Annotated in this window: 35 protein-coding genes and 1 pseudogene; 25 read left to right on the forward strand and 11 right to left on the reverse strand. The window is 71.6% G+C overall.

The features are described from left to right. Positions 1–143 precede the first annotated feature (143 nt). From ACFYMP_RS31410 to ACFYMP_RS31420, 3 genes are all read right to left on the reverse strand, one after another. On the reverse strand, positions 144–1217 hold the full coding sequence (locus ACFYMP_RS31410) for a Yip1 family protein (RefSeq protein ID WP_388863971.1): 1074 nt from the start codon (positions 1215–1217) through the stop codon (positions 144–146). Between the two features lie 236 nt (positions 1218–1453). After that, a complete protein-coding gene (locus ACFYMP_RS31415) occupies positions 1454–2920 on the reverse strand; it encodes a VCBS repeat-containing protein (RefSeq protein WP_388863973.1) in 1467 nt (488 codons plus the stop codon). Positions 2921–3124: 204 nt separating this feature from the next. Then, positions 3125–5443: a heterodisulfide reductase-related iron-sulfur binding cluster gene (locus ACFYMP_RS31420; protein WP_388863975.1), complete on the reverse strand. Its 2319-nt coding sequence runs from the start codon at positions 5441–5443 to the stop codon at positions 3125–3127. Positions 5444–6107: 664 nt separating this feature from the next. Between ACFYMP_RS31420 and dnaK the strand changes: the two genes are divergently transcribed. The 4 genes from dnaK to ACFYMP_RS31440 all read left to right on the forward strand — a co-directional run bounded on the left by dnaK (position 6108) and on the right by ACFYMP_RS31440 (position 10416). Further along, complete coding sequence (gene dnaK / locus ACFYMP_RS31425) at positions 6108–7964, forward strand: molecular chaperone DnaK (protein WP_388863977.1); 1857 nt, start codon at positions 6108–6110, stop codon at positions 7962–7964. Beyond that, entirely contained in the window at positions 7961–8641 is a 681-nt protein-coding gene (gene grpE, locus ACFYMP_RS31430) for a nucleotide exchange factor GrpE (RefSeq protein ID WP_388863979.1), read from the forward strand. The genes dnaK and grpE overlap by 4 nt, the downstream gene beginning before the upstream one ends. Before the next feature lie 114 nt (positions 8642–8755). Continuing rightward, the gene (gene dnaJ, locus ACFYMP_RS31435; RefSeq protein ID WP_388863981.1) at positions 8756–9955 is read left to right on the forward strand and encodes a molecular chaperone DnaJ; all 1200 of its coding nucleotides are present in this window, start codon (positions 8756–8758) and stop codon (positions 9953–9955) included. A 2-nt stretch (positions 9956–9957) separates the two neighbouring features. Continuing rightward, a complete protein-coding gene (locus tag ACFYMP_RS31440) occupies positions 9958–10416 on the forward strand; it encodes a heat shock protein transcriptional repressor HspR (protein WP_388863983.1) in 459 nt (152 codons plus the stop codon). 75 nt (positions 10417–10491) lie between these two features. Here ACFYMP_RS31440 and ACFYMP_RS31445 read toward each other — a convergent pair whose 3' ends face one another. Continuing rightward, positions 10492–11514 carry a helix-turn-helix transcriptional regulator gene (locus ACFYMP_RS31445; protein WP_388863985.1) on the reverse strand — a complete coding sequence of 341 codons (1023 nt, stop codon included), beginning with the start codon at positions 11512–11514 and terminating at the stop codon, positions 10492–10494. 144 nt (positions 11515–11658) lie between these two features. Between ACFYMP_RS31445 and ACFYMP_RS31450 the strand changes: the two genes are divergently transcribed. Next, entirely contained in the window at positions 11659–12072 is a 414-nt protein-coding gene (locus ACFYMP_RS31450; RefSeq protein WP_388863987.1) for a hypothetical protein, read from the forward strand. After that, positions 12069–12392, forward strand: a complete 324-nt coding sequence (locus tag ACFYMP_RS31455; RefSeq protein ID WP_388863989.1) for a (2Fe-2S)-binding protein — start codon at positions 12069–12071, stop codon at positions 12390–12392. The genes ACFYMP_RS31450 and ACFYMP_RS31455 overlap by 4 nt, the downstream gene beginning before the upstream one ends. Before the next feature lie 155 nt (positions 12393–12547). On the opposite strand, the gene ACFYMP_RS31460 is transcribed toward ACFYMP_RS31455, so the two are convergent. Then, positions 12548–12952, reverse strand: coding sequence for a pyridoxamine 5'-phosphate oxidase family protein (locus ACFYMP_RS31460; protein WP_388863991.1), 405 nt, complete (start codon positions 12950–12952; stop codon positions 12548–12550). 276 nt (positions 12953–13228) lie between these two features. On the opposite strand from ACFYMP_RS31460, the gene clpB reads away from it, so the two are divergent. Further along, entirely contained in the window at positions 13229–15910 is a 2682-nt protein-coding gene (clpB, locus tag ACFYMP_RS31465; RefSeq protein ID WP_388863993.1) for an ATP-dependent chaperone ClpB, read from the forward strand. A 169-nt stretch (positions 15911–16079) separates the two neighbouring features. Continuing rightward, positions 16080–16643, forward strand: coding sequence for a YbjN domain-containing protein (locus ACFYMP_RS31470; protein WP_388863996.1), 564 nt, complete (start codon positions 16080–16082; stop codon positions 16641–16643). A 52-nt stretch (positions 16644–16695) separates the two neighbouring features. On the opposite strand, the gene ACFYMP_RS31475 is transcribed toward ACFYMP_RS31470, so the two are convergent. Continuing rightward, on the reverse strand, positions 16696–18048 hold the full coding sequence (locus ACFYMP_RS31475) for a mannosyltransferase family protein (protein ID WP_388863998.1): 1353 nt from the start codon (positions 18046–18048) through the stop codon (positions 16696–16698). A 1803-nt stretch (positions 18049–19851) separates the two neighbouring features. Between ACFYMP_RS31475 and ACFYMP_RS31480 the strand changes: the two genes are divergently transcribed. Beyond that, positions 19852–20289 (forward strand): hypothetical protein, encoded by a 438-nt coding sequence (locus ACFYMP_RS31480; RefSeq protein WP_388864000.1) that lies wholly within the window; start codon positions 19852–19854, stop codon positions 20287–20289. A gap of 201 nt (positions 20290–20490) precedes the next feature. Here ACFYMP_RS31480 and ACFYMP_RS31485 read toward each other — a convergent pair whose 3' ends face one another. Continuing rightward, positions 20491–21693: a pyridoxal phosphate-dependent aminotransferase gene (locus ACFYMP_RS31485; protein WP_388864002.1), complete on the reverse strand. Its 1203-nt coding sequence runs from the start codon at positions 21691–21693 to the stop codon at positions 20491–20493. A gap of 1080 nt (positions 21694–22773) precedes the next feature. Between ACFYMP_RS31485 and ACFYMP_RS31490 the strand changes: the two genes are divergently transcribed. The 12 genes from ACFYMP_RS31490 (at position 22774) to ACFYMP_RS31545 (ending at position 35783) form a co-directional block, all read left to right on the forward strand. Then, positions 22774–23358, forward strand: a complete 585-nt coding sequence (locus ACFYMP_RS31490) for a DUF2617 family protein (RefSeq protein ID WP_388864004.1) — start codon at positions 22774–22776, stop codon at positions 23356–23358. 217 nt (positions 23359–23575) lie between these two features. Then, positions 23576–23716: a hypothetical protein gene (locus tag ACFYMP_RS31495; RefSeq protein WP_388864006.1), complete on the forward strand. Its 141-nt coding sequence runs from the start codon at positions 23576–23578 to the stop codon at positions 23714–23716. A gap of 55 nt (positions 23717–23771) precedes the next feature. Then, entirely contained in the window at positions 23772–25106 is a 1335-nt protein-coding gene (locus ACFYMP_RS31500; protein ID WP_388864008.1) for a hypothetical protein, read from the forward strand. A 164-nt stretch (positions 25107–25270) separates the two neighbouring features. Beyond that, positions 25271–26083: an aldose 1-epimerase gene (locus ACFYMP_RS31505; protein ID WP_388864010.1), complete on the forward strand. Its 813-nt coding sequence runs from the start codon at positions 25271–25273 to the stop codon at positions 26081–26083. A 449-nt stretch (positions 26084–26532) separates the two neighbouring features. Further along, a complete protein-coding gene (gene pyrE, locus ACFYMP_RS31510) occupies positions 26533–27078 on the forward strand; it encodes an orotate phosphoribosyltransferase (RefSeq protein WP_388864012.1) in 546 nt (181 codons plus the stop codon). A 647-nt stretch (positions 27079–27725) separates the two neighbouring features. Next, positions 27726–28748 carry a class II fructose-bisphosphate aldolase gene (fbaA, locus tag ACFYMP_RS31515; RefSeq protein WP_388864014.1) on the forward strand — a complete coding sequence of 341 codons (1023 nt, stop codon included), beginning with the start codon at positions 27726–27728 and terminating at the stop codon, positions 28746–28748. 281 nt (positions 28749–29029) lie between these two features. After that, the gene (locus ACFYMP_RS31520; protein ID WP_388864016.1) at positions 29030–29443 is read left to right on the forward strand and encodes a DUF3151 domain-containing protein; all 414 of its coding nucleotides are present in this window, start codon (positions 29030–29032) and stop codon (positions 29441–29443) included. Between the two features lie 192 nt (positions 29444–29635). Beyond that, complete coding sequence (locus tag ACFYMP_RS31525; RefSeq protein WP_388864018.1) at positions 29636–30628, forward strand: tryptophan 2,3-dioxygenase family protein; 993 nt, start codon at positions 29636–29638, stop codon at positions 30626–30628. Next, on the forward strand, positions 30621–32084 hold the full coding sequence (gene kynU, locus ACFYMP_RS31530; RefSeq protein WP_388864020.1) for a kynureninase: 1464 nt from the start codon (positions 30621–30623) through the stop codon (positions 32082–32084). The genes ACFYMP_RS31525 and kynU overlap by 8 nt, the downstream gene beginning before the upstream one ends. A 328-nt stretch (positions 32085–32412) precedes the next feature. Next, entirely contained in the window at positions 32413–33300 is an 888-nt protein-coding gene (locus ACFYMP_RS31535) for an alpha/beta hydrolase (RefSeq protein ID WP_388864022.1), read from the forward strand. A 330-nt stretch (positions 33301–33630) separates the two neighbouring features. Further along, on the forward strand, positions 33631–35118 hold the full coding sequence (locus ACFYMP_RS31540) for a sensor histidine kinase (protein WP_388864024.1): 1488 nt from the start codon (positions 33631–33633) through the stop codon (positions 35116–35118). Continuing rightward, positions 35115–35783 carry a response regulator gene (locus ACFYMP_RS31545; protein ID WP_388864026.1) on the forward strand — a complete coding sequence of 223 codons (669 nt, stop codon included), beginning with the start codon at positions 35115–35117 and terminating at the stop codon, positions 35781–35783. Before ACFYMP_RS31540 ends, ACFYMP_RS31545 begins: the two co-directional genes overlap by 4 nt. A gap of 84 nt (positions 35784–35867) precedes the next feature. Here the strand turns inward: ACFYMP_RS31545 and ACFYMP_RS31550 are convergent, their stop codons facing one another. Continuing rightward, complete coding sequence (locus ACFYMP_RS31550; protein ID WP_388864028.1) at positions 35868–36776, reverse strand: diacylglycerol kinase; 909 nt, start codon at positions 36774–36776, stop codon at positions 35868–35870. 219 nt (positions 36777–36995) lie between these two features. Between ACFYMP_RS31550 and ACFYMP_RS31555 the strand changes: the two genes are divergently transcribed. The 4 genes from ACFYMP_RS31555 to ACFYMP_RS31570 all read left to right on the forward strand — a co-directional run bounded on the left by ACFYMP_RS31555 (position 36996) and on the right by ACFYMP_RS31570 (position 40005). Further along, entirely contained in the window at positions 36996–38279 is a 1284-nt protein-coding gene (locus ACFYMP_RS31555; protein ID WP_388864030.1) for an adenylosuccinate synthase, read from the forward strand. A gap of 122 nt (positions 38280–38401) precedes the next feature. Continuing rightward, the gene (locus tag ACFYMP_RS31560) at positions 38402–38839 is read left to right on the forward strand and encodes an ATP/GTP-binding protein (protein ID WP_388864032.1); all 438 of its coding nucleotides are present in this window, start codon (positions 38402–38404) and stop codon (positions 38837–38839) included. A 168-nt stretch (positions 38840–39007) separates the two neighbouring features. Beyond that, entirely contained in the window at positions 39008–39673 is a 666-nt protein-coding gene (locus ACFYMP_RS31565; RefSeq protein ID WP_388864040.1) for an ATP/GTP-binding protein, read from the forward strand. Continuing rightward, positions 39673–40005, forward strand: coding sequence for a hypothetical protein (locus tag ACFYMP_RS31570; protein WP_388864034.1), 333 nt, complete (start codon positions 39673–39675; stop codon positions 40003–40005). Before ACFYMP_RS31565 ends, ACFYMP_RS31570 begins: the two co-directional genes overlap by 1 nt. 334 nt (positions 40006–40339) lie before the next feature. Here ACFYMP_RS31570 and ACFYMP_RS31575 read toward each other — a convergent pair whose 3' ends face one another. The 3 genes and pseudogenes from ACFYMP_RS31575 to ACFYMP_RS31585 all read right to left on the reverse strand — a co-directional run. Beyond that, positions 40340–40633 carry a hypothetical protein gene (locus tag ACFYMP_RS31575; RefSeq protein ID WP_388864036.1) on the reverse strand — a complete coding sequence of 98 codons (294 nt, stop codon included), beginning with the start codon at positions 40631–40633 and terminating at the stop codon, positions 40340–40342. 262 nt (positions 40634–40895) lie between these two features. Next, positions 40896–41270 (reverse strand): hypothetical protein, encoded by a 375-nt coding sequence (locus tag ACFYMP_RS31580; RefSeq protein WP_388864038.1) that lies wholly within the window; start codon positions 41268–41270, stop codon positions 40896–40898. 3 nt (positions 41271–41273) lie between these two features. Continuing rightward, a pseudogene (locus ACFYMP_RS31585) lies at positions 41274–42031 on the reverse strand (hypothetical protein); the annotation flags it as partial.

Genomic DNA, 42031 nt, shown 5'->3' on the forward strand with positions numbered 1-42031 from the left:
GCCGCCCCCCCGCGCCCCCCCCCGGGGCGCCCCGGGGGGGGGGCGGCGGCCGCCCGGGGGGGGGGGGGGCCCCGCCCCCGGCCCGGGGCCCCCCCCCCCGCCGTCCGTCCGCCCGCAGGTCTGCGGTACGCCGTCCACGTCCGCTAGAACGTGCCCAGCTTGATGATCGACAGCAGGGCGATCAGCTGGATGGCGCTCGCGCCCAGGGCCTTGGGCCACGGCAGGTCGTGCGAGCGGCTGACCATCGAGGTGAACAGGAAGCCCGCCAGCAGCCAGGTGATCCAGCCCAGGATCTGGACGAAGGAGGCGTCTCCGCCCGCGAAGATCGCCACGAGCAGGCGCGGGGCGTCCGTGATCGTCATGATCAGCATGGAGAGGCCGACGGTGGGCTGCCAGGAGCCGTCGCCGCCCAGTTGCCTGGCCAGGGTGTGCGTCACGACGCCCAGGACGAAGGCGCTCACCGTGATGGCGACGCCCGTGGTCAGGACGTACGGGATCGCGGTGCCGATCGTCGCGTCGATGACGTCCTCGCGGGCGCCGTCGAAGCCGAAGATGGCGAGCAGGCCGTAGACGAAGGTCACGACCAGCGCGGGACCCCACATCGGGTAGTCGCGCATCTGCATGAAGGTCGCTGAGGGGCGCAGGACGACGCCGCTGAGCAGTTCCTTCCAGCGCAGCCGCGGGCCCGCGGGCGGGGCCGCTGCCTGGCCCGCCTGGTAGGTGCTGCCCTGGCCGTACGGGTCCTCGCCGATCGAGAACGCCTGCGTGTGGCCGGGGTTGTTGTGCGGCGCGTAGGGGTCGTGGGGGGCGCCCTGGCCGGGGGCGGGGCGCCGGTCGCCGCCGTGGCCGCCGTGTCCCTGTCCCGGGGCCGGTCCGGGGCTCTGGGGGTAGCCGTATCCGCCCTGGCCGCCGCCCTGCGGATAGCCGTAGGAGCCCTGGCCGCCGCCCGCGCCGCCGTGTCCCCGCGGCTCGCCGAAGTACTCGGGCTCCCCGTGGCCCGCGTTGGTCTGCGGCCACTGCTGGCCGCCGCGGGCCGGGGCCTGCGGGGGCGTGCCGTACTGCTGTCGCGAAGCCTGCGGGGGGTGCGGGCGCGGAGCGCCGTACGGGGCCTGTGCGGGCCCTCCGTACTGCTGTCCGCCCTGCCCCTGCGCAGGTCCGGGGCGTTGCTGCCCACTCGTGCGGTTGTCCCGGCCGCGTCCGATCCTGAATCCAGCCACGTCAACGAACGTACCCGTTCGTGGGCGGGTCGGCGGACGGGAGTGTACGCACGGGGGCCTTTGCGGCCGACCTGTGACATCCCCTACGGGTCGCCCCGCGGGTTCCCCTACTGGTCCGTTACTGCTCTGTCCCAGCAGGGGAGCCCGCGGTCGCCCAGGTCAGCGCGGGTTCCCCGGCCGTCCGCGTGACGTCGGGGCGCTCAGGACGCGGGGCCCGGCGGAGCCCGCTCCGCCCGTCAGTCCGCGAAGTTGAAGCCGAACGCCGGCTTCCCCGAGCCCGAGATGCCGACTCCGGCCGTCGAGGTGTAGACGCCGGCGGGCGAGGTCAGCGTGCCGTTGGTGTTGGAGTGCAGGGCGTAGACCGCGCCGTTGCCGTCGTTCTCACCGGCGGCGCCGACGACCACGTCGCCGCGGCCGTCGTGGTCGAGGTCGTCGACGTGGACCTCGCCGCCGAAGCCGTCGTACGCCTCGTCCGAGTTGGGCACGCCGGCCGTGTCCTGGCTCAGGAAGCGCGCGCCCTGGCCGGTGATGCCGGAGCCGTTGGCGGCGCCGTACAGGACGGTGACCGAGCCGGTGCCCGTCTTGTCGTTGACGGTCTCGTTGGCGGCGCCGACGACGAGGTCGAGGTGGCCGTCGCCGTTCACGTCGCCGAGGTCGAGTTCGTAGCCGAACATGTCGTTCTTCTCGCCGGCGCCGGGCACTCCGGCGGTGTCCTGCGTGAAGGTCTGTATCCCGCCGCCGGCGGGGCCCGCCTTGTTGCCCTTGACGATCAGTGCCGTACCGCCCGTGTGGGCGTGCGCGATGCCGCTGTCCCAGACGAGGCCGATGACGATGTCGCCGAGGCCGTCTCCGTTGGTGTCGCCCACGTCGGTGATGAGCCCGCCGGGGAGCTTCTGCGCGCCCTTGGTGGTGACGCCGGAGGCGGTGCCCGGCAGCCAGAAGTTGGCGTTGTAGTCGTCGTCCTTGGCGAAGCCGTCGACGATCAGGTCCTCGCGGCCGTCGCCGTTGACGTCACCGGAGTGCAGACCGGTGATCCCGTTGCCCTTGCCGCTCCAGAGGGCCGGGGTCACGGTGTACGAGCCCTTGCCGGTGCCGCTGGTGCGGGTGAAGCCGCCGCGGACGACGTCGATCGTGGTGTTCCCGGAGGCCGTGCCGACGGCGAGGTCGTCCTTGTGGTCGCCGTTGAAGTCGGCGGCCTCCAGGGTGCCGCCGAACATGTCGTGGCTGCCGGGGCGCGGGTCCTTCACCTCGGTGCCGCCCTTGAGACCGGAGGCGGAGCCCCACAGGATGACGGTCGAGCCGCCGTCCTGGTCGCTGCCGACGTCCTCTCCGGGGGTGCCGACGGCGAGGTCGTCGTAGCCGTCGCCGTCGAAGTCGCCGAAGGCGGTGTCGCTGCCGAAGCGGTCGACCGCCTCGGCGTTGCCGGGGACGCCGGCGGAGTTCTGGGAGTAGGTGGCGTAGCGGTTGGCGGTCTTGCCGCCGTAGATCACCGTGACGGCCCCGGCTTCTTTCTTGCCGGAGACGTAGGCCAGCGGCGCCGAGACGGCGACGTCGGCGTAGCCGTCGTTGTTGAAGTCGGCGTCGGCGCGGCCCGGGGCCTTGGCGGGGGCGGCGCTCGCCGTGGTGGCCGAGAGGGCCAGCAGTCCGCCGGTGAGGGCGGCTGCGGCGGTCGCGGCGAGGGCGGTGCGGAGGTACTGAGGCATGGAGTTCTCCTGCGCGTGCGCGAACGGCAACAGAAGCGGTTCGCGGCCTGTCGGCAGAGAGATGACCTCTGGAGGGGCCGGAGGGTTGTGGGGGAGGGGCGGGGAATGTGAGGTGACAGTGGGGAGGGGGTGAAGGGGCACGGGCCTCGGCCCCCGTCCCTCACCCCCTCCCCACTGTCCCGCGGGCGCCGCAACCGCGTCCGGTCAGCTCGCCGGGGCCGGTGCCGGTTCGGGGTCCGGGGCGTCGGCCTCGGCGGCGGGCGGCTCGGGGTCCGCCGGGGTCTTCACCGAGTCCAGCAGGAGCTGGGCGACGTCCACGACCTGCACGGACTCCTTGGCCTGGCCGTCGTTCTTCTTGCCGTTGACCGAGTCGGTCAGCATGACGAGGCAGAAGGGGCAGGCCGTCGAGATGATGTCCGGGTTGAGGGACAGGGCCTCGTCGACGCGCTCGTTGTTGACGCGCTTGCCGATCCGCTCCTCCATCCACATCCGGGCCCCGCCGGCGCCGCAGCAGAAGCCGCGCTCCTTGTGGCGGTGCATCTCCTCGTTCCTGAGGCCCGGGACCTTGGCGATGATCTCGCGCGGCGGCGTGTAGACCTTGTTGTGCCGGCCCAGGTAGCAGGGGTCGTGGTAGGTGATCAGGCCCTCGACGGGGGTGACGGGCGTGAGCCTGCCCTCGTCCACGAGGTGCTGGAGCAGCTGCGTGTGGTGGATGACCTCGTACTCGCCGCCGAGCTGCGGGTACTCGTTGGCGATCGTGTTGAAGCAGTGCGGGCAGGTCGCGACGATCTTCTTGGCGGACCGGGGCTTCTTCGTGGCGGGGTCCACCTTGCCCTCCTCGTCGAGGGACTCGCCGTACGCCATGTTCAGCGTCGCGACGTTCTCGGCGGCGAGCTGCTGGAACAGGGGCTCGTTGCCGAGGCGGCGCGGGGAGTCGCCCGTGCACTTCTCGTCGCCGCCCATGATCGCGAACTTGACGCCCGCGATGTGCAGCAGTTCCGCGAAGGCCTTCGTGGTCTTCTTCGCGCGGTCCTCCAGCGCGCCGGCGCAGCCGACCCAGTAGAGGTAGTCGACCTCGGTGAGGTCCTCGACGTCCTTGCCGACGACGGGGACGTCGAAGTCGACCTCCTTGGTCCACTCCAGCCGCTGCTTCTTGGCCAGGCCCCAGGGGTTGCCCTTCTTCTCCAGGTTCTTGAGCATCGTGCCCGCCTCGCTGGGGAAGCTGGACTCGATCATGACCTGATACCGGCGCATGTCGACGATGTGGTCGATGTGCTCGATGTCGACCGGGCACTGCTCGACGCAGGCGCCGCACGTGGTGCAGGACCACAGGACGTCGGGGTCGATGACGCCGCCCGCGGCGAAGCCGCCTTCGGACGCCGGCTCGGCGGTGCCGACGAGGGGGCGCTCGGCCTCGGCGAGGGCGGCGGCCGGCACGTCCTTGAGCTGCTCGGCCGTGGCCTTCTCGTTGCCCTCCATGTCCTTGCCGCCACCGGCCAGCAGGTAGGGGGCCTTGGCGTGCGCGTGGTCGCGCAGCGACATGATCAGCAGCTTGGGGGAGAGCGGCTTGCCGGTGTTCCAGGCGGGGCACTGCGACTGGCAGCGGCCGCACTCGGTGCAGGTGGAGAAGTCGAGCAGGCCCTTCCAGGAGAAGTGCTCGACCTGCGAGACGCCGAACACGTCGTCCTCGCCGGGGTCCTCCCAGTCGATCTCCTTGCCGCCGCTGGTCATCGGCTGGAGCGCGCCGAGCGAGGTCTCGCCGGTGGCGTTGCGCTTGAACCAGATGTTCGGGAAGGCGAGGAAGCGGTGCCAGGCGACGCCCATGTTGGTGTTGAGGCCGACCGTGATCGCCCAGATCATCGTCGCGCCGAGCTTGATCAGGGCGGTCAGGTAGACCAGATTCTGGAGCGTCGGGAGGTCGAGGCCGCGCAGGGCGGCCACCAGCGGGTAGCTGACCCAGTAGCTCGCCTCGTAGCCCTCCACGTGGTGCAGGGCGCCCTCCAGGCCGCGCAGCATGAGGACCGCGAGCCCGATGATCAGGATGACGTACTCGACGAAGTACGCCTGGCCCAGCTTGGAACCGGTGAAGCGGGACTTGCGGCCGGCCCGCGAGGGCAGGTTCAGCAGGCGGATCGCCATCAGCGTGAGGATGCCGAGGGTGGTGAACAGCGCGATGAACTCGATGTACACCTCGTACGGCGGCCAGGTGCCGATCCACGGGAGGATCCAGTCGGCCTGGAACAGCTGCCCGTAGGCGTTGACGATCGTCAGGCCCAGCGTCAGGAAGCCCACCGCGACGAACCAGTGGGCGATACCGACGATGCCCCAGCGGTTCATCCGGGTGTGCCCGACGAATTCCTTCGTCAGGGTGATGCTGCGCTGCTTCCACCGGTCGGTGCGGGTGCCCGCCGGGACCGGCTGGCCCAGTCTCACGTGGCGGAAGATCTGCGCGACTGCTCGGGAGATGAGCGCCACGCCGACCACGGTCAGAAGCAGCGACACGATGATCGCGGCGAGCTGCATGGAGGGCTCCTCGAACCTGCGCGTACGAATGGGGGGCGGGGGCGGGCCGCCGTCCTGACGGGGGCGGGGCCCCGGGAGGGCGGGTTGGACGGTGCGGTCGGCCGGGCGGGCGCCGGCACGGTTCACTGATCTTACTAAGCGGTAACTTATCCGGTCTGTATGGAGGGTACCCACTCTCCGGGGTCGTGGGCAGGCGGGTGCGCGGTGATCTGCCGCACGGGGGTGGCCGATGGCGGGCCGGTCGTGTTCCGGGGTGTCCGCGGAGGTGTGCGGGGCCCGGCGCCGGGGAGGCGGGGGGCCGGGGCGGGTGGTCTGGCGGGTGGTCTGCGGGGTGGTCCTGTCCTGAGGGCGGGGGCCGGACTTACGTCGGAGCGGGCTTGGGTCGAGGCGGCGGATTCACGGCGAGGTGGACTTACGTCGAGGCGGACCGGTGCCGGAACGGGCTGTGCCGGCTTATATCGGCGCGGGCGTGCGTTGAAGTGGACATACGTTAGTGAAGCGGACGCGGGGGCGGGTGGGGCCGCGCCGTTCCGGGTGCGGCTTCCGGGGGTTGCGCGTAAGGGCTAAATAAGAGTTGAGCCCCCATGGCTCAGGTCTGTTGACAGCGGGAGATCTCTGTTGCATCCTTGAGCCTGTTCCACTCAAGTCATCTGGAGGACCCGAAATGGCACGTGCGGTCGGCATCGACCTGGGCACGACTAACTCCGTCGTCAGCGTTCTCGAAGGCGGCGAGCCCACCGTCATCACCAACGCCGAGGGCGCCAGGACCACGCCGTCCGTCGTCGCCTTCGCCAAGAACGGCGAGGTGCTCGTCGGCGAGGTCGCGAAGCGCCAGGCGGTCACCAACGTCGACAGGACCATCCGGTCGGTCAAGCGCCACATGGGCACCGACTGGAAGATCAACCTGGACGGCAAGGACTTCAACCCCCAGCAGATCTCCGCGTTCATCCTGCAGAAGCTGAAGCGGGACGCCGAGGCGTACCTGGGCGAGAAGGTGGCCGACGCGGTCATCACGGTCCCCGCGTACTTCAACGACTCGGAGCGCCAGGCCACCAAGGAGGCCGGTGAGATCGCGGGCCTCAACGTCCTGCGCATCGTCAACGAGCCGACCGCCGCCGCCCTGGCCTACGGGCTCGACAAGGACGACCAGACGATCCTGGTCTTCGACCTCGGTGGCGGTACCTTCGACGTCTCCCTGCTGGAGATCGGTGACGGTGTCGTCGAGGTCAAGGCGACCAACGGCGACAACCACCTCGGTGGTGACGACTGGGACCAGCGCATCGTCGACTATCTGGTCAAGCAGTTCAACAACGGTCACGGCGTGGACCTGGCCAAGGACAAGATGGCGCTCCAGCGTCTGCGCGAGGCCGCCGAGAAGGCGAAGATCGAGCTGTCCTCGTCCACCGAGACCACGATCAACCTGCCGTACATCACGGCCTCCGCCGAGGGCCCGCTGCACCTGGACGAGAAGCTCACGCGCGCCCAGTTCCAGCAGCTGACCGCCGACCTCCTGGACCGGACGAAGACCCCGTTCCACAACGTCATCAAGGACGCCGGCATCTCGCTCAGCGAGATCGACCACGTCGTCCTCGTCGGTGGTTCCACCCGTATGCCGGCCGTCGCCGAGCTCGTGAAGGAGCTGACCGGCGGCAAGGAGGCCAACAAGGGCGTCAACCCGGACGAGGTCGTCGCCATCGGCGCCTCGCTCCAGGCCGGTGTCCTCAAGGGCGAGGTCAAGGACGTCCTGCTGCTCGACGTCACCCCGCTGTCCCTCGGTATCGAGACCAAGGGCGGCATCATGACCAAGCTGATCGAGCGCAACACCACGATCCCGACCAAGCGTTCCGAGATCTTCACGACGGCCGAGGACAACCAGCCCTCCGTGCAGATCCAGGTCTACCAGGGCGAGCGCGAGATCGCGGCGTACAACAAGAAGCTCGGGATGTTCGAGCTGACCGGTCTGCCGCCGGCCCCGCGCGGGGTCCCGCAGATCGAGGTGTCCTTCGACATCGACGCCAACGGCATCATGCACGTGACCGCGAAGGACCTCGGCACGGGCAAGGAGCAGAAGATGACCGTCACCGGCGGCTCCTCGCTGCCGAAGGACGAGGTCGACCGGATGCGCCAGGAGGCCGAGCAGTACGCGGACGAGGACCACCGTCGCCGCGAGGCCGCCGAGTCCCGCAACCAGGGCGAGCAGCTCGTCTACCAGACGGAGAAGTTCCTCAAGGACAACGAGGACAAGGTCCCGGCCGACGTCAAGACCGAGGTGGAGTCCGCCGTCACCGAGCTGAAGGAGAAGCTCAAGGGCGAGGACACCGCCGAGATCAAGACGGCCACGGAGAAGGTCGCGGCCGTCTCGCAGAAGCTCGGCCAGGCCCTGTACGCCGACGCGCAGGCCGCCGGCGGTGCCGAGGGCGCCGCGGGCGCCGGCGAGGCCGGTCAGGCCAAGGCCGACGACGACGTGGTCGACGCCGAGATCGTCGACGAGGACAACAACCGTAAGGACGGCGCCGCATGACCGAGGAGACTCCGGGGGGCTTCGACGACAAGGACGAGCCCGCTGACGTCTCCGACGGCGCCACCCCCGACGCCGCCGCCGAGGCCGGCCGGTCCGCCTCCGAGGAGGCGGGCGGCACGGCCCCGGCCGGGGACGCACAGCAGAACGTGGCTCTGACGGCCCAGCTGGATCAGGTACGTACGGCGCTCGGCGAGCGCACCGCGGACCTGCAGCGGCTCCAGGCCGAGTACCAGAACTACCGTCGGCGCGTCGAGCGGGACCGCGTGACCGTCAAGGAGATCGCCGTGGCGAACCTCCTGGGCGAGCTGCTGCCCGTGCTCGACGACATCGGCCGGGCCCGTGAGCACGAGGAGCTGACGGGCGGGTTCAAGTCGGTGGCCGACTCCCTGGAGGCGATCACCTCGAAGATGGGCCTGCAGCAGTTCGGCGAGGAGGGCGAGCCCTTCGACCCGACGATCCACGAGGCCCTGATGCACAGCTACGCGCCGGACGTCACCGAGACGACGTGCGTCGCGATCCTCCAGCCGGGGTATCGCTTCGGCGAGCGCACCATCCGGCCCGCCCGGGTCGCGGTCGCCGAACCGCAGCCCGGGGCCCAGCCGGCCAAGGAGGCGGCGGCCGACGAGGAGAAGTCCCCGTCGGCGGACGAGGAGAACGGTGGCCCGGACAAGGGCTGACGGAGCAGGACGGCGCCCGGCCGGATCGCGTGATCCGGCCGGGCCGCTCGCACAGCGGCAGAAGTCGGGGCAGCGGCCGGGACGGACGCCGCTCGGAAAGGAGGGACGTCGAGGATGAGCACCAAGGACTTCATCGAGAAGGACTACTACAAGGTCCTCGGCGTGCCGAAGGACGCCACCGAGGCAGAGATCAAGAAGGCGTACCGGAAGCTCGCCCGCGAGAACCACCCGGACGCCAACAAGGGCAACGCGAAGGCCGAGGAGCGCTTCAAGGAGATCTCCGAGGCGAACGACGTCCTCGGCGACCCGAAGCGGCGCAAGGAGTACGACGAGGCGCGCAGTCTGTTCGCGGGCGGCGGTTTCCGCCCCGGCGGGGCGGCCGGATCGGGCGGTTCCTTCAACTTCGACCTCGGCGACCTGTTCGGCGGCGGCCCCGCGGGAGCGGGTGCGGGCGCCGGCGCGGGTGGCGGCTTCGGTGGTGGTCTCGGTGATGTCTTCGGCGGCCTGTTCAACCGGGGCGGCGGCCAGGGCACCCGTACGACGACGCAGCCGCGCCGGGGCCAGGACATCGAGTCCGAGGTCTCGCTCAGCTTCACCGAGGCGGTGGACGGGGCGACGGTCCCGCTGCGGATGTCCAGCCAGGAGCCCTGCAAGGCGTGTTCGGGCACCGGTGACAAGAACGGCACGCCCCGGGTCTGCCCGACCTGTGTCGGCACCGGTCAGGTCTCGCGCGGTGGCGGGGGCGGTTTCTCGCTCACCGACCCGTGTGTGGACTGCAAGGGCCGCGGGCTGATCGCCCAGGACCCGTGCGAGGTGTGCAAGGGCAGCGGCCGGGCCAAGTCCTCGCGCACGATGCAGGTGCGCGTCCCGGCCGGGGTCAGCGACGGTCAGCGCATCCGCCTGCGCGGCAAGGGCGCGCCCGGTGAGCGCGGCGGGCCCGCCGGTGACCTGTACGTCGTCGTGCACGTCGAGGCGCACCCGGTCTTCGCCCGCAAGGGCGACAACCTGACGGTCACGGTGCCGGTCACCTTCAGCGAGGCGGCGCTCGGCGCCGCCGTGCGGGTGCCGACGCTCGGTGGACCGCCGGTCACCCTCAAGCTGCCGGCCGGTACCCCCAACGGGCGCACCATGCGCGCCCGGGGCAAGGGCGCGGTCCGTAAGGACGGCACCCGGGGCGACCTGCTGGTGACCGTCGAGGTCTCGGTTCCGCAGGATCTCGACGAGCGGGCCCGCGAGGCCCTGGAGTCGTATCGCGACGCCACCGCCGGGGAGGACCCGCGGGCGGCGCTGTTCGAGGCCGCGAAGGGAGCATGACCATGGACGGCCGAGGCAGGAACCCGTACGAGCTGACCGAGGAGACCCCGGTCTACGTCATCTCGGTGGCGGCCCAGTTGTCGGGGCTGCATCCGCAGACACTGCGGCAGTACGACCGTCTCGGGCTGGTCTCCCCGGACCGTACGGCGGGCCGGGGCCGGCGCTACTCGGCCCGTGACATCCAGCTTCTGCGCCAGGTGCAGCAGCTCTCGCAGGACGAGGGCATCAACCTGGCCGGAATCAAGCGGATCATCGAGCTGGAGCAGCAGGTGTCCGCGCTGGAGCAGCACGTCGCCGAGTTGTCGGCGGCGGTCGACGGCGCGGCGGCCGCGATGCGGCAGCGGGAGGCTCAGGTGCACGCCTCGTACCGCAGGGATCTGGTCCCCTACCAGGAAGTGCAGCAGACGAGCGCGCTGGTGGTGTGGCGCCCGAAGCCGAAACGTTCTTCTGGGGCGGAGTAGCGGCGCGGTTCGGGGCCGGCGCCGGGACGCGGAGTGGTCTCGCCGTCCCGGCCCCGGCCGTCGCTGACGCTCAGCTCATCTCGGGGCCGCGCCGGGGCCCGGCGCGGCCTCCGGCTTTCCCGTTTCCTCCAGGATTCCCGATTTGGCCACCAGATAGCCGAGTTGGGCGCGGCTTCCGCTTCCGAGCGCGGCGGCCAGTTTGGCTATGTGCGCGCGGCAGGTGCGGACGTTCATCCCGAGACGGCGCGCTATCGCCTCGTCGACGTGGCCCTCGATCAGGAGGCGCGCGATGGAGAGCTGGATGCCGGTGATGCCGTCGGTGGGCGGGGCGTAGGGCGGGGACTCCAGCAGCGGTACCGCGCGGGCCCAGAACTGTTCGAAGACGCGGGCCAGGTAGTCCACTATCCCGGGGTGCCGGAGTTCGAGGGCGACGCTGCGGTCGTCCTGGGCGGGAATGAAGGCGACCGACCGGTCGAAGATCATCAGTCGTTCGGTGAGTTCCTCCAGCGTGCGGATCTCCACGGTGTGTTTTCCCATGCGTTCCGCGTAGGCGTAGGTGCCCTGGTTGTGCCGTACCGTGTGCTGGTAGAGGGTCCGCATGGTGATACCGCGTGAGGCGACCTGGCGGCCCAGTTCCAGCGCTTTGGTCAGGACGTCCTCCCCCCGCCCGCCCCCCGGCTGAATGGTCAGGATCTCTGTTCGGCTCTCTGACATGGCCAGTTCTATGGCCGCCTGTATGCGCGGAAGACCTTCGAGAACAGTGATGGCGTGCGTGGTCGCCGGGTCCTGGACGCTGATCGCCATGAAGGGCTCGAAAGAGTCGGCGAGAGCGACCGCCGTGAGCCGGTGTTGCTGGATTTCCTGCTCGATGGGCTGTAGCCGCTGCGCGAGGGCGAGGCTCGGCGGGACCGGGCGGAGCCATTCGGTGTTGTCCGGATCGGGACGCAGGAGGGCGTAGTCCATGAGGCAGGGCGCCGCGTCGGCCTCCTTGCGCGCGATGCGGCCGGCGCGCAGCGCCGCGGAGTAGATTCGGCGGCCTTCCTCGCAAAGCTCCGCCACAGAGTGAGAATGTGTCGGATGTGTGTCTTTTGTGGCCATAGATCCACCCCCCAGGGTCCTGAACGTGCAGGAACATGATGCATCGCCCCGGTGGCGGGGGGACCGTGCAATGAGCCATCGTCATTGTCGTACGGGGGAGAGGATGATGTGGAAGTGAGGACGAAGCCGCTTATGGGGAAGAGAATGCTTCGCTCGGCCCGCACGACAGCCTTCTCCGTCGGTCTGGTTCTGGGGGCGACGACGCTCGTCGGAGTGGCCGGCGGGATGGCGCAGGCCGCCGACCGCCCGGTGGGGGCCGCCCAGTCCGGGGATCTGGTGTGGAACACGCCGCCGCGGGCGACTCCGGCGGATCTGGTGTGGAACGTCGGGCCGCGGGTGACTCATGCGGATCTGGTGTGGAACACGCCGTCGAGGGCGGTGCAGACGGATCTGGTGTGGAACGTCGGGCCGCAGGCGACTCCCACGGATCTCGTGTGGAACACGGCTCCGACCGTTGTCCCGGCCGATCTGGTGTGGAACACCACGCCGAAGGCCGTCCCCGCCGATCTGGTGTGGTACCCCGCGCCACCCGCGCCGCAGGGCGGCGTTCAGGCATGACCACACCACCTGACGACCGCACGTTCCGGCGCGAGATGGCCACCGCCTACCGCTCCGGATGGCATTTCATCGATCTCGTCACGGCGATCCCCCACGACGGCGATTCGCTGATGGTCACTCTCTTCGGGGAGCCGGTCGTCGTCGTGCGGGATCAGGCCGAGGACGTCAGGGCGTACCGCTGTCTCCGCCGCCCCAGGGGCGCACCGCAGCCCGTGCGGTGCGTGATCCGGTACGGAATGATCTTCGTCAACCTCGACCGGCGCGACCACGAAGAGGTCGCCGACTGGTCGGACGCCGTCGTCACCCCCCGCAGCGCCTGAGCGATCCCCCGTTGTCATGTCGCACAGGCGCTTTCCCCCAGCAGCGGCGTCACCGAGGACCTGAACCCGGTGACGCCGCTGCCATGCCGGGCCCCCGTCGTGTCCCCCCTCACGACGGGGGCCGGGCCATGTCCGGGGCCGGGCCCCGGCGTGGGTCAGGCGTTTCCGAGGGCGCGGGTCACGGCGATCTCGATGATCACGCGGTCCGGATTGGGGCCGGGCGTACGGCCGTAGCGTGCCGTGTAACGCCGTAGCGCCTCGTCGATGGTCTCCTCGTCCGCCCGCAGCCTCGCGCGGCCTTCCAGGGTGGCCCAGCGGCGTCCGTCGACCTGGCACACCGCGACGAGGGCGCCCTCCGGCCCGGCCGCCAGGATGTTGCGGGCCTTCTTGCTCAGTTTGCTCGTCGTGATCCGGGCGACCCGGGCCTCGGGGTCGTACGTGACGCCGACCGGCACCACGTGCGGGGTGCCGTCCGGCCGGGGTGTCGTGAGGGTGCAGACGTGCCGCTCGCGCCAGAAGTCGAGGTAGGAGGCGCCGGGGCTGCCGGGGTCGATGGCCATGTCGCGGAATCTATCGCCCGGAAGCCGGCCCCCGGTTCGCCGCTCCGCCGCCTCTCACGCGTACAGGTGAAAGCCGGAGGGGACTCGCACGTATGCCCTTGAGTGGAATAGACTCAACTTTGTGCACGTTGGAGGAGTCAGTGTTGCGAGGCCGGCGGCTGATCACCGTGCGCGGGACACAGGTATGCGGACACTGGCATACGGGCGCCGGCGTAGGGACGGGAACGCGGACGCGGGGAGCGCGCGTCGGCATCGAGTGCGAGGAGGAAGTGCGGCGTGGATGCGGAACTGACCAACAGGAGCCGGGACGCGATCAATGCGGCCAGTGCGCGGGCGGTGTCGGGGGGCCACCCCGACCTGACACCGGCGCACCTGCTCCTCGCGCTGCTCACGGGCGAGGACAACGAGAACGTGACGGATCTGCTCGCCGCCGTGGGCGCCGACCAGTCCGCCGTACGCGCCGGGGCGGAGCGGCTGCTCGGTGAGCTGCCGAGCGTCACGGGCTCCACGGTCGCCCCGCCGCAGCCCAACCGGGAGGCGCTGGCCGCCGTGCAGGACGCGGCGGACCGGGCCAAGGAGCTGGGCGACGAGTTCCTTTCGACGGAACACCTGCTCATCGGCATCGCCGACAAGGGCGGTCAGGCCGGTGACCTGCTGAAGCAGCAGGGCGCCGGCGCCAAGCAACTGCTGGAGGCGTTCCAGCGCGCCAGGGGAGGACGCCGGGTGACCACACCCGATCCGGAGGGCCAGTACAAGGCCCTGGAGAAGTTCGGCACCGACTTCACGGAGGCCGCCCGCGAGGGCAAGCTCGACCCCGTGATCGGCCGGGACCAGGAGATCCGCCGCGTCGTGCAGGTGCTGTCGCGGCGCACCAAGAACAACCCGGTGCTCATCGGCGAGCCGGGCGTCGGCAAGACGGCCGTCGTCGAGGGCCTCGCGCAGCGCATCGTGAAGGGGGACGTCCCCGAGTCGCTGAAGGGCAAGCGGCTCGTGTCGCTCGACATCGGCGCGATGCTGGCCGGCGCGAAGTACCGCGGCGAGTTCGAGGAGCGCCTGAAGACGGTGCTGTCCGAGATCAAGGACAGCGACGGCCAGATCATCACGTTCATCGACGAGTTGCACACGGTCGTCGGCGCGGGCGCCGGCGGGGACTCGGCGATGGACGCGGGCAACATGCTCAAGCCGATGCTGGCCCGCGGCGAGCTGCGCATGGTCGGGGCGACGACTCTGGACGAGTACCGCGAGCGGATCGAGAAGGACCCGGCGCTGGAGCGCCGCTTCCAGCAGGTCCTGGTCGCCGAGCCGACCGTCGAGGACACCGTGGCGATCCTGCGCGGGCTCAAGGGCCGCTACGAGGCGCACCACAAGGTGCAGATCAACGACAGCGCCCTGGTGGCCGCGGCGACCCTCTCCGACCGGTACATCACCTCGCGGTTCCTGCCCGACAAGGCGATCGATCTGGTCGACGAGGCCGCTTCCCGGCTGCGCATGGAGATCGACTCCTCGCCCGTCGAGATCGACGAGTTGCAGCGGTCCGTGGACCGCCTGCGCATGGAGGAGCTGGCGCTCAAGAGAGAGACGGACCCGGCTTCGGTGCAGCGGCTGGAGAAGCTGCGCAAGGACCTCGCGGACCGCGAGGAGGAGCTGCGCGGGCTGACCGCGCGCTGGGACAAGGAGAAGCAGTCCCTCAACCGGGTCGGTGAGCTGAAGGAGAAGCTGGACGACCTGCGCGGTCAGGCCGAACGCGCCCAGCGCGACGGGGACTTCGACACCGCCTCCAAGCTGCTGTACGGGGAGATCCCGGGCCTGGAGCGGGATCTGGAGGCCGCTTCGCAGGCCGAGGAGGAGGCCGCGAAGGACACCATGGTCAAGGAGGAGGTCGGCCCCGACGACATCGCCGACGTCGTGGGCTCCTGGACGGGCATCCCGGCCGGGCGTCTGCTGGAGGGCGAGACGCGCAAGCTGCTGCGCATGGAGCAGGAGCTGGGGCGTCGGCTGATCGGGCAGCGCGAGGCGGTCGCGGCCGTCTCCGACGCGGTGCGCCGTACCCGCGCGGGGATCGCCGACCCGGACCGGCCCACCGGTTCCTTCCTGTTCCTCGGCCCGACCGGCGTCGGGAAGACCGAACTCGCCAAGGCGCTGGCCGACTTCCTGTTCGACGACGAACGCGCCATGGTCCGCATCGACATGAGCGAGTACGGCGAGAAGCACAGCGTCGCCCGGCTGGTCGGCGCCCCGCCCGGATACGTCGGGTACGAGGAGGGCGGCCAGCTCACCGAGGCGGTGCGGCGGCGCCCGTACAGCGTGGTGCTGCTCGACGAGGTGGAGAAGGCGCACCCCGAGGTGTTCGACGTCCTGCTCCAGGTCCTGGACGACGGGCGGCTCACCGACGGGCAGGGCCGCACGGTCGACTTCCGCAACACGATCCTGGTCCTGACCTCGAACCTCGGCAGCCAGTTCCTGATGGACCCGCTGACGCCGGAGGAGCAGAAGAAGGAGCAGGTCCTTGAGGTCGTACGGGCCTCGTTCAAGCCGGAGTTCGTCAACCGGCTCGACGACGTCGTGGTGTTCTCCGCGCTGGGCCAGGACGAGCTGGCGCACATCGCGAGGCTCCAGGTCGACCGCCTCGCCAAGCGGCTCGCCGACCGGCGCCTGAAGCTGGAGGTCACTCCCGAGGCGCTGGCCTGGCTCGCGCTGGAGGGCAACGACCCGGCGTACGGGGCGCGCCCGTTGCGCCGCCTCATCCAGACGGCGATCGGGGACCGGCTGGCCCGGGAGATCCTGGCCGGCGAGGTCACCGACGGCGACACGGTCCGGGTCGAGCGCTTCGGCGACGAGCTGCTGGTGGGCCCGGCGACGGGCGGTAGCGGGGCCGCGGCCGACGGCGGTACGGGGGCGGGGAGCGACTCCGACGCGGGCCGCGGGGCCGCGCCGGAGCCGCCGCGGAAGACGCTGTAGAGCGGTTGGCTCCCGAGGGCGCGACCTGGCCCGCCGGTTCACGAGGGCCCTGCTCTGTGGGCCGGACGGGCCAGTTCGCGACAGGGGGAGCACCGGGCGCGGGCGGGGCTTGCCAGCCCCCACCGCGCATGGGGGAGGATGGCCGCATCCGTACGAAGGGAAATACACGGTGAGCATCGACCCGTCCTCGATTCCGAACTTCGGGGGCAGCCAGCCCGAGCCCCAAGGACCGGCGGGCCCCGTCGTCCCCGATCAGGACCTCGTGAAGCAGCTCCTGGAGCAGATGGAGCTGAAGTACGTCGTGGACGACGAGGGTGACCTCGCCGCTCCGTGGGAGGAGTTCCGCACTTACTTCATGTTCCGCGGCGAGAACGAGCAGCAGGTGTTCTCGGTGCGGACGTTCTACGACCGCGAGCACAGGATCGACGACAAGCCCCAGCTGCTGGAGGCGATCGACGACTGGAACCGCCGCACCCTGTGGCCGAAGGTCTACAGCCACACCCACGACGACGGCTCGGTCCGCCTCATCGGCGAGGCCCAGATGCTGATCGGGACCGGGGTGAGCCTGGAGCACTTCGTGTCCTCCACGGTCAGCTGGGTGCGGGCCGCGATCGAGTTCGACCGCTGGCTCGTGGAGCAGCTCGGCCTGGAGCAGGACATCGCCGACGCGGCCGACGGCGACAAGCCGGAGGGCTCCGACAAGCCGGAGAACCCCGAGAACCCCGAGGGCTAGCGAGTGCCCCCCGGGCACGCGGGGGGTCTCCTCGGTCCCGGGCGCTGGCCCGTCACAGGGCGGCGCTCGCGCCGGTGAGCAGGTACGCCCCGTAGCCCGCCGAGAACCCGGCGAGGACGACGACGAAGACGGTCGCCGCCCTCGGCCGGGTTCTCGCCGTCCGGGCCAGGAACGCGGCGGCGGGCAGCAGCAGCGGGAAGGCCGGCAGCAGGAAGCGCGGTTTGCAGCTCACGTACGAGGAACCGCCCACGGCGATCAGCACCAGGACCCCCGCGTAGACCACGAGGGCCCCCGGCAGCGCAGCCCACCTGCGGGTCAGCAGTGTGGTGAACAGCGCCAGGGCCCCGATGAGGACGAGCAGGGCGACGACGTACAGCCAGCGGGTCGTGCCGATCTCCAGCCGGTCCACGAGCTGCATCATGCGCTGCCCGAAGTCGAAGGACGAGCCCCAGTCGTCCTGCACCGCGAAGTACCCGCCGACCAAGTCGCCCTGACGGGCTCCCACGTACAGGACGTACCCGGTCCAGCCGGCCGGGGCGAGCAGCGTCCCGGCCCAGACCCGGGCCGCACCCGGGTGGGGGCCCGGGACGGCCGGACGGAGCGAGGGCTCCGGAGTGCGCGCCCAGCCGGACAGACGCCGCAGCGCGCGGGGCGCGGGCAGGCGGGGCAGGCGCGGGAGGCGCGGGAGGCGGGGGAGGCCGGGGAGGCCGGGGAAGTGCGCGAGCCGCAGTCGCCCGAGCCACAGTCGGCTCGGGCCGGGGCGCCGCCGCTTGTCGGGCCAGGAGGCTCTCCGGCGCCGTCGGGACCACAGGACCCACAGTCCGTACAGGCATACGGCGGCCGCGACGGCGGCGCCGTTGGGCCGGGCCAGGCCGGCGAGCGCGGCGAGCGCGCCCGCCCACACCCAGCGGCCGGTGAGCAGCGCGTACAGCGACCAGACGGCGCAGGCGGTGAGCAGCGACTCGCTGTAGGGCACCGACAGGACGACGGCGTGCGGGAGCAGCACCCACAGGGTGGCGAGCGCGAGGGCGGTGGGACGTCCGCACAGCCGTACGCCGAGGGCGTGCACGCCCCAGACGGCGAGCAGTCCGGCCGCGAGGGACAGCAGGAGCGCGGCCACCGGCACGGACAGCGGCAGGAGGAAGGCGAGCGTCCGGATCAGCGCCGGGTAGAGCGGGAAGAAGGCGACGTCCCGGTAGAGCAGGTCCGGGTAGTGCGAGGACCGGCGTACGGCGCCGTAGCCGTGCTCGGCGATGTGCTGGTACCAGGGCGCGTCCCAGATCCGCAGCAGGTGGTCGTAGGCCGGGAGGTCGCCGAGCAGGCAGACCACGAGCGCGACGAGGGCCCCGCACAGGCGCGCGGCCACGAACACGAGGAGCGCGGGCGCCGCCGACCGCAGAGCCACCCCGGCCCGCTCACGCCACTCACCGGGCGACTCACGGGGCGACTCACTGGGCGACTCACGGGGCGACTCACTGGGCCACCGGCCGGAACCCGGGCCGGTCGGGTGACGCCGAGAGGTCCGGCCGGTCCGGTCGGTCAGCCCCTCGCGCGCGCGGACGGTCCGTCCGCCGGGGGTGGCTGTGCCAGGGGTCCCTGCCGTCGGCTCCGGCCCCTGGGAGCCGCCGTCGGCCGCCGGTTCCGGGGTTTTGCCGGGCCCGTCAATCCTGTTGGCCCTGTTGGCCCTGTTGGCCCTGTCGGCCCTGTCGGCCCTGTTGGTCCTGTTCGTCCTGTTGGTCTGTCCCGCGTCCGTCGCGGGGGCGGGGCGTCCGCCGGTCGGGCGGCGGGGCCGGGAGCGCGCCGGAGGGCGGGGCTCCCGTGTCCAGTCCCCGGTCCGGGGCAGCGTCCAGATCCTCGCCCCGAGGGCTCCCGCCCTGATGGCTCCCGCTCGTACGGCTGCTGTCAAGGTGATCCCGGTCGGGCTGGCCCCTGCCCGGGTGGTCCTTGTCGTCCGAGTGGTCCGTGTCCGCCCGCTACCGGTGTCGGCCCTCACGAGTTCGCTCACAGGCTGCACTGTGCGACGCCGCGCCCACCGGCTCAGCAGGACAAGCCGCACGGCCCCACGATGCCGCCCGATCGGGCGGCGACGGGCGTCCCGGTGGACGCCTCCCCCGCCGTCATCCGTGCCGCCCCGCCTCGCGATGGGCGGAGAACGGACGGGGGCGGTCAGAGGGCGGACCGAGGCCGGTCGGCAGGCGGTCCGGGGCTGCGTGAGGAGGCGGTTCGAGACTGCGTGAGCAGGCGGTCCGGGGCTGTTTCAGTGGGCGGCCGGGGGACCGGCGGGGAGCGCGCAGGGGGGTGTGGAGCGGGCCGGACCGCCGGAACGGGGGCGGGAACGGCCGCGCGCGACCTCGCGCGACCCGTGGTACTTTCTGTCACGGATTGAACTCATAAAGTGACCGCGCCACGGTGGCGGTCACGTAGATGACCCCGGCAGCGCGCCAACGCTCCGGGGTCCGGCACAAGGATGCACCTCCTCATGCGTATTCATCGTAGCCGTCACACGCGCGGTTTCACGGTCCTCCCGAACCTTCTCCTCCAGGACCGCCGCCTGTCCTACACCGCGCGCGGTCTGCTGGTCGATCTCCTCTCCCGGCCCGAGAACTGGTCGGAGGACGGCCGTCACATGGCCGACAGCAGCCCCCAGGGACGTATCGCGGTCGCCAGGGGCCTGCGCGAACTGGCCTCGCTCGGCTACTACTGGGTCAACAAGATCCGTCGCCCGGACGGCACTTTCGTCACCGAGGTACACGTGTACGACGTGCCGCGCTCCGCCCCGGGAGCTGACGTCCCGGGTACCGGTTTCCCGGGTCCCGGTGGACTGAGGGCCGGCGCGCCCGGCGTCCACCCAGTAAAGAACAGCGGGAAAGAACCCTCCCTCCCCGCGCAGCGCTCCGCCTCGGGAGGCGGGAGCGGGAGAGAGCGGGGGAGAGCGCGAGGGGGAGGACGAGGGCGGGGCCCGGGGGCCGGGGACCGAGTGGGGGAGGAGTCGGCGTCGGCTTCGGCTTCGGCTTCGGCTTCGGCGTCGGCATTGGGTTCGGCATTGGTTTCGGGTTCGGCCTCGGCCGCCTCCGCCTCTGTGCCCGTGCCCGGCCCCGTGCTCGCGGCCGTGTCCGCGTCCGCGTCCCCGTCCGTTTCGGACGGTTCCGGGCGAGGGGAGCGTCCCCAGGGGGAGAGGGTGGCGCGGGCGGCGTCCACGCTGTGCAGCGTGGTCCGCGCGGAACCCCGGCTGCGGATCGGTGCGGTCGAGGCCCTGACTCTCGCGCCGCTGGTCAACGAGTGGCTGGAGCGCGGTTACGGCGAACGGGACCTGGCCGCCGCCCTGCTGGGCGGACTCCCCACCCAACTGCACTCGGCGGTCGCCCTGCTGCGCGATCGCCTGACCCGGAAACTCCCGCCCGCGCCCCGGCCGCCGAAACCCGCGTGCGCCCCCGGACCGGGGCCGCTGCGACTCGCCGGACGTCCACGGTGGACGGAGTGCGCGGACTGCGGCCGTCCGGTACGGGAGCGGGGCCGGTGTGCGAGCTGTGCGGCCGTCACCGAGGAGGAACGGGCCGCGAGAGCCCGCGCCACCGACATCGTCACCCGGGGCCGGGCCCTGGTGCGGGCGGCGCTGGAGCAGGGAGCGGTGTCCTTGAAGGGGTGAGGCGCCCCGGGGGGCCCGGGGCTCCGGGCGGTACCCGGGCTCCGAGCCCCGTCCCCGGGCCCCGGACGCCGTCCCCGTCGCGCCGTAGCGCCCTCACGCCGTGGCGCCCTCACGCCGTGGCGCCCTCACACCTCACGTCGTCGCATCGTCACGTTGTCGCGCCGTAGCGCCGTCGCGTCCTCATGCCGGACACCGGCACGTTCAGGCGGCCAGCCGTCCCAGACGAGCGACGGCCTGCCGGAGGATGTCCGGTTTTTTACAGAAGGCGAAACGGACCTGGGTGCGGCCGGGTTCCGGGTCGTCGTAGAAGACGGAGCTGGGGACCGCGACCACTCCGCAACGTTCGGGGAGGGCGCGGCAGAACGCGACGGCGTCCTTCTCGCCGAGGGGTGCCACGTCCGTCGTGACGAAGTAGGTGCCCTGCGGTTCGTGGACCTCGAAGCCCGCCTCGCGCAGCCCGGCGGACAGCAGGTCGCGCTTGGCGCGCAGGTCCTCGCGGAAGTCCGTGAAGTAACTGTCCGGGAGGGCGAGCGCCTCGGCGATCGCGTACTGGAAGGGGCCCGCGCTGACGAAGGTCAGGTACTGCTTCGCCGAGCGCACCGCCGCGACCAGCTCCGGCGAACCCGTGACCCAGCCGACCTTCCAGCCGGTGAACGAGTACGTCTTGCCGCTCGACGAGATGGAGACCGTGCGGTCACGCATTCCGGGAAGCGAGATCAGGGGGCGGTGCTCACCGGCGAAGACGAGATGCTCGTAGACCTCGTCCGTGACGACCAACAGGTCCTTCTCCACCGCCAGTTCGGCGATCGCGGCCAGTTCGGCACCGGTGAGGACCATGCCGGTCGGGTTGTGCGGGCTGTTGAGGAGGAGCAGGCGGGTGCGCGGGGTGACCGCGTCGCGCAGGGCGTCCAGGTCCGGGCGGAAGCCGGGGGCGCGCAGCGTCAGCGGGACCCGGACGCCGCCGGCCATCGCGATGCTCGCCGCGTACGAGTCGTAGTACGGCTCGAAGGCGATGACCTCGTCGCCCGGCTCCACGAGCGCCAGCATCGACGCGGCGATCGCCTCCGTCGCGCCCGCCGTGACCAGGACTTCCGTGTCGGGGTCGAAGTCGAGGCCGTAGAAGCGCTGTTGATGGGCGCTGATCGCCGTGCGCAGCTCCGGGACGCCGGGGCCCGGCGGGTACTGGTTGCCCCTGCCCTCGCGCAGCGCCCGTACCGCCGCCTCCCGCACCTGGGCGGGGCCGTCGGTGTCGGGGAACCCCTGGCCGAGGTTGATGGCGCCGGTACGGGCGGCGAGCGCGGACATCTCCGCGAAGATCGTCGTGCCGAACTCGGCGAGCCGTGGGTTCAGGAGGGGGCGCGCGGACCTCCCGGCGCCCTGGGCTGTGCTGTCCGTGGAGGTCATGGCGCCATCCTGCGCCGAAGCTCTGGACTTCCTCAACTCTGCTTTGGCCCGGAAACGGGATGGGCATCTCCGGAGCACACACGCGGCGGCGCCTTTGGGGAGCCGCCCACGGGGGACAGGATCGGGGGTGTCGCCATGTTCACCAGCTGGGGAGAATCCGGCGCCGTGTTCGTCGTTTTCGCGGTGATCTGCGCGGTGGTGGTCGTCAGCGCCTTGGTGCGAAGGGGCCAGAGCCGGGGCCGGGGCCGGGGCGGTGTCGGCCGCCGTTCGGAATACCACGGTACGGAGGCGAGCTGGTGGGCCGGGGCATGGGGCGACTCCGGCTCCTCGTCCTCCGGGTCCGGTCACTACTCCGGCGGTCACTCGGGTGGGCATTCCGGTGGACACCACTCCTGCGGTGGCGGAGGTTCGCACTCCTCCTGTGGGGGCGGGTCCTCGTGCGGGGGCGGCGGCGGGTGTGGCGGAGGCAGCTGACACGGGGCAGCTGGTCCGTCCGTGCCCCGGCACCCAGGAGCTCGCTCCTCGGGGCCGGGGCACGTTCGTCTGCTGTTCCTACCTTCCTGCCTTCATATGGGCGGCTCACGGGCGGCTAACGGGCGGCGTACGGGCGGCATGCGGGCGGCTTACGGAGGGGTGGGGGCGGTTTGGGTTGAGTCAGGGGCGGGTTGGGTCAAGACGGGCTGGGTGCTGGTGGGAAGGGGTGCGGTGTGCGCCGGTGAAGGTCAGGGGGTGCGCCCGGCGCGCGGAGGTGGTGCGGATGGCGCACGCAACCGAACGCCCATCCGTTTTTCGGGTTTGTTGAACATGTGAACCGTTCGGCCCTCTGGGGGATGGAAAACCCCCAGGAGAAGGGCGAAAAGGCTGTCAGGGCCTCAGAGTTCATGATTCCCTCTAAAACGTCGCCGCTCCTCGAACGTCCCGTCCACGCCCCCGGGTGCGTACCGGGGTGCGAGTCGGCTACTCCCTCACCTCGCCCCGTCCGCACAACGGGCCCCGGGGGCGCGGCCGGTCCCGGATCCCACCGGTCCGTCCCGAGGGCGGAGCCCGCCACCCCTCCTTGCGCGCCTGTGGAGCCGAACCATGCTCACGAAACTGAAAACCACGTACACCGATACGCGCGCGAGTGATCTCGCCTGGGCCCTGGGCCGGGAGCCCCTCCCGGCTCTGGCGACCCTCGACCTCACCCTCGACGACGCGACCCTGCAACTGAGGCTGCTCGGCGCCTCGCACCAGATCCTCATCGAGGACGACCGGGGGAGTTGTTCGGAGACGGTGGCCTGTCTGCCCGGCAGTGGCAACCCGCTGCCCATCGGGGTCGCCGAGCAGGTCGGGCCCTTCGACTACCACTTCGCGGCACACGTCGAGGAGTTGCCCGCCAGCCACTTCGAGGGGCGCGCCCAGGAGCTGATCGCGCTCATCGCGGAACACCCGCACGGGCTGGTCGGGGTCTTCCCCGGCAGTCCCGACGCGTTCACCGCCCTGCTGGCCCAGCGTCGCGACGGCGAGACGCAGTGGCGCACCTGGCACGCCTATCCGCAGGAAGGGCAGCTCGTCGCGACGCGCACCCGGCTGGCGGGGCGAGTGTCGCTCGGGAGGCTGGGGGCCGGTGTCGCCGCAGGGCGAGGGGCGCGCCGACGGCTTCCTCAGTTTCACCCGTGTGGGTGACCGGGGATCGCTTGTTCGTTACGTAGAGTAGTCATCGTGAATGAATCGCGACTCTACGTAACTTCCTCGCTTGCCTTTCTGGCTGTCGTCGCGGCCGCCCTTCCCGTCGTCGTCCGGGCTGTCGGCCTGGCTGTCTTCACGACGGCCTGGGGAGTGCCGGCTCTCTGCGGCTCGGGTTCCGGCTCCGGCTCCGCTTCCGGTTCCGGGTGCCTGTGCGTTGCTCGGCGAGGGCGAGGGCGAGGGCGAGGGCGAGGGCGAGGGCGAGGGCGAGTTCGAGTGCGAGCGCGGGAGCCGACGGGTGCGAGTGCCGGGGCGGGCGGTGTCGGTGGTGGGGGCGGTGGTGGCGGTGGAGATGTGAGGCAACCGTGCATCCGCAGGTGCGGATCGCCGGGTCCTGGGTAGGCTCGGCGGCCATGGAGCATGAGGTGTTCGTCCCGGCCGCACCCGAGTCGCTGCGCCGCGCTCTCGGTGACCGCCCGCTGCTCACCGAGAGCGTCCCCGGCCTCCTGCCGGACCCGGAGGACGGCTCCGCGCCGGTCGCCGGGCGGCTGCGGCTGCGCGTCGCGGCCCATACGGTCACGTACCGGGGGGAGCTGCGGATCGAGCCCCAGGACGACGACTCCTACACACTTCGCGTCGAGGCCGTGGAGGCGCGAGGCGAGGGCTCCGTGAACGCCGTGCTCACGCTCACGCTCGACGCGGTGGAGGGCGGCACGACGGCGGCCTTCGCGGGAACGGGCCGCGTCACGGGCCGGCTCACCGAGTTGGACGAACCAGCCGTGGAATCCGCGCTGCACCGCCTGCTCAACCGGTTCGCGGCCAACCTCGGCCAGGCGGGCCGCTCCCCGCAGGCCCCGCCAGAGGTCCCGGAGGTCTCCGAGGTTCCGGACGGCGTCAGGGGTGCGCGGGGCGTCACGGGGAATGACGGCAAGGGCGGGCAGAGGCGTACGGAGGGGGAGAACGACATGGACGCGGAGAACGGCGCGGGCGGCGCGGAGACAGGACGGGACGCCCCCGGGAGCGCGGACGGGGACGGCCGGTCCGGAGAGAAGGCGGGCACGGACGGTCGGTCTGAGGCCGGAGCTGGAGCCGAAGCCGCATCCGGAGCGGGCCCGGACGGTCGGGCCGAGGCTGAAGCGGGTGTGGCGGCGGACGCGGGCGAGGACGCGGGGCCGGAGGCGGGGCCCGGCTCGGAGTCGGCTGCCCAGGCAGAGCAGGCAGAGCAGGCAGAGCAGGCAGAGCAGGCAGAGCAGGCAGAGCAGGCAGAGCAGGCCGATGCGAAGGCCCACGAAGGTGACGACGCCCAGGCCGACGGCGCCCACCACGCCGATGAGGATCGCGTAGGCGAGCGGGACGCCGAGGACGCCGAGGGCGCGGGGAACGCGGAGGACGCGGGGAACGGGGAGGACGACGTCGTGCAAATCTCGGTCTTCGAGACCGAGGTGCCGCCGTCCTCGCTCGGGCCCGAGGACGTGGACGACGTGGACGAGGAGGTGGAACGTGTCGTCCGGGAGGCGGAGGCCGTCGGGGACGTGGAGCCTCCGGCCGAGGCCGCGCACGCGCGTCGGACGATGATCGGTCGCAGCGCCGAGGAGGTCGACCACGCGCCGCCCAGGGGCCGGTACGCGCCGGTCGCGATGGCCTCGGCCTCCTCGGCCGCCGACACCCTGCGCTGGGCCGCGCCGGCCGCCGCGCTCGTCGTGGCCTCCGCGATCGTCGCTGGCCGCGCGCTGAGGCGTCGCCGCTGAGTCGCCGCAGCTGAGTCGCCGCCGAAGGGACGGCCGACGGGCCGGCTCCCCGGTTCGCCGAGCCGGTCCCGCCGATTCCGCGGGCCGCCGGAGATCTTCGGGCTGCCGGAATCCCCTGGATCTTGGCAGGGGCCGGTGCGGGTGGCTCGACGTAAGGTCACCCCGTGAGCACCGAACAAGAGACGACGCTGACCGTCCGAAACTCGTCCGTCACCGTGCGCCCGGACCTCGGCGCCCGGCTGAGCAGTCTCGTCGTCGGCGGGCTGGAACTGCTGCGCTCCGGCGATCGCTACGGCTCGTTCCCGATGGCCCCCTGGTGCGGCCGGACCAGGGACGGACGTTTCGTGAACGGTGGCGTCGCCCATCAGCTGCCGCGCAACGACGGCCCCCACGCGATCCACGGCACCGTGCGCGGTCACGCGTGGAACGCCGCGCGCACCGGTGAGGCCGAGCCCGGCACCGCGACCGCCTCCTTCACGTACGACTTGGTCGAGCCGTGGCCCTACCCGGGACGCGTCACCCAGAGCTTCGAGCTGACCGAGGACTCCCTCACGCAGCACATGGGCATCGAGACGTACGGCGACTCGTTCCCCGCGCAGGTCGGCTGGCACCCCTGGTTCCGGCGCAATCTCGGCAACGGGGGCGAGGACGTGCGGATCGAGTTCCGGCCCGGCTGGCAGGAGGAGCGCGGCGCCGACCACCTGCCCACCGGCAAGCGCATCGACCCGCTGCCCGGCCCCCGGGACGACTGCTTCGGGATGCCCGACGGGGTCACCGTCCTGCTGACCTGGCCGGGGGAGCTGGAGCTGACCGTCAAGAGCCGGGAGAAGTGGGTCGTGGTCTACGACGAGCCCGAGGACTACGTGTGCGTCGAACCGCAGAGCGGACCGCCCAACGGCCTCAACACCCACCCCCGCCTCGTGACCCCGATCGACCCGCTGGAAGCGAGCACCACGTGGAGCTGGCGCCTGCTCTGACGGCTCCGCTCGGCCGCGCCTGACCGCTCGCGCCTGACCGGTACGGGCGCGCCGCTCGGGCCCCGCCTGCCCGGCGGGCGCGAGGGTGAGGCGAGAGTGGGCTTGGCCCAGGTGCAGGTGCAGGTGCAGGTGCAGGTGCAGGTGCAGGTGCGGGCGCCTGCCCTGTACGTGGGCCAGGTGCAGGTGCCCGCACTCGCCCACTCGTGTCGCCACTCGTGTCGCCGCCCTTCTGCGCTGCCCATCCGTGTCGCCGCCCCTCCGCGCTGCCCACCTGTAGCGCCGCTCGTCCCGCGCCGTCCTCCCGCCTTCGCGCTGGACAGGCGGCGCCCGCGCTGGACAGGCGGCGCCCGCGCTGGACAGGCGGCGCCCGCGCTGGACAGGCGGCGCCCGCGCTGGACAGGCGGCGCCCGCGCCGGACGGGGGCGCTGTGGCCGCTTAAGCTCGTGGCCATGACTGACGCACGTTCCGAGCTGCTCCAGCAGATCAAGGACAAGGCCGTGGTGCACGGCAAGGTGACCCTCTCCTCCGGGCTGGAGGCCGACTACTACGTCGACCTGCGCCGGATCACCCTCGACGGTGAGGCCGCACCCCTGGTCGGGCAGGTGATGCTGGATCTGGTCGAGGACCTGGAGTTCGACGCGGTCGGCGGGCTGACCCTGGGGGCCGACCCGGTCGCCACCTCGATGCTGCACGCCGCCGCCGCGCGCGGGAGGCGTCTCGACGCCTTCGTGGTCCGCAAGGCCGCCAAGGCCCACGGGATGCAGCGTCGCGTCGAGGGCCCCGACATCAAGGGCCGCCGGGTCGTCGTGGTCGAGGACACCTCCACGACCGGGGGCTCCCCGCTGACCGCCGTTGAGGCCGTACGGGAGGCGGGCGCGCACGTCGTCGCCGTCGCCACGATCGTCGACCGGGACACCGGTGCGGGGGACAAGATCTCCGGGGAGGCCGGAGTCCCGTACGTCTACGCCTACGCGCTGAGCGAACTGGGCCTCTGACCCCCGCTGATCCCCCGAGGGCCGACCAGGGCACCCGAGCGCCCGCGCCGGGGCCTCGTCCGCGCCGGGGCCTCGTCCGCGCCGGGCGGCGCTGGCATCCGACCTGAGCGGGTCCCCGTACTGAAGCCTCGACGGCCTCCGCGTTGAAAGCCCGGCGGCCTCCGGACTGAGCCTCGGCGGCCCCGGACCGGCCTTCGGAGTGGCCTTCAGACCGGTCCCCGGAGCGGTTTTCAGATCGGTCCCCGGAGCGGCCTTCGGACCGGGGCCCCGGTCTGGCCTCCCTACCGGGCCTCCCGGCTGGCTTCCGTACCGGGCCCCGGTGGCCTCCACGGGGCCCCAGCGGTGTCCGTACGCAATGGCCGACTGGACGCCGGGCTGAGCCTCTCACCGTGGCTCGCGACGCTCGTCGCCATGTTTCACGTGAAACATCGTCGGCCGGACCGTCCCGGCCCGGCCGACTGAGCCATCCCGCCCCCGACCTGCGATGTTTCACGTGAAACCGTCACCGGTCGTCTCAGCCCCGGCCCTCCGCACTGGAGCGAGTCGGCAAGTCTGGAAAGATGGGACCGGCCGACACCGCCGTCGCCATCAGGTCAGGGTCATCGCACGTCTTCGCAGCACACCCGCACATCACAAGGAGCGGACACATGCCCATCGCAACCCCCGAGGTCTACAACGAGATGCTCGACCGGGCGAAGGCAGGCAAGTTCGCCTACCCGGCCATCAACGTGACCTCCTCGCAGACCCTGCACGCCGCCCTGCGCGGCTTCGCTGAGGCCGAGAGCGACGGCATCATCCAGATCTCCACCGGTGGCGCCGAGTTCCTGGGCGGCCAGTACAACAAGGACATGGTCACCGGCGCCGTGGCCCTCGCGGAGTTCGCGCACGTCGTGGCCGCCAAGTACCCGGTGACCGTCGCGCTGCACACCGACCACTGCCCCAAGGACAAGCTGGACGGCTATGTCCGCCCGCTGCTCGACATCTCGGAGGCCCGCGTCAAGGCCGGCGAGAACCCGCTGTTCCAGTCCCACATGTGGGACGGTTCCGCCGAGACCCTGAGCGACAACCTCACGATCGCCGAGGAGCTGCTGGCGAAGGCCAAGGCCGCCAAGATCGTCCTGGAGGTCGAGATCACCCCGACCGGTGGCGAGGAGGACGGGGTCTCGCACGAGATCAACGACAACCTCTACACCACGGTGGACGACGCGATCCGTACCGCCGAGGCGCTGGGCCTGGGTGAGAAGGGCCGCTACCTGCTCGCCGCCTCCTTCGGCAACGTGCACGGCGTCTACAAGCCGGGCAACGTCGTGCTCCGCCCCGACCTGCTCAAGGAGCTGAGCGACGGCGTCGCCGCCAAGTTCGGCAAGGCCAGCCCCTTCGACTTCGTCTTCCACGGCGGCTCCGGCTCGACGGCCGAGGAGATCGCGACCGCGCTGGAGAACGGCGTCGTGAAGATGAACCTCGACACCGACACCCAGTACGCGTTCACGCGGCCCGTCGTGGACCACGTGTTCCGCAACTACGACGGTGTGCTGAAGGTCGACGGCGAGGTCGGCAACAAGAAGACCTACGACCCCCGCACCTGGGGCAAGCTGGCCGAGGGCGGCATGGCCGCGCGCGTCACCGAGGCATGCGCCAACCTCCGTTCGACCGGCACCCGCCTGAAGTAACTCAGTCGGCACCCGCCTGAAGCAGCTCGGCCGGTACCCGACTGAAGTAACTCGATCGGCACCTGTCTGAGGTGACTCGGCCGGTACCCGCCTGAGGGAAGCCGTACGCCGGTGGTGTGTGGGTGTGCGTCCGGGCGTCGCGTCTCGCGCGGCCCCGGGGCACTCTCCTGGCCCCTTCGGTCCCACCGGGCCCCCGCTCTCCCCCGTGGACGCGACAGCGTCCTCGTACCGGAGTGGGGGCCCGGCCCCGTTCGCGGTCCGGGCCAGGCAGACTGGAACCCATGGCCATTCACGAGAACCTGCTCGGGGGAGTCCCCCCGACCCACCTGCCCGAAGAGATCGAGCCGCGCGAGCTGCTGGCCTCGGGCAGCCCCGCCTCCGAGGTCGCCGCGAAGTACCCCAAGTCCTCCCTGGCCTGGGCCCTGCTCGCGGACGACGCCTTCGAGGCGGGCAACACCGTCGAGTCGTACGCCTACGCCCGCACCGGCTACCACCGCGGTCTCGACATGCTGCGCCGCAACGGCTGGAAGGGCCACGGTCCGGTGCCGTGGGAGCACGAGCCGAACCGCGGCTTCCTGCGTGCGCTGCACGGACTCGCCCGCGCCGCCCAGGCCATCGGCGAGAAGGACGAGTACGAGCGGTGCACCGAGTTCCTGCGTGACTCCTCCCCGACGGCCGCCCAGACGCTGGGCTGAGCCGGCGGTTCCTTCGTCACGGGTCCTCCCGCCTTGCCGTCCCCCTCGGGTGCGACGGAGGATGCGGGTGGGCCCGTTCGCGTGTGTGAGGGGCCCGAGGGGACCGGAGCCCCCTGTTCTCCCGCACGGGTGTGCCGCACGGGAACGGCAGGGGCGGACCGCTACCCGGCAGCACGTCTCCAGGAGACACCGATGTCGCACGACCCTGTCGCCCGCCCGCACCACCCCGCCACCGACGCGGACCCGCAGAGGGGAACCCCGGCCGACCCGGAGGCCCCGGCGAACCTGTCGGCCCCGGCGAGCCCGTCGGGCCCGGCGAGCCCGTCGGACCCGGCCACCTCGGCGGAGCCGGAGGACCCGTCGGACCCGGCGGACCCGTCGGACCCGAATCTCGACTTCGCGGGCAGCACGCCGTACGAGGACTACGTCCACGCCGACGTCCTCACCCACCTCCAGCACCAGCTCTCCGACGACCCCGGGGAAATGGTCTTCCTGGTCACGACCCAGGTCATGGAGCTGTGGTTCACCGTCCTCGTCCACGAGTGGGAGACCGCCGCGCGGGCCCTGCGGGAGGACGACCTGACGACCGCGCTCGACGCCCTCAAGCGTTCCGTGCGGGAGCTGGAGGCGCTGAACGCCTCGTGGACGCCGCTCGCGGGACTGACCCCGGCGCAGTTCAACTCGTACCGCTCGGCGCTCGGTGAGGGGTCCGGTTTCCAGTCCGCGATGTACCGGCGGCTGGAGTTCCTGCTCGGGGACAAGTCCGCGTCGATGCTCGTCCCGCACCGGGGCACCCCGCGTGCGCACGGCGAGTTGCGGAAGGCGCTGCACGAACCGAGCGTGTACGACGAGACGCTGCGGTTCCTGGCCCGCCGGGGCCACCCGGTGCCGCCCTCGGTGCTGGACCGGGACCTCAGCACCCGCCACGAGCCTTCCCCCGAGGTCGAGCGCGTGTGGGCCGACATCTACGCGGGTGACCAGCGGGGCGAGGAGGTCCGGCTCGGCGAGGCGCTCACGGACGTCGCCGAACTGGTGTGGCGATGGCGCAACGACCACTTGGTCGCGACCCGCCGCGCGATGGGCTCCAAGGTCGGTACGGGGGGCTCCGCCGGGGTGGCCTGGCTGGAGAAGCGCGCCTCCCACAACGTGTTCCCCGAACTCTGGACGGCCCGTAGCCATGTCTGAGAACCCGAACCACCGCACGCCCCCGCGTCCCGGGACCCCGGCCCCCGCGCAAGCCCCGGACCCCGCCCAAGCCCCGGCTCCCTCGGGGGCCCCGTCCACTCCGGCCGACCCGCTCGCCCCCTCGGCCGGCGGGAGTCAGGAGACCGCCCCGCCCACGCCCCAGAGCCCGGATTCCGGCACCCCCTGGGCGCGGGACGAGGCCGCTCCGCTGCCGCGGTCCTCCTCCGCGGCGGGCACGGCGGGCGCGGTGGGCGCCGTGGTCGAGGCGGGGCTGGGCGAGATCGCGCGCCGGCTGGACGCCAAGGACCCGTTGCGGCACTGCCGGGACCGGTTCGTCCTCGACCCGTCCGTCGTCTACCTCGACGGGAACTCGCTGGGCCTGCTGCCGAAGGCCGTACCGGAACGGCTGCACGAGGTCGTGACCCGTGAATGGGGCGGGCTCGGCATCCGTTCGTGGACGGAGTCGGGCTGGTGGACGGCGCCTGAGCGGGTCGGCGAGCTGATCGCCCCGCTCGTCGGGGCGGGACCCGGGCAGGTCGTCGTGGGCGACTCGACGAGCGTCAACCTCTTCAAGGCGCTCGTCGCGGCCGTACGTCTGGCGGGCCCCGGACGCGACGAGGTGCTCGTGGACGCCTCGACCTTCCCCACCGACGGCTACCTCGCGCGGGCGGCCACCCGGCTGACCGGTCATCGGCTCGTGCCGGTGCTGCCCGCCGAGGTGCCGGGGGCGCTGAGCGGGCGGACGGCGGCGGTCCTGCTCAACCACGTCGACTACCGCACCGGCCGGCTGCACGACCTGCCGGGGCTGACGGCGGCGGTCCACGAGGCGGGCGCGTACGCCGTGTGGGACCTGTGCCACAGCGCGGGCGCCCTGCCCGTGGGGCTCGACGCGCACGGGGTCGACCTCGCGGTCGGCTGCACGTACAAGTTCCTCAACGGGGGACCGGGCGCGCCGGCCTTCCTGTACGTGCGCGCCGAGCACCAGCCGCGCTTCGACTCGCCGCTGCCGGGCTGGAACTCGCACGCCGAACCCTTCGGGATGCGCGACGAGTACACCCCGGCGAAGGGCGCGACGGCGGGCCGTGTCGGCACCCCCGACATCCTGTCGCTGCTCGCCCTGGAGGCGGCCCTCGGCGTGTGGGAGGGCGTGGACGTGGAGGCCGTACGGGCCAAGTCGCTCGCGCTCACCGACTTCTTCCTGGAGTGTGTCGACCGGCAGGTGCCCGCGGGCCGTCTGGAGGCGGTGACCCCGGCGGCGCACGAGGAGCGGGGCAGCCAGATCGCGCTGCGCTGTGCCGACGCGGGAGCGGTCATGCCCCGGCTGATCGAGCGCGGGGTCGTCGGGGACTTCCGGCCCCCGGACGTCCTGCGCTTCGGTTTCACCCCGCTCTACCTCGGCTTCGAGGAGACGGAACGCGCGGCCCGCGTCCTGGCCGACACGGTGCGCGGCGACTGAGCGGAGCCGAGGCCGGCCCGGTAGGGGCGGACGGCGGTGGTCCCGGCGCGGCAGCCGCGGCCACCGCCGTTCTGCCGCCGCCCTGCCGCTGTCCTCCCATGTCACACGCCTGATAGCGTCCCGCCATCCGCACCCGCCGTGCGTGCGCGCGGACTTGCCGGACGACTCCGGGCGACTCCGGACGAGTCCGGCGAACTCCCCAACCAGACACCGGAACTCACAAGCCGTCAGGCGCGCACGAGCACCGGGGGCGCACGCACCGGGGGCACACGCACCGGGTGCGCACGCACCAGGGACAGCACGCACCAGGGACCTACGGAGCTGGAGAATGCCGGACGACGCCGACGAAGCGCACGAGGCCGCGCAGCGCGAGGCCGCCGAAGCCGAATCGCTCTTCGCGCACCCGGACCGCGCGCCGGACGCGACGGCCTCGTACGGCGAACACCCGGATCAGGTCGTGGACTTCTGGGCGCCGCACGACGGGCGGAGCGGGAGCCCGCTGGTCGTGGTCCTGCACGGCGGGGCCTGGCGGCAGCGTTACGACCGCCGGCACCTGACGCCGTTCGCGGACTTCCTGGCCCGGCAGGGCCTCGCGGTGGCCCTCGTCGAGTACCGCAGGGGCCCCGGACTGCCCGAGCAGGGCCGGCCGCCCAGGGCGGGCCGCTGGCCGGAGACCTTCGACGACGTGGCCGCCGCGATCGACGCGCTGCCCGAACTGGCCCGCCGCGCCCTGCCGACGGCCGATCCGTCCCGCACGGTGCTCACCGGTCATTCGGCGGGCGGTCACCTGGCGCTGTGGGCCGCGGCCCGCCACGTCCTGCCCGCCGACGCCCCCTGGTACCGGGCGGCCGCGTCCCCGTTGCGCGGGGTCGTGGCGCTCGCCCCGCTCGCCGATCTCGCCCTGGCCCGCGAGGGCAAGGTGTGCGAGGGGGCGGCCGAACAGTTCCTCGGCGGCCCCGGACCGTTCGGGGAACGGCTCCCGTACGCCGACCCGGTGGCGCTGCTGCCGACGGGCATCGCCACGACCCTCGTCCACGGCCGGGAGGACCGTGAGGTGCCGCCCGGGATCGCCGACTCCTTCGCGGAGGCCGCTGCCGCGGCCGGCGAACTGGTCGGCGTCACCCTGCTGGAGGGCGTAGGCCACTTCCCGCTCGTGGACCCGGCGGCGGACGCCTGCGCCGTCGTCGCGGAGGAGATCGCCCAGCTCGCCTGGTGATCGCCCAACCCGCCCGCCCGCCTGGCAAGCGGGAAGCGTGCCCCCTCGCACCGGTGACCCGGCCGGGACCTGGGAGCAGCCCCGGACGGGAAGCCTCTCGGTACGGCCCGCCCACCTGACCGCCCCGGCGGGAAGGCCCGCATCGGCTGTACGTCGCCCGCCGTCGCTGTCGTCCGCCGTCGCCCGCCTCCGCTGTCGTCCGCCGTCGCCCGCCCCGCCGCCGTCGTCCCCCGGCGTAGCCCCGTCGTACTTCCGGTGGACGGCGTGGGGGCGGTGGAATCCGCTTTGCTGGGGACGCCCCGGGGGTGTCGTTGCGCCTACGGTTCTGGCATGACAGAGACGGTGACTTCGACCTCAGGCCCCGGGCGGCCGGAGCCGGCCACGGAGCGGCACCTGCTCGTCGGCGCGCTGCGGACCCTCCGGGCCGACCTCGTCACCGGGGCGTTCGCGTTCCGGCCGGTGCCGACGGCGGACACGGAGCGGGGAGGGTGGCTGCTGCTTCCGCGGCCGGCGCGTTCGGCGGCGCGCCGGCTGCCGCAGGCCACCATGCTGTTCGTGGCGTTGTGCGTCGCGCTGACCGCGTACGTCGACGAGGGCAGTGGCGCGTTCCTGGCGGGGATCGGCGTGCTGGTCACGGCCTTCTCGCTGTTCCGGCCGGTGGGCGCGTGGTGGATCTCCCTGGTGTGCTGCCTGGCGCCCGCCGCTTTCGGCGGGTCGTCCTACGGGCTCGGCGCGCACTGCCTGGTGATGGCGGTGGTGGCGTTCCAGTCGCGCCCCCGGGTCGCCTTCGAGGTGTGGTTCCTGAGTCTCCTCGTCGGGCTGTGGGGCTCTCCCGTGTCCACGGGGATGGACGGCACGGTGGCGGCGTTCTTCGTGCTGACGGCGCTCCTCCTGATCGCCATTGTGGCGCTGCGCGGCTGGCAGCGGGCTCGTGGCGAGGTCGCGGTGAAGGAGGCGGAGGTCGCCGTCAAGGAGGAGGTGACGCTCGTCGAGCGTTCGCGCCGCACGCTGCTGGAGGAACGTACGACGATCGCGCGGGAGTTGCACGACGTGGTCGCGCACCACATGTCGGTCGTCGCGATCCAGGCGGAGGCCGCGCCCTACCGGGTGGAGCAGGCGCCGCCGGAGCTGGAGGCGGCGTTCGTGACGATCCGGGAGAACGCGGTCGCGGCCCTCACCGAACTGCGCCGGGTCCTGGGCGTCGTACGCTCCGAGGACTACGAGGTGCCGGACGCGCCGCAGCCGACGCTCGCCGCGCTCGACGGCCTGCTCGCGAACGTCGCGGAGGCCGGGGTGCGGGCGGAGAAGGTGGTGACCGGGGCGGTGCGGGAGTTCCCGCAGGGGGTCGAGCTGTCGGCGTACCGGATCGTCCAGGAGGCGCTGAGCAACGCGCTGCGGCACGCGCCGGGCGCCCCCGCGCGCGTAGAACTCTCCTACGTGCTCGGCGGCCTGGGCCTGCGGGTCGTCAACGGCGCCCCCACGCAGGAGCCGAGGCCCTCGGCCGGGGCCGGGCACGGGCTGACCGGGATGCGGGAGCGGGTCGCGATGCTCGACGGGGTGATCACGACCGGGCCGACCGGGGACGGCGGTTTCGAGGTGTCGGTGTTCCTCCCGTCCGCCCCGGAGGAGAAACCGGAGGCGCCCTTTGAGGACGCCCCGGCGGCCCCCGGCACCAAGACCTCGTCCCCGTCCCCGCCCCTGTCCCTGCCCGCGTCGCCCTATGCCTCCGCCTCCTCCTCCGCCGGCGCGCCCCGTACCTCCCTCGTCAAGAGCCCCGGCCGGTCTGGACGTCCCGCCGCCGAAGGCGGTACGGCATGACCATCCGCGTACTGATCGCCGACGACCAGATGATGGTCCGCGAGGGCTTCTCGGTGCTGCTCAACGCGATGCCCGGCATCGAGGTCGCCGGGGAGGCCGTGGACGGGCGCGAGGCCGTCGACGCGACGGTGCGGCTGCGGCCCGACGTCGTGCTCATGGACATCCGCATGCCGAACCTCAACGGGATCGAGGCGACCCGCGAGATCGTCGCCTCGGACTGCGGGGCGCGGGTGCTCGTCCTGACCACCTTCGACCTCGACGAGTACGTGTACCAGGCGCTGCGCGCGGGCGCCTCCGGCTTCCTGCTCAAGGACGCCTCCGCGCGTCAGCTCGCCGAGGGCGTGCGGATCGTGGCGGGCGGCGAGGCGCTGCTCGCGCCGAGCGTGACCCGGCGGCTGATCACGGAGTTCGCGAAGGCCGCCGACCTGCCCGCGCGCCCCGCCGCGTACCGGGGCGGGGCGTACGGGGAGCTGACCGAACGGGAGACGGAGGTGCTGATCCTGGTCGCGCAGGGGCTGTCGAACCAGGAGATCGCCGAGCGCCTGGTGGTCGCCGAGTCGACGGTCAAGACGCACGTCAGCCGGGTGCTCGTGAAGCTGGGCCTGCGCGACCGGACGCAGGCCGCCGTGTTCGCGTACGAGGCGCGGCTGGTCACTCCGGGATAGCCGGCCCCGGGCGGCCCCGCGCGGATCCGGGGACGGCTCCGGGGACAGCACCGACGGCCCGGTTTCCCCAGGGGGCAAGGCCGGTCACGGCAGCATGAGCGTCCACGCCGCCTTGCGGACCGCCCAGGTGCGGTGCCGGACGGGGCCGGAGGTCAGGGTGTCGGCGCGGTAGTGGAAGTCGGGCCCGGAGACGGTGACGCGGCGGGCGCGGGTCGTCAGCACGGCCGCCGCCCGGGGCCCCGCGCCGCCCCACGGGCCGGTGCCCGCGCCGCCCCGCGGCTCCGTGCCGGCGGTGGTGCCCGGCCGGTGGATCTCGATGTCGGCGAGGCCCGCGACCGAGGGCGTGATCGTCACCGCGTCGACGGGTGTGTCCAGGTCGGTGAGGATCTTTCCGTCGGCCTCGACGCGCAGCCGGTAGGGACCGGTCTCGGGCCCGTGCCCCGGGTGGTGCCCGCTCGCGGCGGGCCGCGCCGCGAGGGTGCGGACGAGGGACTGGCAGGTGCGCAGCCAGTGCGCGGTGTGCGCGTGCCCGGTCTCCCTGGGGGGCGCGGGGACCGTGAGCCGGCCGAGGACCACGCCGTCGCTGTCGTCGACCAGCAGGTCACGGGCGCTGGGGGAGCCGTCCAGGACGGCGCGGGCCGCCGTCACGGTCGAGGTGGGGACGCCGAGGGCGTGCGCGAGGTCCAGGGCCCCGCCCCCGACCGGCACGAGGGAGACCACGCAGGAGCCCAGCGTACGGTCCCGGTGCAGGACGGACACCGCCCGCAGCAGCGCCCGGTCGTCGCCCACCACGACGGGCTGCCGGGCGCCCCGGCGGTGCAGGGCGTGCGCGAACTCCTCGGGCCCCTCGGGCAGACACACCTTGGTGTGCGCGCCCGCGCCCAGGACGTCCCGGGCGATCCGTACGGACTCGCCGTCCACGCGCCGGGCGGCGGGATCGACGAGGACCAGCAGCGAGGGCGCTCCGCACGCGGCGGGCTCTGGAGCCGACACCTCTGTCCTTCCTCGGGTACAGTCTTTGTGCAAGAGCCCCTTGCGCTATTGCGCCAGGGGCTTCGTCTATTCCGGGGCACCGGTCCGACGGCTCGCGGCCGAAGACGGTCGACGGCGAACGTGCGCGTTACCTGCGGGCGGACGCCGGGATAACGGTGTACGTCGTAGCCACGTACGCCCCGACCTTGGACATGCCCCGCCCGGAAGGGGTGTACGCCTGTGCCCGCACTTGTGCTGCTCGGTGCTCAGTGGGGTGACGAGGGCAAGGGGAAGGCCACCGACCTGCTCGGTGGCTCGGTGGATTACGTGGTGCGCTACCAAGGGGGCAACAACGCGGGTCACACCGTCGTTGTCGGCGACCAGAAGTACGCGCTGCATCTCCTCCCCTCCGGCATTCTGTCGCCCGGCTGTGTGCCGGTCATCGGCAACGGTGTCGTCGTCGACCCGGCGGTCCTGCTCTCCGAGCTGAGCGGGCTGAACGAGCGAGGCGTCGACACGTCCAAGCTCCTGATCAGCGGAAACGCGCACCTGATCACCTCGTACAACGTGACGGTGGACAAGGTCTCGGAACGTTTCCTCGGCAAGCGGAAGATCGGCACGACGGGGCGCGGCATCGGCCCGACCTACGCCGACAAGATCAACCGCACCGGTATCCGCGTCCAGGACCTGTACGACGAGTCGATCCTGCTGCAGAAGGTGGAGGCGGCGCTGGACATAAAGAACCAGATGCTCGTCAAGCTCTTCAACCGGCGCGCGATCGAGGCCGAGCAGATCGTCGAGGAGCTGCTGAGCTACGCCGACCAGATCAAGCCCTACGTCGCGGACACCTCGCTGGTCCTCAACCAGGCCCTCGACCAGGGCAAGGTCGTCCTGATGGAGGGCGGCCAGGGCACGCTCCTGGACGTGGACCACGGCACGTACCCCTTCGTCACCTCGTCGAACCCGACCGCCGGCGGCGCCTCCACCGGCTCCGGCATCGGCCCGACGAAGATCAGCCGCGTCATCGGCATCCTCAAGGCGTACACCACGCGCGTGGGCGCCGGGCCGTTCCCGACGGAACTGCTCGACGAGGACGGTGAGGCGCTGCGCCGCATCGGCGGGGAGCGCGGCGTCACCACCGGCCGCGACCGGCGCTGCGGCTGGTTCGACGCACCGATCGCCCGCTACGCCACCCGCGTCAACGGCCTGACCGACTTCTTCCTGACCAAGCTCGACGTCCTGACCGGCTGGGAGCGCATCCCGGTGTGCGTGGCCTACGACATCGACGGCAGGCGCGTCGAGGAGCTGCCGTACAGCCAGACCGACTTCCACCACGCGAAGCCGGTGTACGAGTACCTGCCGGGCTGGTCCGAGGACATCACCAAGGCCAAGACCTTCGACGACCTCCCGAAGAACGCGCGGGACTACGTGAAGGCCCTGGAGGACATGTCCGGCGCCCCGATCTCCGCGATCGGCGTGGGTCCGGGCCGCACGGAGACCATCCAGGTCAACTCGTTCCTCTGAGGCGTCCGAGACGTCATGAACGGCGGGGTGGGCGGGGCACGGGGCCCGCTCACCCCGCTGCCACAGGCGCGCGGACAGGCGGGTGCCGGTGTGACTAGTCTGTCCGCCATGAAGGAGACGGGATGCTGCTGAGGTTTCGCGTGGCCAATGCGCGGTCCCTGCGCGAGGAGCAGGAGCTGTCCTTCGTCGTGCCGGACGAGGCGGGGGAGGCCGAGCGGGCCGCCGCTCGTGAGCTGTCCCTCTCGGACGGGAAGACGCTGCCGGTCTTCACCGTCCTCGGCGTCTTCGGCGCCAACGCCTCCGGCAAGTCCAACGTCATCGCCGCGCTGCAAGCCATGCGGTACGCGGTGCTGCGTTCTTACGCCGAGTGGACCTCCTTCGACGGCATTCCCCGTGACGTCTTCGCGCTCGACGCGAAGGCGCGGGGCGAGACGACGCTCTACGAGGCGGACTTCGTTCTGGGCGACGGTGTTCGCTGGACGTACGGTTTCGAGCTGGGCGCCCGCCGGGTCGAGGCCGAGCGGCTGTACGCGTATCCGAAGGGCCGCCGTCAGACCTGATTCGAGCGGGACGCGTCGGCCCCGACGCCCTTCGACTTCCCCGGGGGGCACCTCCACGACCGCACGCGCCTCGCCCGCACGACACGTCCCGACGCTCTGCTGCTGACCCGTGCCGCGAACGACGGGCACGAGCAACTCACGCCGGTCTACGACTGGTTCAAGGACAACCTGTGGGACGTCACCCCGGAGACCGAACGGTCCCAGCGCGAGGCGTTCACCGCGATGCGGTTGCTGGAGAGCGAGGCGTCCCGGCAGCGGATCGAGGAACTGCTGCGGGTGGCTGATCTGGGTATCGCCCGCGTCGAGGTCGAGCGTGAACCAGATGGCCGCCCCGTCGTCCGCCTCGTCCACTCCGGCGGCGCGGCGGAGGCGGTGCTGGACTGGACGGCGGAGTCCTGGGGGACCCGTTCCTGGTTCGCGCTGATCGGGCCACTGCTGCTTGCCCTGGACATGGGCTCGGTCCTGCTGGTCGACGAGCTCGACGCGAGCCTGCATCCCCGGTTCGCCGCAGAGGTGGTCCGTCTCTTCCAGACACCGTGGGTCAACCCGAAGGGGGCGCAACTGGTGTTCACCGCCCACGACCCCTCACTGCTGCGCACGCCGGGCGGCAGCCGGCTTCTGGAACCGGGCCAGATCTGGCTGACGGAGAAGGACGAACGAGGGGCCACGAACCTTGCCTCGGTCGCCGACTGGGAGCCCACGGAGACGGAGGACCTCATGATCTCGTACCTGGCGGGGACCTTCGGCGGGGTGCCGAAGGTCTCGGAGGGGCAGGTCGGGCGGCGGCTGCTGCGAGCGGACGAGACGGCACGGATGGAGGCGGAAGAAGTCTGATGGCGAGGTCCAGGGGCGGGGACGACATCAAGCGGAAGAAGGGCCGGGGTCCGGCGAGTCGCTTGCGTCAGGTGTACATCTTCGCCGAGGGCGAGGTGAGCGAGCTGGAGTACATCGACATCGTCATGAAGAGCGGTACCCCGCTCAGGCAGGACGAACGCGTCAATCACCACTTCGAGAACGCCAACGACCCCACCAAGTCCCGCAAGCCGCTGCCCTTGGTGAAGAAGGCCGGCTTGCGTGCCGGTGGGTTCAGGAAAATGGTCCTACGTCGTGCCGGTGAGAAAAGTATGGGATCGGCCTCTTCCAGAAAGCTGGAAAGGGGTCCGTAATCTCACCTGAAAGCCGGTCGGCGCTAAAAGCGGCTCCATCCTGGGCCTTGCTGCGACGAGGCACAGGCGGTTTTAGTCCCATTTGCTGCGGTAGGAAACCCCGAAGGTGCGGCGGATGTGAGGATGGAAGTGGATCGGCGCCTCCACGGTGACACCGCGGGTGGAGGAGTTCTATGCGCGCCTGTCGGCCCGGTGGTCTTTCAGGGGAGTTCTGGCGGCGTTGCGGGGCTGGGCTCTCCGCTGGTTCGATCAGGCGTGTTCCGGACGCTCTCGGAGGCCCGTCACCGTGTCGCGCGCGAGTCCCATCCATGTGGGCAGGATGGACAAATGGTGTTCACAACGGTGCTTCTGGAAATGTGGCTGCCCCCTCGAAGAGGTATGCGTAGCACTCTTGCAAGTAGTTGTACAGCTCCTCCTCTGTTTCGAAGTCCGTGTCGGTTGTGCGGGCCCAATCGGGGAGGCGCATAGAGCGTTGGTCGATGAGTGCGCGAAATGACCGGCGAAGGGCGGTCAGGCGTTCTGCGGGCATCCGGTTCAGCCCCGGGCGCAAGTGGTCCAGTCTGTCCACGACCTCGGCGGAGAAGGCGCCACCGAGAAAAGTGCGAAGATCAGGATCGATGTCGGACATGGAGATGCAGACTCCTTTTAGGCGGGCAGTGGGACGGTTCGAGTCAGGGATGCCGTCCTGGTGCGGGATTGGGGTACAGAGTGACGTGTCGATGCCCCGTCGTCTCGGTACGGAAAATTGCCTTTACGGAACCCCCTCGGAAGTCCACTGCTTGGTAATTAAGGTCCCCCGTCGCAGTTGTGGGGTGCACCGGATCCACGAAGTAGCCGACGTTCCTGTCCCCGTCCGAGGGGGGAACCACCACAGGTTCCTCGGGGGCGACTCAATCAGGCAGAGGAATTCCTTCGGCCTCGATGATCTCCATGGCCCGTTCGACGGCGATCTCCGGAGCCGTGTAATCCAATGCGGCGATGTGCTCAAGGAACTCGCTCGGCGGCGAGACGTGGTGGTAGTGGACGTAATCTGACCACGCGAGGTGCCAGACCCATTCCCCGTCCGTCATGATGCCGACGCGTACTTGCATGTTCACGGAGTCGGAAAAAGGGTCCTGCATCGTGCCCGGCGAAAAAAGCAAGGGCTCGGCCTCCTCCAGAAAGCTGGACAGCCGACCGATAATCTCCCCCGAAAGGCCGTCGGTGCTGAACTCGGCTTCCTGTTGGGCTTCGCCGACTCGATGAGGCACAGGCAGCTTGGGCATGTATTAGCTCCCTCCATTGGGATGGAAGATGTCGAAGTCGCCGCGGATGCTGGGATGGATGCCGCTCCCGGCGGAATTGAACGGGGCTACGGCGGTCCTTCCGTGCGGCCAGACCCATAGAAAGTCGTTGGGGGCCTCCACTGTGACGCCGAGGGCATTGGACAGGTTCTGTGCGAACCCGTCAGCCTTCATACCGGTCTGGCAGGAGAGGAGCCTGACGGGCTCTCCGTTCCAACCGTGCGCGCGCATCAGGGATGCAATCTCGCGATGGTCGAAATGGTGCCAGTTCTCACCCAGATGAGCGGCCCCCTCTTTGATCTGGTATCCCACCGATGTGGGTGACCCGTGAATCCCGATATCGAATTTCCCAGTGCTCTTGATGCGGTTCATGCTTTTGAGGAGAGTGTCTCCTGGGCGGAACACGAGCATACCCGGGCGGCCGTCCTTGAAGGGAGTGACCTTGAATGACAAGGGGCTCTTGCCTCGGGAGGCCAGCCCCTTGACGACGGTGGCGACGCTGGCCGATCCGTCGCGGATTCCACCGGCCAGCCCTTTGAGCCCGCCGCCGATGCCTTTGAGTGCCCCGCTGCCCAGCGCCCGGAGTCCGCCCGCTTTCCAGAGTTTGCCGAGTTTGGCGAGGCTGGTGAAGCCTTTGGTGGCGGGGATGCAGTCGAGGGCGGCCCAGATGAGGTCGCTCCAGCCGGCTTCGCCGTTGATGACTTTTCGTATCGTGTCCGCCATGACGACGAGGGCGGCGGCGA

The organism is Streptomyces sp. NPDC007088 (genome assembly GCF_042869355.1).
GTDB lineage: Bacteria > Actinomycetota > Actinomycetes > Streptomycetales > Streptomycetaceae > Streptomyces.

Excerpts from the sequence above, each read along its gene's own strand:
- ACFYMP_RS31415 (WP_388863973.1), bottom strand. The coding sequence starts at position 2,920 with ATGCCTCAGTACCTCCGCACCGCCCTCGCCGCGACCGCCGCAGCCGCC.
- ACFYMP_RS31420 (WP_388863975.1), bottom strand. The coding sequence starts at position 5,443 with ATGCAGCTCGCCGCGATCATCGTGTCGCTGCTTCTGACCGTGGTCGGC.
- dnaK (WP_388863977.1), top strand. The coding sequence starts at position 6,108 with ATGGCACGTGCGGTCGGCATCGACCTGGGCACGACTAACTCCGTCGTC.
- grpE (WP_388863979.1), top strand. The coding sequence starts at position 7,961 with ATGACCGAGGAGACTCCGGGGGGCTTCGACGACAAGGACGAGCCCGCT.
- dnaJ (WP_388863981.1), top strand. The coding sequence starts at position 8,756 with ATGAGCACCAAGGACTTCATCGAGAAGGACTACTACAAGGTCCTCGGC.
- ACFYMP_RS31440 (WP_388863983.1), top strand. The coding sequence starts at position 9,958 with ATGGACGGCCGAGGCAGGAACCCGTACGAGCTGACCGAGGAGACCCCG.
- ACFYMP_RS31445 (WP_388863985.1), bottom strand. The coding sequence starts at position 11,514 with ATGGCCACAAAAGACACACATCCGACACATTCTCACTCTGTGGCGGAG.
- ACFYMP_RS31450 (WP_388863987.1), top strand. The coding sequence starts at position 11,659 with ATGCTTCGCTCGGCCCGCACGACAGCCTTCTCCGTCGGTCTGGTTCTG.
- ACFYMP_RS31455 (WP_388863989.1), top strand. The coding sequence starts at position 12,069 with ATGACCACACCACCTGACGACCGCACGTTCCGGCGCGAGATGGCCACC.
- ACFYMP_RS31460 (WP_388863991.1), bottom strand. The coding sequence starts at position 12,952 with ATGGCCATCGACCCCGGCAGCCCCGGCGCCTCCTACCTCGACTTCTGG.
- ACFYMP_RS31485 (WP_388864002.1), bottom strand. The coding sequence starts at position 21,693 with ATGACCTCCACGGACAGCACAGCCCAGGGCGCCGGGAGGTCCGCGCGC.
- ACFYMP_RS31490 (WP_388864004.1), top strand. The coding sequence starts at position 22,774 with ATGCTCACGAAACTGAAAACCACGTACACCGATACGCGCGCGAGTGAT.
- ACFYMP_RS31500 (WP_388864008.1), top strand. The coding sequence starts at position 23,772 with ATGGAGCATGAGGTGTTCGTCCCGGCCGCACCCGAGTCGCTGCGCCGC.
- pyrE (WP_388864012.1), top strand. The coding sequence starts at position 26,533 with ATGACTGACGCACGTTCCGAGCTGCTCCAGCAGATCAAGGACAAGGCC.
- fbaA (WP_388864014.1), top strand. The coding sequence starts at position 27,726 with ATGCCCATCGCAACCCCCGAGGTCTACAACGAGATGCTCGACCGGGCG.
- ACFYMP_RS31520 (WP_388864016.1), top strand. The coding sequence starts at position 29,030 with ATGGCCATTCACGAGAACCTGCTCGGGGGAGTCCCCCCGACCCACCTG.
- ACFYMP_RS31525 (WP_388864018.1), top strand. The coding sequence starts at position 29,636 with ATGTCGCACGACCCTGTCGCCCGCCCGCACCACCCCGCCACCGACGCG.
- kynU (WP_388864020.1), top strand. The coding sequence starts at position 30,621 with ATGTCTGAGAACCCGAACCACCGCACGCCCCCGCGTCCCGGGACCCCG.
- ACFYMP_RS31535 (WP_388864022.1), top strand. The coding sequence starts at position 32,413 with ATGCCGGACGACGCCGACGAAGCGCACGAGGCCGCGCAGCGCGAGGCC.
- ACFYMP_RS31540 (WP_388864024.1), top strand. The coding sequence starts at position 33,631 with ATGACAGAGACGGTGACTTCGACCTCAGGCCCCGGGCGGCCGGAGCCG.
- ACFYMP_RS31545 (WP_388864026.1), top strand. The coding sequence starts at position 35,115 with ATGACCATCCGCGTACTGATCGCCGACGACCAGATGATGGTCCGCGAG.
- ACFYMP_RS31560 (WP_388864032.1), top strand. The coding sequence starts at position 38,402 with ATGCTGCTGAGGTTTCGCGTGGCCAATGCGCGGTCCCTGCGCGAGGAG.
- ACFYMP_RS31570 (WP_388864034.1), top strand. The coding sequence starts at position 39,673 with ATGGCGAGGTCCAGGGGCGGGGACGACATCAAGCGGAAGAAGGGCCGG.
- ACFYMP_RS31575 (WP_388864036.1), bottom strand. The coding sequence starts at position 40,633 with ATGTCCGACATCGATCCTGATCTTCGCACTTTTCTCGGTGGCGCCTTC.
- ACFYMP_RS31580 (WP_388864038.1), bottom strand. The coding sequence starts at position 41,270 with ATGCCCAAGCTGCCTGTGCCTCATCGAGTCGGCGAAGCCCAACAGGAA.